The 57,671-nt window shown below is 71.8% G+C and carries 48 protein-coding genes (1 of these 48 cut by a window edge); 31 read left to right on the top strand and 17 right to left on the bottom strand.

Annotation, left to right across the window (positions count from 1 at the left end; translation table 11 throughout):
- Together clpB and AB0I72_RS22810 are read left to right on the top strand one after the other, a co-directional pair.
- Positions 1-649: the 3' end of an ATP-dependent chaperone ClpB gene (clpB, locus tag AB0I72_RS22815; protein ID WP_358571967.1), read on the top strand. It extends 1,964 nt beyond the left edge of the window; only the last 649 of its 2,613 coding nucleotides appear in the window; its start codon lies beyond the left edge, outside the window; its stop codon occupies positions 647-649.
- A 141-nt stretch (positions 650-790) separates the two neighbouring features.
- Positions 791-985 (top strand): hypothetical protein, encoded by a 195-nt coding sequence (locus AB0I72_RS22810; RefSeq protein WP_358571965.1) that lies wholly within the window; start codon positions 791-793, stop codon positions 983-985.
- A gap of 103 nt (positions 986-1,088) precedes the next feature.
- Here AB0I72_RS22810 and AB0I72_RS22805 read toward each other — a convergent pair whose 3' ends face one another.
- Positions 1,089-2,075, bottom strand: a complete 987-nt coding sequence (locus AB0I72_RS22805; RefSeq protein WP_358571963.1) for an NAD-dependent epimerase/dehydratase family protein — start codon at positions 2,073-2,075, stop codon at positions 1,089-1,091.
- A 161-nt stretch (positions 2,076-2,236) separates the two neighbouring features.
- Here AB0I72_RS22805 and AB0I72_RS22800 point away from each other — a divergent pair, with 161 nt between their 5' ends.
- Complete coding sequence (locus AB0I72_RS22800; protein WP_358571961.1) at positions 2,237-3,565, top strand: amidohydrolase; 1,329 nt, start codon at positions 2,237-2,239, stop codon at positions 3,563-3,565.
- Between the two features lie 12 nt (positions 3,566-3,577).
- Here AB0I72_RS22800 and AB0I72_RS22795 read toward each other — a convergent pair whose 3' ends face one another.
- Positions 3,578-4,834 carry an RNA polymerase sigma factor gene (locus AB0I72_RS22795; RefSeq protein ID WP_358571959.1) on the bottom strand — a complete coding sequence of 419 codons (1,257 nt, stop codon included), beginning with the start codon at positions 4,832-4,834 and terminating at the stop codon, positions 3,578-3,580.
- A gap of 63 nt (positions 4,835-4,897) precedes the next feature.
- The gene (locus AB0I72_RS22790; protein ID WP_358571957.1) at positions 4,898-5,332 is read right to left on the bottom strand and encodes a YciI family protein; all 435 of its coding nucleotides are present in this window, start codon (positions 5,330-5,332) and stop codon (positions 4,898-4,900) included.
- Positions 5,333-5,594: 262 nt separating this feature from the next.
- Here AB0I72_RS22790 and AB0I72_RS22785 point away from each other — a divergent pair, with 262 nt between their 5' ends.
- From AB0I72_RS22785 to AB0I72_RS22775, 3 genes are all read left to right on the top strand, one after another.
- Positions 5,595-6,287, top strand: a complete 693-nt coding sequence (locus AB0I72_RS22785; protein ID WP_358571955.1) for a DUF1449 domain-containing protein — start codon at positions 5,595-5,597, stop codon at positions 6,285-6,287.
- Between the two features lie 141 nt (positions 6,288-6,428).
- On the top strand, positions 6,429-8,474 hold the full coding sequence (locus AB0I72_RS22780) for an SPFH domain-containing protein (RefSeq protein ID WP_358571953.1): 2,046 nt from the start codon (positions 6,429-6,431) through the stop codon (positions 8,472-8,474).
- Between the two features lie 11 nt (positions 8,475-8,485).
- Positions 8,486-13,513, top strand: coding sequence for a DNA repair ATPase (locus AB0I72_RS22775; RefSeq protein WP_358571951.1), 5,028 nt, complete (start codon positions 8,486-8,488; stop codon positions 13,511-13,513).
- 58 nt (positions 13,514-13,571) lie between these two features.
- Here the strand turns inward: AB0I72_RS22775 and AB0I72_RS22770 are convergent, their stop codons facing one another.
- The 3 genes from AB0I72_RS22770 to AB0I72_RS22760 form a co-directional block, all read right to left on the bottom strand.
- Positions 13,572-14,177 (bottom strand): suppressor of fused domain protein, encoded by a 606-nt coding sequence (locus AB0I72_RS22770; RefSeq protein WP_358571949.1) that lies wholly within the window; start codon positions 14,175-14,177, stop codon positions 13,572-13,574.
- Positions 14,178-14,302: 125 nt separating this feature from the next.
- Entirely contained in the window at positions 14,303-14,608 is a 306-nt protein-coding gene (locus AB0I72_RS22765; RefSeq protein ID WP_358571947.1) for an XRE family transcriptional regulator, read from the bottom strand.
- Complete coding sequence (locus tag AB0I72_RS22760) at positions 14,608-14,946, bottom strand: type II toxin-antitoxin system RelE/ParE family toxin (RefSeq protein ID WP_358571945.1); 339 nt, start codon at positions 14,944-14,946, stop codon at positions 14,608-14,610. Before AB0I72_RS22760 ends, AB0I72_RS22765 begins: the two co-directional genes overlap by 1 nt.
- A 57-nt stretch (positions 14,947-15,003) precedes the next feature.
- On the opposite strand from AB0I72_RS22760, the gene AB0I72_RS22755 reads away from it, so the two are divergent.
- Both AB0I72_RS22755 and AB0I72_RS22750 read left to right on the top strand, forming a co-directional pair.
- The gene (locus tag AB0I72_RS22755) at positions 15,004-15,507 is read left to right on the top strand and encodes a DUF4865 family protein (protein WP_358571943.1); all 504 of its coding nucleotides are present in this window, start codon (positions 15,004-15,006) and stop codon (positions 15,505-15,507) included.
- A 269-nt stretch (positions 15,508-15,776) separates the two neighbouring features.
- On the top strand, positions 15,777-17,600 hold the full coding sequence (locus tag AB0I72_RS22750) for an acyl-CoA dehydrogenase (RefSeq protein ID WP_358571941.1): 1,824 nt from the start codon (positions 15,777-15,779) through the stop codon (positions 17,598-17,600).
- Positions 17,601-17,675: 75 nt separating this feature from the next.
- On the opposite strand, the gene AB0I72_RS22745 is transcribed toward AB0I72_RS22750, so the two are convergent.
- Genes AB0I72_RS22745 through AB0I72_RS22735 form a run of 3 tightly spaced genes read right to left on the bottom strand, consistent with a single transcriptional unit; the run spans position 17,676 to position 19,601 of the window.
- Entirely contained in the window at positions 17,676-18,080 is a 405-nt protein-coding gene (locus AB0I72_RS22745; protein ID WP_358571939.1) for a PIN domain nuclease, read from the bottom strand.
- On the bottom strand, positions 18,077-18,298 hold the full coding sequence (locus tag AB0I72_RS22740; RefSeq protein ID WP_358571937.1) for a ribbon-helix-helix protein, CopG family: 222 nt from the start codon (positions 18,296-18,298) through the stop codon (positions 18,077-18,079). The genes AB0I72_RS22745 and AB0I72_RS22740 overlap by 4 nt, the downstream gene beginning before the upstream one ends.
- A gap of 43 nt (positions 18,299-18,341) precedes the next feature.
- Positions 18,342-19,601 carry an MFS transporter gene (locus tag AB0I72_RS22735; RefSeq protein ID WP_358572042.1) on the bottom strand — a complete coding sequence of 420 codons (1,260 nt, stop codon included), beginning with the start codon at positions 19,599-19,601 and terminating at the stop codon, positions 18,342-18,344.
- Between the two features lie 593 nt (positions 19,602-20,194).
- Between AB0I72_RS22735 and AB0I72_RS22730 the strand changes: the two genes are divergently transcribed.
- The 6 genes from AB0I72_RS22730 to AB0I72_RS22705 all read left to right on the top strand — a co-directional run bounded on the left by AB0I72_RS22730 (position 20,195) and on the right by AB0I72_RS22705 (position 28,803).
- Positions 20,195-20,578, top strand: a complete 384-nt coding sequence (locus AB0I72_RS22730) for a hypothetical protein (protein ID WP_358571935.1) — start codon at positions 20,195-20,197, stop codon at positions 20,576-20,578.
- Between the two features lie 114 nt (positions 20,579-20,692).
- Positions 20,693-21,742, top strand: a complete 1,050-nt coding sequence (locus AB0I72_RS22725; protein ID WP_358571933.1) for an aldo/keto reductase — start codon at positions 20,693-20,695, stop codon at positions 21,740-21,742.
- Between the two features lie 185 nt (positions 21,743-21,927).
- Positions 21,928-24,048 (top strand): protein kinase, encoded by a 2,121-nt coding sequence (locus AB0I72_RS22720; RefSeq protein ID WP_358571931.1) that lies wholly within the window; start codon positions 21,928-21,930, stop codon positions 24,046-24,048.
- A gap of 19 nt (positions 24,049-24,067) precedes the next feature.
- Complete coding sequence (locus tag AB0I72_RS22715) at positions 24,068-26,146, top strand: WD40 repeat domain-containing serine/threonine protein kinase (RefSeq protein ID WP_358571929.1); 2,079 nt, start codon at positions 24,068-24,070, stop codon at positions 26,144-26,146.
- A 27-nt stretch (positions 26,147-26,173) separates the two neighbouring features.
- Positions 26,174-28,231: a protein kinase gene (locus AB0I72_RS22710; protein WP_358571927.1), complete on the top strand. Its 2,058-nt coding sequence runs from the start codon at positions 26,174-26,176 to the stop codon at positions 28,229-28,231.
- 143 nt (positions 28,232-28,374) lie between these two features.
- Entirely contained in the window at positions 28,375-28,803 is a 429-nt protein-coding gene (locus AB0I72_RS22705; protein WP_358572040.1) for a hypothetical protein, read from the top strand.
- Between the two features lie 16 nt (positions 28,804-28,819).
- Here the strand turns inward: AB0I72_RS22705 and eccD are convergent, their stop codons facing one another.
- The gene (eccD, locus tag AB0I72_RS22700) at positions 28,820-30,160 is read right to left on the bottom strand and encodes a type VII secretion integral membrane protein EccD (RefSeq protein WP_358572038.1); all 1,341 of its coding nucleotides are present in this window, start codon (positions 30,158-30,160) and stop codon (positions 28,820-28,822) included.
- 275 nt (positions 30,161-30,435) lie between these two features.
- Here eccD and eccCa point away from each other — a divergent pair, with 275 nt between their 5' ends.
- From eccCa to AB0I72_RS22645, 11 genes are all read left to right on the top strand, one after another.
- Entirely contained in the window at positions 30,436-34,347 is a 3,912-nt protein-coding gene (gene eccCa, locus AB0I72_RS22695) for a type VII secretion protein EccCa (protein ID WP_358572036.1), read from the top strand.
- Between the two features lie 161 nt (positions 34,348-34,508).
- Positions 34,509-35,654 carry a hypothetical protein gene (locus tag AB0I72_RS22690; RefSeq protein WP_358571925.1) on the top strand — a complete coding sequence of 382 codons (1,146 nt, stop codon included), beginning with the start codon at positions 34,509-34,511 and terminating at the stop codon, positions 35,652-35,654.
- Positions 35,655-35,705: 51 nt separating this feature from the next.
- Positions 35,706-36,149 (top strand): hypothetical protein, encoded by a 444-nt coding sequence (locus AB0I72_RS22685; protein ID WP_358571923.1) that lies wholly within the window; start codon positions 35,706-35,708, stop codon positions 36,147-36,149.
- 258 nt (positions 36,150-36,407) lie between these two features.
- A complete protein-coding gene (locus AB0I72_RS22680; RefSeq protein ID WP_358571921.1) occupies positions 36,408-36,740 on the top strand; it encodes a hypothetical protein in 333 nt (110 codons plus the stop codon).
- Between the two features lie 49 nt (positions 36,741-36,789).
- A complete protein-coding gene (locus AB0I72_RS22675; protein ID WP_358571919.1) occupies positions 36,790-39,453 on the top strand; it encodes a hypothetical protein in 2,664 nt (887 codons plus the stop codon).
- Positions 39,454-39,506: 53 nt separating this feature from the next.
- On the top strand, positions 39,507-40,028 hold the full coding sequence (locus AB0I72_RS22670; RefSeq protein ID WP_358571917.1) for a hypothetical protein: 522 nt from the start codon (positions 39,507-39,509) through the stop codon (positions 40,026-40,028).
- A gap of 194 nt (positions 40,029-40,222) precedes the next feature.
- Positions 40,223-40,561: a hypothetical protein gene (locus AB0I72_RS22665; protein WP_358571915.1), complete on the top strand. Its 339-nt coding sequence runs from the start codon at positions 40,223-40,225 to the stop codon at positions 40,559-40,561.
- Between the two features lie 36 nt (positions 40,562-40,597).
- On the top strand, positions 40,598-40,891 hold the full coding sequence (locus tag AB0I72_RS22660; protein WP_358571913.1) for a WXG100 family type VII secretion target: 294 nt from the start codon (positions 40,598-40,600) through the stop codon (positions 40,889-40,891).
- A gap of 14 nt (positions 40,892-40,905) precedes the next feature.
- Positions 40,906-41,256, top strand: coding sequence for a hypothetical protein (locus AB0I72_RS22655; protein ID WP_358571911.1), 351 nt, complete (start codon positions 40,906-40,908; stop codon positions 41,254-41,256).
- Between the two features lie 74 nt (positions 41,257-41,330).
- Complete coding sequence (locus AB0I72_RS22650; RefSeq protein ID WP_358571909.1) at positions 41,331-43,193, top strand: protein kinase; 1,863 nt, start codon at positions 41,331-41,333, stop codon at positions 43,191-43,193.
- 109 nt (positions 43,194-43,302) lie between these two features.
- Positions 43,303-44,232, top strand: a complete 930-nt coding sequence (locus AB0I72_RS22645; protein WP_358571907.1) for an AEC family transporter — start codon at positions 43,303-43,305, stop codon at positions 44,230-44,232.
- A 150-nt stretch (positions 44,233-44,382) separates the two neighbouring features.
- Here the strand turns inward: AB0I72_RS22645 and AB0I72_RS22640 are convergent, their stop codons facing one another.
- Both AB0I72_RS22640 and AB0I72_RS22635 read right to left on the bottom strand, forming a co-directional pair.
- Entirely contained in the window at positions 44,383-45,285 is a 903-nt protein-coding gene (locus AB0I72_RS22640; RefSeq protein WP_358571905.1) for a hypothetical protein, read from the bottom strand.
- Positions 45,286-45,449: 164 nt separating this feature from the next.
- Positions 45,450-46,397 carry a WYL domain-containing protein gene (locus tag AB0I72_RS22635; protein ID WP_358571903.1) on the bottom strand — a complete coding sequence of 316 codons (948 nt, stop codon included), beginning with the start codon at positions 46,395-46,397 and terminating at the stop codon, positions 45,450-45,452.
- A 189-nt stretch (positions 46,398-46,586) separates the two neighbouring features.
- On the opposite strand from AB0I72_RS22635, the gene AB0I72_RS22630 reads away from it, so the two are divergent.
- Entirely contained in the window at positions 46,587-47,531 is a 945-nt protein-coding gene (locus AB0I72_RS22630; protein WP_358571901.1) for an alpha/beta hydrolase, read from the top strand.
- Between the two features lie 115 nt (positions 47,532-47,646).
- On the opposite strand, the gene AB0I72_RS22625 is transcribed toward AB0I72_RS22630, so the two are convergent.
- The 4 genes from AB0I72_RS22625 to AB0I72_RS22610 form a co-directional block, all read right to left on the bottom strand.
- Positions 47,647-49,053, bottom strand: coding sequence for a dihydrolipoamide acetyltransferase family protein (locus AB0I72_RS22625; protein ID WP_358571899.1), 1,407 nt, complete (start codon positions 49,051-49,053; stop codon positions 47,647-47,649).
- A 13-nt stretch (positions 49,054-49,066) separates the two neighbouring features.
- Positions 49,067-50,047, bottom strand: a complete 981-nt coding sequence (locus AB0I72_RS22620; protein WP_358571897.1) for an alpha-ketoacid dehydrogenase subunit beta — start codon at positions 50,045-50,047, stop codon at positions 49,067-49,069.
- Between the two features lie 3 nt (positions 50,048-50,050).
- Positions 50,051-51,166: a pyruvate dehydrogenase (acetyl-transferring) E1 component subunit alpha gene (gene pdhA, locus AB0I72_RS22615; protein WP_358571895.1), complete on the bottom strand. Its 1,116-nt coding sequence runs from the start codon at positions 51,164-51,166 to the stop codon at positions 50,051-50,053.
- Positions 51,167-51,572: 406 nt separating this feature from the next.
- A complete protein-coding gene (locus tag AB0I72_RS22610) occupies positions 51,573-52,184 on the bottom strand; it encodes a sigma-70 family RNA polymerase sigma factor (RefSeq protein ID WP_358571893.1) in 612 nt (203 codons plus the stop codon).
- A 284-nt stretch (positions 52,185-52,468) separates the two neighbouring features.
- Between AB0I72_RS22610 and purS the strand changes: the two genes are divergently transcribed.
- The 5 genes from purS (at position 52,469) to purL (ending at position 57,286) form a co-directional block, all read left to right on the top strand.
- Positions 52,469-52,711, top strand: a complete 243-nt coding sequence (gene purS, locus AB0I72_RS22605; RefSeq protein WP_358572034.1) for a phosphoribosylformylglycinamidine synthase subunit PurS — start codon at positions 52,469-52,471, stop codon at positions 52,709-52,711.
- A gap of 155 nt (positions 52,712-52,866) precedes the next feature.
- A complete protein-coding gene (locus AB0I72_RS22600; RefSeq protein ID WP_358571891.1) occupies positions 52,867-53,343 on the top strand; it encodes an ATP-binding protein in 477 nt (158 codons plus the stop codon).
- A 318-nt stretch (positions 53,344-53,661) separates the two neighbouring features.
- Positions 53,662-54,357 carry a phosphoribosylformylglycinamidine synthase subunit PurQ gene (gene purQ / locus AB0I72_RS22595; RefSeq protein WP_358571889.1) on the top strand — a complete coding sequence of 232 codons (696 nt, stop codon included), beginning with the start codon at positions 53,662-53,664 and terminating at the stop codon, positions 54,355-54,357.
- Positions 54,358-54,397: 40 nt separating this feature from the next.
- Positions 54,398-54,922 carry a hypothetical protein gene (locus AB0I72_RS22590; RefSeq protein ID WP_358571887.1) on the top strand — a complete coding sequence of 175 codons (525 nt, stop codon included), beginning with the start codon at positions 54,398-54,400 and terminating at the stop codon, positions 54,920-54,922.
- A gap of 69 nt (positions 54,923-54,991) precedes the next feature.
- Entirely contained in the window at positions 54,992-57,286 is a 2,295-nt protein-coding gene (gene purL, locus AB0I72_RS22585; protein WP_358571885.1) for a phosphoribosylformylglycinamidine synthase subunit PurL, read from the top strand.
- Positions 57,287-57,430: 144 nt separating this feature from the next.
- Here the strand turns inward: purL and AB0I72_RS22580 are convergent, their stop codons facing one another.
- Positions 57,431-57,622, bottom strand: a complete 192-nt coding sequence (locus AB0I72_RS22580; RefSeq protein ID WP_358571883.1) for a hypothetical protein — start codon at positions 57,620-57,622, stop codon at positions 57,431-57,433.
- Between the last annotated feature and the right edge of the window lie 49 nt (positions 57,623-57,671).

The raw sequence follows: 57,671 nt of genomic DNA, 5'->3' as shown, positions 1-57,671 counted from the left end.
CCCCGGGTACGTGGGGTACGAGGAGGGCGGTCAGCTGACCGAGGCGGTGCGCCGCCGCCCCTACACCGTGGTGCTGCTCGACGAGGTGGAGAAGGCGCACCTGGAGGTGTTCGACACGCTGCTCCAGGTGCTGGACGACGGTCGGCTGACCGACGGCCAGGGCCGTCACGTCGACTTCCGCAACACCATCCTCATCCTCACCTCGAACCTCGGGTCGCAGTTCCTCGTCGACCAGTCGCTGCCGGAGGAGCAGCGCAGGGACCGCGTGATGAGCGTGGTGCGGTCGACCTTCAAGCCGGAGTTCCTCAACCGGCTGGACGACGTGATCATGTTCGACGCGCTGTCCACGGAGGATCTGGCGCGGATCGTCGACCTCCAGGTGGACAAGCTGCGGCGGCGCCTGGCCGACCGCCGGGTGGAGCTGGACGTGACCGCCGGGGCCGGTGAGTGGCTCGCGCTGACGGGCTACGACCCGAACTACGGCGCGCGTCCGCTGCGCCGCCTGGTGCAGTCCTCGATCGGCGACCCGCTCGCCCGGGAGCTGCTGTCGGGCGGGCTGGCCGAGGGGGACAGGGTCGTCGTGGACGTCGACGACGGCGCGGACAAACTGCTCGTGACCCCGGTGCGGGCGGAGGAGCCCGTGGTCTGACCGACGCGGCGCGACCGACGCGGGGCCCGTCCTCCCGGGAGGGGGAGAAGGGGCCCCGCGTCGTGCTGACTTCCCTGGCGGGAGGCACGGTGATGGCATCGTTGTCGACGCACACATGACATCGAGGAGGGGAGCCAGGCGATGTCAAGGACGGTCATCGACGACGACGCCCTGTCGGCCGCTGCCGAGGAGTCCGGCACCAAGAGCACGGTGGAGACCGTGAACGAAGCACGTCGCGAGGTCGCCGCCCGGAGACGGTCGCACGAGTTCCTCGACCTCGTCGAGGGCATGGATCTCGACCTGGCCGAGCGGACGATGAAGGAAGCCTGGCGTTGACCCTCGGCCTCGTGGACACGTCGGCCTACGAGCTGGTGAAGCGGAGCCCGGAGGCCAAGGACGCGCCCCGGCGCCGGCGGCCGTGCGTACGGATCGGCCGACGTCAGAGCCCGAGCAGCTTCGCCTCCACCTCCGGGTCCAGGCCGACCGAGGGACGGTCGGGCCGCCGCGGCGCCTCCCCGCCCAGGGAGCGCAGCCAGTCCCAGGTGTCGGCGACGGTCTCCCCGACCGGGCGGCAGCGCAGGCCGGTGGCGAGGGCGCGCGACACGTCGCCCCGGTGCAGGGTGTCGTACAGCTCGCCGCGCGGCAGCCAGATCGGCAGGTCCGTCCACGGCTGGACGCCCGCGTCGAGGATCCGCCGGGGATCGGTCCAGACCAGCTCGGCGTCGGCACCCGTGGCCGCCGCGCACGCCTCCAGCAGCGCGCCCATCGTGGTGTGACCGGGCGGGCTCACCAGGTTGTACGGGCCGCCCAGCCCGGACTCGACGGCGTCGAGGGTCCAGACGGCGAGGTCGCGGCCGTCGACGTACTGGAGCGGAAGGTCGCGCGGTCCGGGGGCCAGGACCCGGCCGCCCCTGGCGATCCGGCCGAGCCACCAGGGCAGGCGCCCGACGTTCTCGTGCGGGCCGAGAATGAGTCCGGCGCGCGCGAACAGTGCCCGGTCCCCGAAGACCGCCTCCGCCGCGAGCTCGCCGCCCCGCTTGGCGCGCGCGTAGTCGCTCGCGTCGTCGTCATCGGGCGAGCCCTCCACGACCGGCCCGTCCTCGTCCAGCCCGGCGGCGGCCGGGTAGGCGTAGACGGACCGGCTGGAGACGTAGGCGTAGCGGCCGACCCGTCCGTCGAGGAGGCGCGCCGCCGCCGCGACCGCCGAGGGGGCGCCCGTCCAGGTGTCGACGACCGCGTCCCACTCCCCCGTCTCCAGTGCCGCGAGCCCGCCCGTCTCGGTCCGGTCGCCGCGCAGGTCGGCGACGCCGGCGGGGGCCGGGTGGCGGCCGCGGTGGAAGACCGTGACGTCCCATCCCCTGCCCAGGGCCTCCTCGACGACGGACCTGCCCACGAACTCGGTGCCACCGAGCATCAGAAGTCTCATACCGGAAGTCTGGCGGCCCGTCGGAGGGACGCGCCAGGGGTTCCTGCCGTCGGCAGAATCCCGACGGCGCGGGCACTCGGGGAACAGCGTTTGCCCGCGCTTACACCAACCGGGAGGAAGCCCGGTCTACCGTGGCCACAACGCCGCCGGGGGGAGGGGCGATGAGTCGGACCGTCGTGGACGTGGAGTCCCTGTGGGAGGCCGTCGACCGGCACACGGCGGCGATCGGGTCGAAGCTCGTCGGCTGGCGTCACCACCTGCACGCGCACCCCGAACTGCCCAACCGGGAGCGGGACACCGCCGCCCTCATCACCCGCCACCTGTGCTCGCTGAACCTGGACGAGGTCCGGACCGGAGTGGCCGGGTACGGCGTCGTCGGCGTCCTCAGGTGCGGCCTGCCCGGCGACCCGGTCGTCGCACTGCGCGCCGACATCGACGCCCTCCCCGTCAGGGAGGACAGCGGTGTCGACTTCGCCTCCACCGTCGTCGACGAGGACTACCCCGGCGGGCCCTTCCCCGTGGCGCACGCCTGCGGCCACGACTGCCACACCGCGATGCTCATGGGCGCCGCCGAGGTCCTGTCCGACCTGCGCTCGGAGCTTCCGGGCACGGTCCTCTTCGTCTTCCAGCCCGCCGAGGAGGGCCCTCCGGTCGACGAGGACGGCGGGGCGCGCGCCATGGTCGCCTCCCCGGCACTGCTCGACCCCGCCCCGACCATGGTGTTCGGCCTGCACGTGGTCCCGCTGCCCACGGGCATCGTCGGCTACCGGGTCGGCCACCTCCTGGCCGCGTCCTGCCTGGTGAAGATCACCGTCCGGGGCCAGCAGACGCACGGGTCGATGCCGTGGCTGGGGGTGGATCCGATGCCTCCCGCCGCCGAGATCGTCTCCGCCTGCGGCCAGCTCTACCGGCAGGTCCCGGCGACCTCCCCGATCACCGTGTCCATCGGGCACGTGGAGGACGCGGGCCGGTTCAACGTCATCGGCGCCTCGGTGGTCCTGTGGGGCACCGTCCGGTGCCTCGACACGGCCGACATGGACTCCGTGCGCGACCGTCTGCGCCGCGCCGCCGAGCACATCGCGCTGGCCCACGGGTGCACGGCCGCGGTCGAGTACCTCCAGGACGTGCCCCCGGTGGAGAACACGCCCAGCTGGACGTCGGCGGTCCTGCCCACACTGAGGCGGGTGGTCGGGGAGTCCCGGGTCAAGCGGACCGAGGCGGTCCTCGGCTACGACGACGTGTCGGAGCTCATCGACGCCTTCGGCGGGGTCTTCGTCCTGCTCGGCTGCCAGGACACCGAGTACGTCGGGGGCGCGCTGCGCGCGATCCCCGGGCAGCGGGGGGCGGCGACCAACCACGACCCCGCCTTCTACGCGGACGACTCGGTCCTGGCCACGGGGGTGCGGCTGTACTCCCACGTCGCCGTCGACCACGTGACCGGACGCCTGGACCCGGCCCTGGTGGAACAGCCCGGCCCGCCCGCGTTCTGATCCGGACGCCCCTCAGACCGAGCGGGCGCGCTCCAGCAGCAGGGCACGCTCGCGCTCGTTGCGGGTGAGCCCGGCGGCGCGCTCGAACTCCGCGCGCGCCTCCTCCGCCCGACCCAACCGCGAGAGCAGGTCGCCCCGGACCGCCGACCACGGGTGGTACCCCTCCAGTGAGGGCTCGTCGCGCAGGCGGTCGACGAGCGTGAGCGCCGGGCCAGGGCCCACCGCCATCGACACCGCCACCGCGTGGTTGAGCGCCACCACCGGGGAGGCGGTCACCTTGACCAGAGCCGCGTACAGCACGGCGATCGCCATCCAGTCGGTGTCCTCCGGCGTGACCGCCCGCGCGTGCTCGGCGGCGATCCCGGCCTGGAGCGAGTAGGGACCCCGAACGTCGTCGGGCCCCGCGGGCAGCGACCGGTCCAGCGCCGCCAGTCCCCGGTTGACGAGCAGCCGGTCCCAACGGGAGCGGTCCTGTTCCAGCAGCGGCACGGGCACGCCGTCGCGGCCCACCCTGGCGCGGAACCGCGACGCCTGGAGTTCCATCAACGCGACCAGCCCGTGGGCCTCGCGCTCCTTGGGCAGCAGCCCGACGAGCACCCGGCCCAGACGCATGGCCTCCTCGCACAGGTCGGTGCGCATCCAGCTCGTCCCGGACGTGGCGGTGTAGCCCTCGTTGAAGACGAGGTAGAGGACCTCCAGGACGGAGGAGAGCCGGGCGTCGCGGTCCTCGCCGACCGGTACCTCGAAGGGCACCTTCTTCTTCGCGAGCGTCCGCTTGGCCCGGACGATGCGCTGGGCGACGGTCGGCTCGGGCACCAGGAACGCGCGGGCGATCTCGTCGGTGGTCAGGCCGCCGAGCAGGCGCAGGGTCAGGGCGACCCGGGCCTCGGTGGACAGCACCGGGTGGCAGCACACGAACATGAGCCGGAGCAGGTCGTCGCCGTAGTCCTCCTCCAGGACCGCGTCGAACTCCGCCTGCCCGTCGTTCTCCTCGATCTCCCGGCCGAGGTCGGTCATGCGCAGCTTGAACCGCTCGTCGCGGCGCCAGCGGTCGAGGATCCGGCGCTTGGCGACCGTCGTCAGCCACGCGCCCGGGGTGTCGGGGACGCCCTCCGCCGGCCACTTCTCCAGGGCGCTGACCAGCGCGTCCTGCGCGAACTCCTCGGCGAGGCCGACGTCGCCGACCATCCGCGTCAGCGCGGCGACGAGGCGGGCCGACTCGATCCGCCAGACCGCCTCCACCGCACGGGTCGCGTCAGTGTGGCTCACTCCCCCATCTCAGCAGGGTGAGCCGCACTGACGCAACCGTCCCGGGACGCCTCAGCGAGGAGGTCAGCCGTTCTCGTACCCCTGGGCGCGCAGCTCCTGCTCGCGCTCCTTGACGTGCTCGGGGATGTCGTCGCCGAAGTCCTCCATCTCGAAGATGCGCCGCAGCCGCAGGTTGAGGACGGTGTCGTCGCCCTCCGGCGGGTGGGGGCAGCGCTTGGCCCACTCGATCGCCTCCTCGCGGGAGGACACCTGGAGGATCCAGTACCCGGCGATGACCTCCTTGGCCTCGGCGAACGGACCGTCGGTGACGGTCGCCGCCCCGTTCCGGAAGCTGACGACCGCCCCCTCGGAGGTCGGCGCCAGGCCCTCGCCCGCGAGCAGGACACCCGCCTTGACCAGCTCCTCGTTGTAGGCCGCCATCGCCTCGAAGACCTCCGCCGGCGGGACCTTCCCGGCCTCGGCGTTCTCGTCCGACATGATCGCCATCAGGTAGCGCATGGTGTTCACCTTCCGTGGTGCGCGGGGGCCGTTCTCCCCGCTCTCATCCACACGTCGAACGGGACCGACGCGGATCGACACGTCCCCCGGATTTTTCTCGCGGTTTTTCGAGGGCGTGGCCACAAGCGGACAAACCAGACCCTTGGGGGCGTTCTGGACCGGGGGTTCGGTAGAGTCCGGGGCGGTTCGGCGTTCACGGCCGCCCCCACGGGCCACCGTCGCGAACCCCGGCAGCAGAGTTCACGGTGGAGGAGGGCGACCGATGGGGCTTTTCCTGAGCACCGCCTTCGGCTTCCCCACCGCCCTGTTCACCCCGCTGCTGATCGTCGCCGCCCTCTACTGGGTGTTCGTGGTGGTCGGCGCGGCCGACACCGAACTCCTCGACGGCGTGGACGCCGACGGCGAGGCCACCGGACTCAGCGCGCTCATGACCCGGGCCGGGCTCCTGGGGAACGCGGAGCGGTCGTCCGCGCGCGGGCGCGACGCCGAGCGGTCGGGGCGCGCCCCGGTCACGGTCTCGCTCACCCTCATGGTGTGCGTCGCCTGGTTCGTGAGCATGATGGGCGGCATCATGACCAGCCTTCTCGAAACCACGTCCACCCCCCTGCTGCTCGCCCTCGGCGCCGTGGTCCTCGTGATCGCGCTGGTCGCCGCGTGGGCGGTCACCAGCGGACTGGTGATGGCCGTCGCCCGGTTCCTGCCCGGAGGGCGGAACGACTCCAAACACGACCTGGTCGGCCGCACGTGCGTGATCCGCATCGGCGAGGCCACCGGGGACTTCGGCCGGGCCGAGATCACCACCGACTCCGGAGCCGAGATCTCCGTCGACGTCCGCACCACCGGCGGCGAGGTCCTCCCCCCGGGCAGCACCGGCCTGATCTTCGACCACGACCAGGACGGCGACGTCTTCCTGATCACCGGCTTCGACGCGGCACTCGATCCCGGTCGGGACTGACTCCCGGGCGGGCTCGCGGAACCGTTCCACCGACCGCCACGTCAGACACACACGAGCGCCCCGGACACGGTCCCCACCGCGTGCCCCTCCCCCGGTGCTCGTCCCAGCCACCGCACGTCATGTGAACAAGGAGACCCCCACGTGTTGTCGAGCGCCACGACCACCGGACAGGAGGCGACCAGCGCGGCCTTCCTGACCGTCGGTGTCGCCCTGGCCATCGGAATCGTCGTCCTCCTCGCCCTGATCCTCATGGTCACGCGGCTCTTCCGGAAGGTCGAGCAGGGCAAGGCCCTCATCATCTCCAAGCTCCGCGACGTCCACGTCACCTTCACCGGCGCGATCGTCCTCCCGGTCCTCCACAAGGCCGAGATCATGGACATCTCGCTGAAGACGCTGACCCTGGACAGACGCGGCCGTGAGGGCCTGACCTGCAAGGACAATATTCGCGCGGACATCCGGGTCTACTTCTACGTCCGGGTGAACGAGACCGCCGAGGACGTCAAGAAGGTCGCCAAGTCCATCGGCACCGAGCGCGCCAGCGACCAGGACACCCTCCAGGAGCTGTTCAACTCCAAGTTCTCCGAGGCACTCAAGACCGTCGGCAAGCAGTTCGACTTCGAGGAGCTGTTCACCCAGCGCGAGCAGTTCCGCCACGCGATCGTCTCGCTCATCGGCACCGACCTCAACGGCTACAGCCTGGAGGACGTGGCCATCGACGAGCTGGAGCAGACCCCGCTGCACCAGCACGACGCCAACAACATCCTCGACGCGCAGGGCATCAGCAAGATCACCGAGCGCACGTCGAAGGAGCACAAGCGCACCAACGAGTTCGAGAACGACCGCAAGAAGGAGATCGACCGGCAGAACACCGAGACCGCCGAGACCCTCGCCGAGCTGGAGAAGCGCCGCGAGGAGGCCGCCGCCAAGGCCAAGCGCGAGATCGAGATCATCCGCGCCCGCGAGGAGGCCGAGACCGAGCGCGTCCAGGCCGAGGAGCGGCTCAAGGCCGAGACCGCCAACATCCGCACCAGCGAGGCGCTGGGCGTCCAGCACCAGAACCAGCAGCGTGAGATCGCGGTCGCCGAGAAGAACCGCGAGCGCGTCATCGCCATCGAGTCCGAGCGGATCGAGAAGGACCGCCTGCTGGAGGTCATCGGCCGCGAGCGCGAGACCGAGCTGTCACGCATCGCCAAGGACAAGGAGGTCGAGGGCCAACGGCGCGAGGTCGCCGACGTCGTCCGCGAGCGCGTCGCCGTCGACCGCACCGTCGCCGAGCAGGAGGAGGCGATCAAGCGGCTGCGCGCGGTCGAGGAGGCCGAGCGCACGCGCCAGGCGATCATCATCCAGGCCGAGGCCGAGGCCCAGGAGAACCTGGTCAAGGACATCAAGGCCGCCGAGGCCGCGGAGTCGGCCGCCAAGCACCGCGCCGCCGAGGAGCTGACCCTCGCCGAGGCCCGCCAGCAGGCCGCCGAGCTGGACACCCGCGCCAAGATCCGTCTCGCCGAGGGACTCCAGGCCGAGGCCGCCGCGGCCGGTCTGGCCGAGGTCCGGGTCCGCGAGCAGGACGCCGAGGCGATCGAGAAGGTCGGCCGCGCCGAGGCCGTCGTGGCCCGCGAGAAGGCGGAGGCCGAGGCCGAGGCGATCGAGAAGAAGCTGCGCGCCGAGGCCGCGGGTCTCAACGACAAGGCCGGGGCCATGGCCGCCCTGGACCAGGTCAGCCGCGAGCACGAGGAGTACCGCCTGCGTCTGGAGGCCGAGAAGGAGGTCCGCCTGGCCGGGATCGACGTGCACCGCCAGGTCGCCGAGGCCCAGGCCACCGTTCTGGCCTCCGGGCTGGAGAGCGCCGACATCAACATCGTCGGCGGCGACGGCGCCTTCTTCGACCGGATGGTCAACTCGATCGGCCTGGGCAAGGCCGTGGACGGCTTCGTCGGCAACTCCGAGACCGTCCAGGCCCTCGGCAACGGCTTCCTCAACGGCGAGGCCGACCTCAGCGCCGAGCTGGGCCGGTTCCTGTCGTCCGTCGACACCGAGGACGTCAAGAACCTCACCGTCTCCGCCCTGCTGGTCAAGCTGATCGGCGCGGGCGGCCCGCAGGCCGGCAAGCTCGACCAGCTGCTCGGCAAGGCCCGTGAACTCGGTGTGGACACGCTCCCCGTGACCGCGCTCGCCCCCGTGAAGCAGTGAGGCAGTCCTCCGTGACCGAGGCCCAGTCCCAGGAGACCGCAAGCCCCGGACCGGACGCCGAGGACGCGCGGACGCTGGACGCGGGCACCTACGAGGTGCTCCGCGCCCGGCTCCGCGAGCAGACCGGCGAGCTGGCCCGGCGAACCGAGGCGCTCAACGCCCGCCGCCTGGAGGTGTTCGGCGGGTCGGACATGACCCTGCTGGGCACCGAACGCATCCGTACCGAGCACAACTGCGTGCCCCGGGACATCATCAGCGTCGGCCGTTCCGTCGGCGACGGCGCCGACGGGGACCTGATCCTGTTCGGCTACAACGTCTTCATCGGCCTGCAACGGGAGACGCGCGTCTGCGACGTGTTCTCCGTGCACCGGTACGAGCACGGGGACGACGCCTTCGCGTTCGTCCACGCGCCCGAGGACGCCGTCCCCGGACTGCTGGCCGACGAGGTGTTCCAGCAGGACTTCGCGCAGCTGTACCGCTACTACCGGGACACCCGGCTGCTGCAGCTGCGCCGCGTGGAGGACCGCCTGCTGGCGGTGTTCCAGACCGGGCCGAACACGGAGGACGTGCGCGTGCTCCGGTGGGCGGTCTCACCCACCGGCACGCTGTCCTACCTCGACAGTCGCGGCGAGCGCGACCACGTGCGCCCGCCGTCGCACGACTTCACGTGGGTGGAGACCACCCGCGAGGACCACGTGCCGGGCCGCCACCCGCACATCTCGATCCTCGACGAGCTGTTCGTGGAGACGGTCAACGGCGACCTCACCATCAAGGTGGAGAACAACACCGAGGTCGGCGAGGGGATCTACGGCGAGCCGGTCGACGAGCCGCTCCAGAGCCTGGCCGACGCCTCGGTCCACTACGCGCGGGTCGGCGCGCTCGTCCTCCTGCGCGTCCTGCCCTACAACGAGACCGAATGGCGCCACCTGGTCTTCAACACCCGCACCAAGGAGGTCGTGCGGCTCGACGGGATCGGCCAGGCGTGCCAGCGCCTGCCCGACGACCAGGGCCTCATCTTCCCCGGCGGGTACCACCTGACCACCGGCGCCGCCCGCACGTTCGACACCGACGTCACCGACCTGGAGTTCGAGCGGGTCGTCCGCTCGCCCAACGGCGAGGACGTGCTGTACGTCTTCCACTCCCCGGCGGACGGCCGCAGCCTGCTGCTGTCGTACAACACCATCCGCAAGGAGGTCGCCAACCCGATCGTCTGCCACGGGTACTCCCTGTTCGACGACGGCACGATGACCGTCTTCCGGGAGACCTCGGACGGGCCCACCCGCGTGCACCCGATGCAGGTGTGGCGGACGCCGTACGTGTCCGACGTGTACGCGGCGGCCCAGCCGGCGGGCACGGGCCCGCTGGAGCGGATCGGCAACGCAGAGCTGGTGCGCGGCGTGTCCGAGTGCCTGTCCGTCGCCCGGATGGCCAGCGACATGAGCCCGTCCACCGGGGTCTTCGAGGCGATCATCGCGTCGTGCCGCCGCGTGGCCGACCGGTTCCACTGGCTGGGCGAGGAGGAGCTGGGCGACCTGGCCTCGCCGCTGGCGGAGGTGCGCGCCACCGCCGAGCGGGTGCTGGAGGAGTTCGAGACCGTCCAGGCCCTGACCCGGCAGGCCGCCGACGCCCTCGCGCGGACCGAGGAGCGGGTGACGACGCTCATCCGCACCTCCCGGGGGGAGACCCCGCGGTCGGCGGAGGGCTGGGTGACCCGGCTGACCGAGCTGCGCCGCGCGCAGGGGCAGGCGGCCACGCTCGGCGAGACACGCTACGTCGACACCGAACGACTGGCCGAGCTGGACGCGCGGCTGACCGAGGAGATCGACGCGGCCGGTCGGCGCACGGTGGCCTTCCTCGAACAGGACGACGCGTTCGACGGCTACCACGCCGAGGTCGAACGGCTGGTCGAGGAGGCCGAGGGCATCGACGCGGTCAGCGCCGCGACGGCCGTCGGCGAGCGGATCGAGGAGCGCGCCGAGGGCCTCCAGGTGGTCACCGAGGTCGTCGGGTCCCTCGACATCGGCGACGCGCGCGTGCGGACCCGCATCCTGGAGCGGATCAGCGAGGTCCTGGCCGGGATCAACCGGGCACGGGCCACCCTGGAGTCGCGCCGCGGGGAGCTGCTGGCCAGGGAGGGCCGGGCCGAGTTCGCCGCCGAATTCGCCCTGCTGGGCCAGGCGATCACCGGGGCGCTGGCCGCCGCCGACACCCCGGACCGGTGCGACGAACAGCTCGGGCGGATCATGCTCCAGGTCGAGAACCTGGAGTCGCGGTTCGCCGAGTTCGACGACTTCCTCGCGGAGCTGTCGGACAAACGCGAGGACGTCTACGAGACGTTCTCCACCCGCAAGCAGTCGCTCGTGGACGAGCGCGCCCGCCGGGCCGACCGGTTGGCCTCGTCCGCGGCCCGGGTCCTGGAGGGCGTGCACCGCAGGGTCGCCACGCTCTCCACCCTGGAGGACGTCAACACCTACTTCGCCTCCGACGCGATGGTCACGCGGCTGCGGCGCACCGCCGAGGAGATGCGCGAGCTCGGCGACAGCGTGCGCGCCGAGGAGCTGGAGGGGCGGATCCTGTCGGCCCGCCAGGAGGCCGGGCGGGCGCTGCGGGACCGGACCGACCTGTTCGAGGGCGGGCCGGGCGGCGAGACCATCCGGCTGGGTCGGCACCGGTTCGCGGTCAACACCCAGCCGATCGACCTCACGCTCACCCCGCACGGCGGGGAGATGGCGGTCGCGCTCACCGGCACCGACTACCGCGAGCCGGTCACGGACGCGGCCTTCGGCCAGACCCGCCACCTGTGGGACCGGCTGCTGGTCTCCGAGAGCGACGACGTCTACCGGGCGGAGTACCTGGCGACGTCGATCCTGGCCGCGGCCGAGGAGGGCGCGGACGGCGTGAGCCTCGACGCCCTGGCCGAGGCGGGCGTGCACGCCGAGAACGGGTCCCTGCTGGAGCTGGTGCGCGGCGTCGCCGAGACCCGCTACGACGAGGGCTACGAGCGCGGCGTGCACGACCACGACGCCGCCCTGATCCTGTCCGCGCTGCTCAGACTGCGCGCCGGGGCCGGACTCCTGCGGTACCCGGGCCCCGCGCGCGCGGTGGCGCAGCTGTTCTGGGCCTACGGAACGAGCAAGGAGGACCGGTCGGCGTGGCGCACGCGCGCGGGGTCGCTGGCCCGGGCCCGCGCGGTGTTCGGGGCGCGGCGCTCGGCGGCGGTCGACGCGCTGCGCACGGAGCTGGCCGAGGGCGTGGACGCCTTCCTCACCGAGACCGGGCTGTTCCAGGACACCGACCTGGAGCTGGTGGGCGAGTACCTGTTCGAGGAACTGGCCGAGGGGTCGCGGGCGGCGGCGGGCTTCGTCACCGGCGCGGGCGCGCGGACGCTGCTCGACCGGTTCCACCGGGCGCTGGGCAGTACGCGGGAGACCACGCGCAAGGCGTTCGAGGACGACCTGCGGGCGTTGGACGGCGACCTGTCGGCGCGGCACCAGCTGGTGACCGCGTGGCTGGAGGCGTTCGCGACCACGCTCGACGAGGTGGATCCGGGCGACCTGCCCGAGGCGGCGGCGATCGAGCTGACCGGCTCCGCCGTGGACCGGTACGAGTCGTCAGCGGCCGTGCACGAGACGGTGACGGGCCTGCTCGGCGCGCATCGGCGGGTGCGCGACCGGTCCCTGGACGTGCGGTTGGACGAGATCCTGCCGCGCACGCGGGCGTTCCGTACCCGGGACGTGCCCGCCTTCCGGGACTTCCAGCGGCGCCGGAACGCGCTGGTGGCCGCCGAGCGCGAGCGGCTGCGGCTGGAGGAGTACCGACCGAAGGTGATGAGCGGGTTCGTCCGGAACCGGCTGCTCGACGAGGCGTACCTGCCGCTGATCGGCGACAACCTGGCCAAGCAGCTGGGCGCGGCCGGGGACGACAAGCGGACCGACCAGAGCGGACTGCTGCTGCTCATCTCGCCGCCCGGGTACGGCAAGACCACGCTGATGGAGTACGTGGCGAGCCGCCTGGGGCTGGTGTTCGTCAAGGTCAACGGGCCCGCGCTGGGGCACGGCGTGACCTCGCTCGATCCGGACGAGGCGCCCGACGCCACGTCGCGGCAGGAGGTCGAGAAGATCTCCTTCGCGCTGGAGATGGGCAACAACGCGCTGCTGTACCTGGACGACATCCAGCACACCAACCCCGAGCTGCTCCAGAAGTTCATCTCGCTCTGCGACGGCCAGCGCCGGATGGAGGGCGTGTGGAACGGGCGGACGCGCACCTACGACCTGCGCGGGAAGCGGTTCGCGGTGTGCATGGCCGGCAACCCGTACACGGAGCAGGGCAAGCGGTTCCGGATCCCGGACATGCTGGCCAACCGCGCGGACGTGTACAACCTGGGCGACGTGCTGTCCGGCAAGGAGGAGATGTTCGCGCTCAGCTACATCGAGAACGCGCTCACCTCCAACGCCACTCTGTCCCCGCTGTCCACGCGCGACCGGGAGGACGTGTACACGTTCGTGCGCATGGCCGAGGGCGACGCGTCGGTGGGCACGGACCAGCTGCGGCATCCGTACTCGGCGGCCGAGGTGGACCGGATCGTGTCGGTGCTGCGCAAGATGCTGCGCGTGCGTGAGGTGGTGCTGGCCAACAACCAGGCCTACATCGCCTCGGCGGGGCAGTCGGAGGACGCGCGCACGGAGCCGCCGTTCCAGCTCCAGGGGTCGTACCGGAACATGAACCGGTTGGCGGAGAAGATCGTGCCGGTGATGAACGACGCCGAGGTGGAGGCCGCGATCGACGACCACTACCTGGGCGAGGCGCAGACCCTGACGTCGGGCGCGGAGGCCAATCTGCTCAAGCTCGCGGAGCTGCGCGGGGTGATGACGCCCGAGCAGGAGGCCCGGTGGGCCGAGGTCAAGGAGGCGTTCCGGCGGGGCCGCGCGCTGGGCGGGGCCGAGGACGACCCCATGACGCGGGCGATCGGCGCGATGGGGCTGCTCGCCGACCGGGTGGGGTCGATCGGCACGGCCATCGACCGCGCGGCCGGGAGGTAGGACTGCGCGGACGGGTCGTCGCCCCGCCGGGGGCGGCGACCCGGCGGCGTCGGGGCGGTCAGAGGCGGACCGGCTCGCGCCCGGGGTCCGTGAGCAGTCTCGGGTCGCGGTCGCGCAGGAGCGCGACGAGCGGGGCGGCCGTCCCCGCCTCCTGCGCGTCCGCGCCCTCGGCGGCGAGCAGACCCACGAGCTGGAAGAACATGACCAGCCCGTTCTCCGTGTCCATGGCGCGGACCTCGACGTCGGGGACGATGACCAGCGAGGTCATGTCACCGTTCTCCGGCTCGCCACCGAGCGGTGACGGCGTGACGATCCAGTGGCCGACGTCCAGGTCGCTGCCAGCGAGGAAGCGGTCGGCCAACGCGTGCAGGACGCGCAGGATCCAGGCGGGCACGGAGCGGTCGGCGGGGTCGCGGGGGATCCTGCAGGTGAACTCGAACCCCGCTCCGGAGACCCGGGGCTCCCCGCTGGTCTTCTCACCCAGCTCCGTCAGGCCGAAGGTCACCAGGAGCCAGTGCCCCTCCAGGGGGTAGGCGAGGACTCCGTCCAGCCCTTCCCCGCCCTGGCCGTCCGCGGCGAACTGGATGGTCAGCGGTTGGACGTCGGGGTACCGCCGCGCCCACTCCTCGTAGATCCGGGTGAGCCCGGGCAGCATCTCCAGCATGGTGTCGTGGCTCCCCACATCAGGTGTTCGTGCACGTCCGAGCATAGGAGCACGCCCGGCCGCGCGATCCGCCCCGCCGAGGGCGACCTCTGGAGCGCCGAACGGTGCCGGACCGGTTCGCGCGACTATGCGATCTCGAACCGCTGGTCGCCGACCTCCACTTCGACGTGCAACCGTCCTCCGATCGCCTCGACGTACCGTCGTAGTGTGTCGACCTGCGCGCGTTCGATGTCACCGCGCTCGATCCCCGACACCCGGTTCTGACTGACGTGCAGCCTCTCCGCCAGTTGCACCTGGGTCAGTTCGGCGGCCTCCCGCAGCTCGCGCAGACGGTAGGCACGAACTTCCTCCAGCATGCGTGCCCTGTGGGCGGCCACCGACTCCTCATCGACGGGTCGCCTGGCCAGCATGTCCTCCAAACTCGTGCCCATCAGCGTCCTCTCCCCAGTCCAGCGATGTGCTCGTCGAAGCGATCATCAGCGATTGGGATGTTCACCCGATACCACTTCTTCCAGTTCCCTGTTTTGTCCCCCGCGACCAGCATGATCGCCCTGCGCTTCGGGTCGAAGGCGAAAAGAACCCTCAGTTCCGAGCGACCGGTCGAGCCCGGACGCAGCTCCTTCATGTTGCCGTGCCGCGAACCCCGCACCGTGTCGACGAGGGGACGGCCAACGCCCGGACCGTATTCGGACAGCAACTGAAGCGCGGCGATCACCTGCTCATAGGAACCCTGGTCGAGGGAGACCAACCACGACTCGACCAGCTCCACGTTAATTTCCCACACCAGACTAACCCTACAACTTGTCGGTTGTAAACCATCTGCGTTTTGGAGAATCGACATGAGCCCATCCGGGAGCGGGGCGTGCACGGCTCGCCCGTCAACCAGTACGCGCCGTTCTACCTGTGGAACGACGTGGGTGCGATGGCCGAGTTCGTCGTCGGCGGGGGCGGGTTCCAGAACATCGTCCGCGACTTCGGCCGACCGGCCGTCCAGCACTGGACCGGTGTGGCCCGCGAGAGCGGCCCCGCGCGGAGTTCGGCCCCCAGGTCCGCCACCCGGCGGCTGACCGACGTACTGCTCGGCTCCGGCACGGACGGCCTGGGCACCGCCGAGGCCGTCCGTCGCGAGATCGACGCGCTGCGCGAACTGGCCCGGCACGACGGCGTGCACACCGCGGCGCTCGGCCTCGATCCCGAGCGCTGGAGGCTCGTGCGGTTCGTCCTGTGGCGGGACGCGCCGGGCGAGCCGGACGACGCCGCCGAGCGGTACGAGGTCCTGCACCTGTCCGCCCCACACCTGGACGACCTGCCCGACGGCCGCGCCTGGTGATCCCGGGAGGCGGTGCCGGGCGGCGTCGGCTCCACGCGCTACCGTTGCCCGGACACCGCCGCGAACCACGCCCGAGAGCGGTCCCATCACCCTCGGCGACACCCGGATTCCCGCCCCTGACCTGCGGCGTCGCCACAGTTCACTCTCCCGTCCGCCAGAGGGCCCTTCCCCCACTGGCGCGCGGTGCTACTGGGTAGTAACATTGACTTGTTACTAGTCGGTAGATCCGCGTGTACAGACACCGCGGCCGGGACACAGCGGAGCTGTCCATGACGCATTACAAGAGCAACCTGCGCGACATCGAGTTCAACCTGTTCGAGGTGTTCAAGCGCCAGGACGTGCTGGGCAAGGGTCCGTTCGAGGAACTCGACGAGGACACCGCCCGCACCATCCTCGACGAGGTCAACCGGCTCGCCACCGGTGTCGTCGCCGAGTCCTTCGAGGACGCCGACCGCAACCCGCCGGTCTTCGACCCGAAGACGAACACGGTCGCGATCCCCGAGAGCCTGAAGAAGTCCTACCAGGCCTACATGGACGCCGGCTGGTACAACCTCGACCTCTCCCCCGAACTCGGCGGCCTCGGCGCCCCCCGCTCCCTCGTCTGGGCCGCGTCCGAGCTCATTCTCGGCGCCAACCCCGCCATCCACATGTACTCCGCGGGTCCGGGCTTCGCGAGCATCCTCCACGCCGAGGGCAACGAGAAGCAGAAGGAGTTCGCCAAGCTCGCGATCGAGCGCGGCTGGGGCGCCACCATGGTGCTGACCGAGCCGGACGCCGGTTCCGACGTCGGCGCCGGGCGCACCAAGGCGATCGACCAGGGCGACGGCACCTGGCACATCGAGGGCGTCAAGCGCTTCATCACCTCGGCCGAGCAGGACATGACCGAGAACATCTTCCACCTGGTGCTCGCGCGCCCCGAGGGCGCGGGCCCCGGCACCAAGGGTCTCTCGCTCTTCCTGGTCCCCAAGTACCTGGTCAACGAGGACGGCTCCCTCGGTGAGCGCAACGGCGCCTACGTGACCAACGTCGAGCACAAGATGGGCCTCAAGGCCTCCACCACCTGCGAGCTGACCTTCGGCGACAAGCACCCCGCCGTCGGCTACCTCGTCGGCGACAAGCACGACGGCATCCGCCAGATGTTCCTCATCATCGAGTACGCGCGCATGATGGTCGGGACGAAGGCGATCGCCACCCTGTCCACCGGCTACCTCAACGCGCTGGAGTACGCCAAGGAGCGCAAGCAGGGCTCCGACCTGACCGCCGGCGGCGACAAGAACGCCCCCAAGGTCACCATCACGCACCACCCCGACGTGCGCCGCAGCCTCATGACGCAGAAGTCCTACGTCGAGGCCATGCGCGCCCTCATCGTGTTCACCGCCACCCAGCAGGACGCGATCCAGATCGCGCACGCGGCCGGTGAGGACGTCAAGGAGCTGGAGGCGATGAACGACCTCCTGCTGCCGATCGTCAAGGGCGTGGGCTCCGAGCGCTCCTACGCGCTGCTCGCCGAGTCCCTCCAGACCCTGGGCGGCTCCGGGTACCTCCAGGAGTACCCGATCGAGCAGTACATCCGCGACGCCAAGATCGACACCCTCTACGAGGGCACCACCGCCATCCAGGCGCAGGACTTCTTCTTCCGCAAGATCGTGAAGAACGGCGGCGCCGCCATCGGCACGCTCGCCGCCGAGATGAAGGCCTTCGCCCAGAGCGAGGCGGGCAACGGCCAGCTGAAGGAGGAGCGCGAGCTGCTCCTGGAGGCCGTCAAGCACGTCGAGAAGATCGTCGAGCTCATGGTCGGCCACACGATGGGTTCGGTCGAGGAGCCGCGCGAGCTGTACAAGGTGGGCCTGAACTCCACCCGCCTGCTCATGGCCTTCGGTGACGTCATCCTGTCCTGGCTGCTGCTGCGCCAGGCCGAGATCGCGCTGAACAGCATCGACGGCGCCGAGGGCGACGACAAGGACTTCTACACCGGCAAGATCGCCGCCGCGCGCTTCTTCGCCGAGCAGTTCCTGCCGCGCATCGCCGCCGAGCGCCGGATCGCCGAGGGCGTGAAGCTGGACCTGATGGACGTGCCCGAGTCCGCGTTCTGACGCGTTCGGGCGTCCGACGACGGGCGGGGCGGCCGCGGCCGCCCCGCCCGTTCGGCGTCGCGTGGAACGTCGGGGTCAGGCGACTCTCAGGCGCTCCACGGGTTGCGCGGTGACCTCGGCGATCAGCTCGAAGTCCTTGTCGAGATGGAGGACGGTCAGACCGGCGCGTTCGGCCACGGCCGCGATGAGCAGGTCCGGCACACCGGCGGCCCTGTGCTGCCCCCGGTCGGCGAGCATGGCCTGGACCTCGACCGCGCGCTCCTCCATCGCCGGTGTGACGTACTCGACCGGCATCGCCGAGAGCGGAGGGCGGTCGAGGTAGTTTCTCAGTTCGCCACCGGACCTCGCGGAGAACCCCGCCTCCAGCCGGGTCACCGTCGAGATCCGAACCAATCCTCGCTCGATGCGCAGGGCCCAGTCACGCGCGTCGGGGCTCGCCCCCAACCGCACCAACGCGGACTTGTCGATCAGCCAGGTCATTCCCACGCCCTCTTCATGACCTCCGGATCCCCGAGGTCCGAGAACACCTCGGCGAAGCGCGACAGGTCGTCCTCGGTCACCGAGGTGGCGGCGGTTCTCGCCGTCCGCTCCAGAGAGCGTCTCAGGTACTCGCTGCGGGACAGGCCCTGTCTCTTGGCGTCCGCGTCGATCGCGGTCAGGACACTGTCCGGCACGTTGCGGATCAGGACGTCGGCCACAGGATCACCCCCAAGTGATATCTCATGATATCAACCGTGGAGGTCAGGCCCGGCGCGTGCCTCGCAGCACCATGGCCCAGAGCGCGACCGTCGCGGCGAGCGTGGTGGCGCAGATGGGCGCGAACGCCCACTGGAAGGAGGTCGGCGCCTCCGGAAGGACCTGGAGCACCGACCCGGCCAGCACCGTGCACAGCACCGTCGTGGAGAAGCCCGCCATGTTCACCAGGCCGGAGGCGACCCCCGTGCGGCTGGCGGGCACGCCGTCCCGGGCGAAGTCGAAGGAGATCGTCGGCGCGAGGGTCTGGCCCAGCGCCAGCACGGCCAGCACCGCCACGCCCACCGGTGTGGGGGCCCCGCCCGGCCACGCCACCAGGAGCACCAGCCCCGTGCTCGCCGACGTGGCCAGGGTCAGACCGAGCCACACCCGCGCGCCCGGCCGACGCCCGATCACCGCGCCCGCGAACGGGGCGGTCCACAGCGCTCCGGCCGCCAGTGCCGTGAGCGTCAGCGCCGCCGTGCCCTCGGCCAGTCCCAGACCGCCCACCAGGAACGGGTAGCCCCACAGCACCATCATCATCGTGAACGGCGCCATGACGGCCGCGTGGTGCACCATCCCGATCCGCGGACCGCGCGCCCGCAGCGCCTCCCTGAGCGCCTCCCACACGGGGATCGGCGCGGCCACGGTCGCCCGCCCGGCCGCCCCGGCGGGACGGTCCCGCACGATCACGAGCACCAGCGACGCCATGAGCGCCGTGAGGCCCGCCGTCGCGAGGAAGGCGGGCACCCATCCCACGCCCTCCAGGGCCCACGCGAGCGGCGCCGCGCTGGCCACCTGGCCGGCCCCGCCGACCACGCCGGTGAGCCCGCTGACGAGCGCGTAGCGCGAACGGGGGAACCACAGGGCGGCCAGGCGGATGACGTTGAGGAAGACGAGGGCGTCCCCGAGGCCGATGAGGAACCGGCCCCCGACGGCCGCCTCCACCCCGGGCGCGAGCGCGAACAGGCACGCCCCGACCGACATCGCGCCCATGCCGATCACGAGCGTGTGCCGGGGGCCGAGGCGGTCGGCCAGCAGCCCGGAGGGCACCTGGAGGAGGACGTAGACGAGGAGCTGGAGCATCGGAAGGACGGAGAGCAGCGCCGGGCCGACGTCGAACCGCTCCTGGGCCTCCAGGGCGGCGACGCCGAGCCCGTTGCGGTGCAGCATCGCCAGGAAGTAGCCGCCGACGGCGACACCCCACACGATCCAGGCGCGGGCGCCTCCGACGGGTTCGACGGGGACGGTCTCCTCGCGCTGGGCGATGGGGTCACCGGATGTACGGGTGTGTGTCACTGCGCGGCTTCTCTCCTCGTTGGACCCGTTCCAGTGTCCTCCAGGCGCGCGACCGGCCCATACACGGGGGTCGGCGGCGGCGCAAGACGGGCCCGAACGGCCGTGGCCAGGCCGGCCCGGATCGGGCAAGACACGCCCCAACCCGGGTCAAGAGTCGCTCACCTGCGTAAAGTCACCCCGGGTGACATCCACCCATCCGTGCGTCGCGGAATCGGGTGACCCTGGCGACAGTCCGCACGAGACACCGAATCTCTTTCGGCGCGAGAACGAGTCGCAACCCAGTTCGAAGAACAGGTCTTGAACTGGTGGTTCTTGAATAGGTACAGTCGATACCCATTCGTTAAATGTGACATTGGCCACATCCAAAAGCCTCGACCACGGAGGGTCGGGTACTGCTAGCATCCGGAGCGCAAAGAATAACTACGAGGTAACGACACAGTTCACGCCTCGCCAACTTTGTGGAGGGAACCCGCCACGGCGGCGCCCCTCGTACCGCGGCGCATGGTCGCGACAAGCGCACACGGTCAGCACCGCGGCACCCGAGACACCCACTGGAGACGACCTTGAGTCACTGGCGCCTGAACAATCCCCGGGCCTCCCGGGCGAAGTCGGCTCTCGCCAGACGAGTCAAGCACAAGCCCCGCCACGCCTTCTGCGCCGAGCGCGCGATCATGGCGCTCCTGGGCGAGCTCGCCTCCCTGACCCCCCGCCAGCTCTACTGGTCGGGGACCTCGGACATGGCCGTCATGTCGGTCCAGCGCGACGTCAACGTCTGGTGTCGCGACGGCCGGTTCTTCTGGACCGACCTCTTCCGCGGTGGTCAGACCGTCTCCCACCCCGCGAGCGACCCGGTCGGCGCGGCCGCGCTGCTCAACCCGTTCGCGCGGATCTCCGAGTCCTCCTACACCCAGCACCGCCGCGCGTTGGCCGAACTCACCGCCGCCTGACCCGGGACGCGCCCACACGCCCCCGGCGGCCTCCCCTCACTCCGGACATCGCGCCGGGAATGTCCTGATCTGCGAAACTGTCCCTTCCAACGCAGACGGACGAAGGGACACACCGTGGGCACACACGTCGCGAGCGAGGACCGGTACGACTCCGTGGAGTACCGCCGCTGCGGTCACAGCGGCCTGCACCTGCCCCGCCTCTCCCTCGGCCTGTGGCAGAACTTCGGCTCCGACCGCGACCTGGAGGGTCAGCGCCGCATCCTCCTGCGCGCCTTCGACCTCGGGATCTTCCACCTCGACCTGGCCAACAACTACGGCCCGCCGCCCGGCAGCGCCGAGGAGAACCTGGGCCGGATCCTCGCCCGGGACCTGCGCCCCTACCGCGACGAGCTCGTCATCACCACCAAGGCCGGGTACGTCATGGGTCCCGGCCCCCACCAGCACGGCGGCTCGCGCAAGTACCTGCTCTCCTCCCTGGACGGCTCCCTCCGGCGGATGGGCCTGGACCACGTCGACGTCTTCTACAGCCACTGCCCCGACCCGGAGACGCCGCTGGAGGAGACCATGCTGGCGCTCCACCACGCCGTGGTCTCCGGCCGCGCGATGTACGCCGGGATCTCCTCCTACGGCCCCGCCGCCACCCGCGAGGCCGCGCGGATCATGCGCGAGCTGGGCACACCCCTCGTCGTCCACCAGCCCTCCTACTCCATGCTCAACCGCTGGGTCGAGGACGGACTCCTGGCCGCCGCCGCCGACGAGGGCATGGGCGTGGTCGCCTTCTCCCCGCTGGCCCAGGGCGTGCTGACCTCCCGCTACCTGGGCGGCGACGTGCCCGCCGACTCCCGGGCCGGGGTGGGCCGCCCCAGCTGGCGGGAGCACATGCTCTCCGACGCGATCCTCGAACGCGCACGCGCGCTGAACCAGATCGCCGCCGAACGCGGCCAGAGCCTGGCGCAGATGGCGATCTCCTGGGTCCTGCGGGACCAGGGCCCGCGCACGGTGACCACGGCGCTCGTCGGCGCCTCCAGCGTGGAGCAGCTCGAACACAACCTGGACGCGCTGAACGCGCCGGAGTTCACCGACGAGGAACTGCGCCGCATCGACGGGTGGGCGGTGGAGTCCGACGTCAACATCTGGGCCGGGGCCACCGCCTCCCGTCCCTGACGCACCGGCCGTGCCCGGTCGCGGCCCGGCCACGCGGCACCGGGTCGGAGCTGGGGCGCTGGGACGTCCGCGCGTGAACGGCTAGATTGACGCACAGGACGCCCCCTCTCCTCCCCACCCAGCCCCGCCCCGGCCGGAACGGCCGCCGGCCGGGCCCGCGACCCCCGTGAGGACGCCCACCCGCCGTGCAGCCGCTCACCCCAGGAGACCCTCCGCGCATCGGTCCGCACCGCCTCCTCGCCCGCCTCGGCGCGGGCGGGATGGGCGAGGTCTACCTCGCGCGCAGCCCCGACGGGCACCTGTGCGCCCTGAAGGCGGTCAAGGAGGACCTGGCCCACGACGCCCAGTTCCGGGCGCGCTTCCGCCGGGAGATCCGGGCCGCGCGACTGGTCCGGGGGCCCTTCGTCCCCAGGGTCGTGGACGCCGACCCCGACGCGCCCGCCCCGTGGATGGCCACCGAGTACGTGCCCGGCCCCACGCTGAAGGAGGCCGTCCTGAGGGGCGGTCCCCTCCCCGAGCCGTCGCTGCGCGTCCTGGCCCTGGGGCTGGCCCGCGCGCTGTGCACCATCCACGAGGCGGGGATCACCCACCGCGACCTCAAGCCGAGCAACGTCCTGCTGTCCCCGCGCGGCCCCCAGGTGATCGACTTCGGGATCGCCCGCGCCGTGGAGGGCACGGTCCTGACCCGCACCGGGCAGACCCTGGGCACCCCCGCCTACACCTCTCCGGAGCAGATCACCGGCGAGGAGGTCTCCGCCCGCAGCGACGTGTTCTCGATGGCCGGGACGGTGGTCTTCGCGGCCCTCGGGGAGCCGCCGTTCGGCTCGGGCCGTCCGTCCGCCGTCCTGGGCCGGGTCCTGGACGGCGACCCCTTCGTCGACGCGGTGCCCGAGGGGCCGCTCCGCGACGTGGTCGCCGCGTGCCTGGCCAAGGACCCGGCGGACCGGCCCGACGCCGAACGCGTGCGGGAGGAGCTGTCCGCGCTGCCGCTGCCGTCGGCGGAGCACGGATGGCTGCCCTCCCCCGTCGCCCGGCAGATCGACGACAGGCGGAGCGAGTCCCGTCGCGCCGACGAGGCCGAGCGCACCACGGTTCCCCTGGACGGCGGCGCGGCCGCGCCCGACGCCGTGGAGCCCGGTCCCCCGCCCGGCGCCGGAGCGGACTCCCCCGACCGTGGCGCCCGCCGTCCCCGGTGGCGGCGGCGCGCCGCCGTCACCGGGGCTGCGGCGGTGTCAGCCCTGGTCATCGTGGGCGCGGCCGCGCTGGCGGTCACCGCGCTCCCGCTCCCCGGCCAGGATCCGCCGCCCTCGGCCGGCACCGGCGGCGACCCCTCGGACGGTCCCTCCGGCGGCCCCGACCCCTCCGACGCGGCGCCGTCGGTGACGCTCGACGGTTTCGTCTACGACCTCGTCTTCTCCGACGACGGGGAGAGGCTGTACGTCTTCGGTTCGGGCACCCTCTCCACCTGGGACTGGCGCGAGGGCGTCCCCGTCGACGTCTTCGAGCCCGCCCCGTACGCCGCCTACGCCACCTCCACCGGTTACGTCGCCGCCGCGACCGACGGCTACGTCGAGGTGTGGGAGGGGTCGAGCGAGAACCGCGTCGCCGTCGTGGCCGACGAGAACGAGGAGTACGGCGCCTACGACATGCCCGCCCTGACCGACGACGGCTCCCGGCTGGCCCTCCTCGCCTCCGAGGACGGGACGCCCGAGGGCGACCGCGTGATCCAGGTCTGGGACGTGGCGACCGACACCGCCGAGGTCGAGATCCCCGTCGAGGGCGTCGTCGCCGACATCCACTTCACCGGCGACGGCTCCCGGCTCGTCGCCACCGTGGCCACCCGCGACTACGCGACCCACCTGGGCGTGGTCGTGTGGGACGCCGCCTCCGGCCGGGAGCTGCACCGGATCTCCGGGGACGAGCAGTACGCCTTCGCCCTCTCCCCCGACGGATCCACCCTGGCCGTCGTCGACGAGACCAACCGCGCCCGGCTCGTCGACGCGGCCACCGGCGCGGCCGTCCGGGAGCTGGCCCCCGTCGACGGGGAGCACGAACGGATCCACGACCTGTCCTTCTCCGCCGACGGCGAGCGGGTCCTCGCCGGGACGTACCCGTCGCCGACGGGCCGGGGCAGCGTGTGGGACGCCGCGACCGGCGCGCTCCTGCGTGACGAGGACGTCTTCGTCTACGACCCGGTCGCGGTCCACCCGGACGGGGAGCACATCGCCACCCCCGTCTCCGAGTCCGGGGGCAACACCATCCTGATCCTGGACTCCGACTACGCCGTCGTCTCCGAGCTGTCCTGACCCGCACCGGAAGGCCACCATGCAGCAGCCCGCCCCCGACGACCCGCGCAGGGTCGGCCCCTACCGGATCGCCGCGCTCCTGGGCGCGGGCGGCATGGGCCGCGTCCACCTCGGGCTGGACGCCGCGGGAGCCTCCGCGGCCGTGAAGGTGGTCCGGGCCGAGTACGCCTACGACCCCGACTTCCGCGAGCGCTTCGCCCAGGAGCTGGAGCTGGCCCGGCTCGTCCTGGGCGAGAACGTCCCCCGGGTGCTGGCGGCCGACACCAGTGGGCGGATCCCCTGGATGGCCACCGAGTACGTCAGGGGGCCCTCGCTGCACGACCTCGTCCACGCCACGAGGCCGCTCCCGGAGGAGAGCGTGCGCTTCCTCGCCCGGGGCGTCGCCCGCGCCCTGGAGGGCGTCCACGCCAAGGGGCTGGTGCACCGCGACCTCAAACCGGGCAACGTCATGGTGGCGGTCGGCGGGCCCCGGGTGATCGACTTCGGCGTCTCGGGGGCGATCGGCGACGCCCGCCGGGAGCGCGACGGGGAGGACGACGGGGACGCGGAACGGACCCGTCCCGTCGGAACCCCGGGCTACATGTCCCCGGAGGTCGTCCGCGGGGAGCGGTACGGTCCGCCCTCGGACGTCTTCGCGCTCGGCGGGACGCTGGTGTACGCCCTCACCGGGACCGGCCCCTTCGGTGAGGGCCACCCGTCCGCCGTGATGTACCGCGTCGCCCACCAGGACCCCGTCCTGAGCGGGGTGCCCGGGTCCCTGCGCGGGATCGTCTCCGCCTGCCTGGACAAGGACCCCGGCCGTCGGCCGAGCGCCGCGGAGGTCCTCCGGGCGCTGGGCGGCCCCGCCGGACCGGCTCCGCGGGCCTCCGCGTGGCTGCCCCCGGCCGCGTGCGCGGTGCTCGACGGGATCGCGCGCGAGCACCGCGACGCCGTGCGGTCGGCGGCCCGCGCCGAGGGGGAGCGGGGGTCCCTGGCCGGTCGGCTGCTCATCGCCGGAGCGGCGGTGGTCGCGCTGGTCCTCATGGGCGGGTTCGGCGTGTGGTCGCTGGGCGGGGTCGACCTCATCCGGGCCGAGGTCCCCGGCTCCGGTCCGTCCCCGACCGGGACACCCGTGGCACGCGAGGTGTGCGACCCCGCCGAGCACCTGGCGGAGGAGTTCACCCGGCCGGCGGAGGCCGACACGCTCCCGGAGCCGGACGGACCGCTCCACCCGGCGTTCTCCAGTGACGGATCGGTCCTCGCCGTCGGCGCGCCCCAGGGGATCTTCCTCATGGACTGGCGGGACGGCGCCCGCCTCGCGTGGATCGACGTCGAGATTCCGCTGCCGTACGGGAAGCCCGCGTTCAGCCCGAACGACTGCCTGATCGCCTTCACCACCGACTCCGGCACCCGGGTGTACACGCTGGAGACCGGGGAGAGCACCGTGATCGGCGAGGGGCAGGAGGTGAGCACCGCCGAGTTCTCCCCGGACGGGTCCGAGCTGACCGTGGCCACCTCGGAGGGGAGCCCCGGTGTCGTGACCTACGACGTGGCGACCGGCGAGGTCGTCCACGCCTATCCGGAGGCCGCGAACGGGGCCCGGATCGCCACCTACTCCCCGGACGGGTCGCTCCTCGCGGCCCACACCCACATCAGCGACCTGTTCGTGTGGGACACCGAGACGCGCGAGGTGGTCGGGCAGGGCGACGACATGGGCTACCACCTGGGCGAGACGGACCTGATCCTGACCGAGGACGACGACCTCCTGTTCCACGCCGACGACGGGCCGCGCAGGCAGAACGTCCTCGACGGGGAGGAGCCCGCCGCGTTCGTGCCCGCCGTCCAGCCCGAGGGCACCCTGGAGCAGTTCGTGTACAGCCCCCAGGCGGACCGCCTGTACGCGACCTACCTCGCCATGGGCTCCCCGCGGTCCGAGGGCGTGATGAAGGTGTGGGAGTACTCCACGGGTGTGGAGCTGACGGCGGAGTCGGACGAGGGGTTCGTCACCGAGATCACCCTCCACCCCGACGGCGAGGTCTTCGTGGGGTTCCCGCCGAGCGGCTCCGGCATGTGGGTCGTGGACGCGGTCGAACTCCGCCTGATCACCACCATCGACTGACGGTTCCGCACCCCACGGGAAGGCCCCATGCTCCCGCTCCACCCCCACGACCCGCCGTCCGTCGGCCCCTACCGCCTCCACCGGCGGTTGGGCGAGGAGGCGTTCACCCGCGTCTACCTCGGTTCGGGCGGTGGCGGGGACCCCGTCGCCGTCAAGGTGGCGCGCTCCGGGCACGCCACCGACCCCGACTTCCGGGCGGCCTTCGCCCAACGGGTGGTGTCGGCGCTCGACGCGACCGGCCCCCACGTGTGCGCCGTGTGGAACGCGGACCTGGAGGGCGCGGTGCCGTGGGTGGCCGTCGCCCGCCCGCTCGGGCCGAGCCTGGCCCACCTGGTGCGCGAGCACGGGCCGCTGTCGGCGGACGCGTTGGTCCCGCTCGCGCTCGCGCTCGCCCAGGGGTTGGCGGACCTGCACGCGTCCGACCGCGCGCACGGGTCGCTGTGGCCGGACGGGGTGCTGCTGACGCGGGAGTCGGCGGTGCTGGCCGACCCCGGGTTGGAGTGGCTGGCGCGCGACGGAGCCGAACGCGCGCCGCACCCGGCGTTCGCGGCGCCGGAGGGCGGGGCGGGACCGGCCGCGGACGTGCTGTCGTGGGCGGCGACGCTGTGCTTCGCGGCCAGCGGGGTCGAGGGGCCGCGCGGACTGCCCCGGATCCCGCTACAGCTGCGCGGGCTGGTCGACGCGTGCCTGAAGCGCCACCCCGCCCTGCGTCCCAGCGCCGCGGACCTGGTGCGGATGCTCGGCGGTCCCGCCGCCCCGGATCCGTGGCCGCCGGAGGTGCGGGCCGCGATCGAGGCCACGGCGGCGCGGCAGCGGTCGGCCCTCGGCCCCGACGGCGAGGGGGCGCCGGGCCCCGGCGCGCGCGACGGGGGCGGTGGCGCGGACGGCGCCCGAGCGCGACGACGCCGGGGCCGACTCCTGGCGGCCACGGGACTGGCGCTCGCCCTGGTGGCGGGTTCGGCCGCGGCCTGGGCGTACGACTGGCCGCGGGACGCTCCCGCCGAGGAGGGCGGCGGGAACGACGCCGGGGGAGGAGGCGGCGCCGAGGGGTTGATCACCGACGCGGGCTGCCTGGACGGCACCGGCTACCCGGCGCCGGAGTCGGAGCCCGACGGGGCCGGGGCGCACCCGATCGGCCTGGCGTTCAGCCCGGACGGCGACGCGTTGGCCGTGACCACCCTGGGGTACGGGCTGATGGTGTGGGACTGGCGGGAACGGGAGGAGATCGCCCGCCCGTCCGGCACGGTCGACTACGCGTCCGACCCCGTGTTCGCGCCGACGGGGTGCGCGGTGGCCGCGTCCGTCCCCGTCGAGTACGAGGCGGTCGACGGCACGGTGTCGGTCGCGCACGTCTTCGACCTGCCGTCCGGCACGACCACCGAGCACCTGGGACCGCAGGTCGGCCCGGAGGAGACCGGCGGGGTGTGGCCGACCCGACCGCGCGACGCGCGCGACATCGCGTTCAGCCCCGACGGGGACCTGCTCGCGGTGGCGGTGACGGCTGACCTGGGCGAGGACAGCGTGGGGCTCGTCGATCTGACGACGGGCGAGGCGGCGGGGTCGGTGGCGCCCCACCAGGTGGCGGAGATGGAGTTCGCCGGTCCCGACCGCGTCGCCACGGTCCAGTCGGGGGTCGTCTCGCTGTGGGACGTCGACACGGGCGAGGAGCCGTACACCGTGCGCGGGGCCGTGTCCTCGCGGTTCGCCGTGGTCCCCGGACGTGAGGAGCTGGTGCACGACGACCGGCGGGGGCTGGTGTGGGTCGACTACACCACCCGCGCCGCGTTGGGCTCCTTCGAACCGGCTGGGCTCCCCGACGACGCCTCGCTGGTCGACGTCACCGTGGGGCGGGGGCGGGTGTACGCGAGCTGGGAGTCCTACGCCGACGCGGAGGGGGCGAACCGCGCCATGGGCCACGTGTGGGACATGGCGTCCGGGGAGGATCTCGCCGACCGCGACGGCGCGGTGGACTTCCGGCGGATCGCGGTGCACCCGGAGGGCGAGGTCCTGGCCGCCGTCACCGCCGACCGCCGGGTGGTGATCGTCGATCCGGAGACGCTGGAGCCCGGCGACCCGCTGTTCTGACGAGGCGGGCGGTAGCGTGGAGATCCGTGTCCGCCAGGCGAGGGAGCAGGACCATGCTGAGATCCGCGATCCGACGTGCCCGACGCGCCGAGGGCGCCGTCCCCGGCCGCCGTCCCAGCCCCGCGCTGGACGCGCTCACGCACATGGTGGAGCGCACCGGCGGCGCGGCCAGGGCCGCCACCGTGTTCGGCGAGCCGGTGGCGTCGGGGGCGACCACGGTCGTGCCGGTCGCGCGGGTCAGCGCCCTGAGCACGATGGGCGGCGGATCGAGTCGGATCCCGGGCGCCGACGGGGCCGGGGGCGCGGGGTTGGCGCGGGTACGGCCCGCCGGTTTCATCGTCCTCGACGGCGCGGGCGCCGACTACCGCCCCATCCGCCAGCCCGTGGCCATGCTCGTCGTGCCGCTCGCGGTCATCGCGGCGGTCACGGCCACCCGGATCGTGGGGGTCTCCCTCAGGGAGGCCCGTCGTCGGCGGCGCCGCGCGGGCGTGCGGGCGCTGCGGGGTTCGGCGGCCTTCGCGTGCTCGGAGTGCTCCTGTGAGGCCGACGGGGAGGAGACCGCACACGCGTGAACCGCACGCGCCCCGGTCACTCGACGCCGGACATCCGCGCGACGAACGCGAACAGACCCATCCCCCAGGCGAAGACCGCGCACATCGCGATGATGACCAGCACCTCGGTCCAGTTGAGCAGGCGGCGCAGGGACGCGCGCGGCACGTCGGTCAGGCGCACCCAGCTCAGCACGCCCAGGACCATGCCCGCCAACAGCACCGCCACCGGCAGCCACGGGCCCAGCGCCGGGTACTCCCCGATCGCCGCCACGCCCGTGGCCCCGAGGCCCAGCACACCCGCGAGCCGCAGCGGCAGCACGTGCCGGATCCGGTCGAACAGCCGCGAACGCATCACCAGCAGCACCGACAGCAGACCGCCCAGGAGCAGGTCCGGCAGTCCCCCGGCCATGAAGGCCAGCAGCACCGTGACCGCCCCGCCGCTCAGCGCGGAGCCCAGCACGAGGCCCAGCAGCATCCGGTCGCTGTTGGTGAAGGTGTCCTCGAACCGCTCCGTGGCGACCTGGCCCGAACGCCCCACCTCGTAGTCGAGTCCCGAGAGCCCGCCCATCACCATGGCCACCCGCGGAAGGGCCCCGACGCACAGGGTCAGGGCGAGCCCCATCGCGCGGACACCCTGCACCGGGTCCACGAACACGCCGACGCCCACCAGCACCGCCGCCGTCACCGCGATCACGCCCAGCGCGGCGATGTAGGCCAGGCCCGTCTCGTGCAGCGCCCAACCGACCCCGGCCACCAGGAGCGCGCCGGTCAGGGCGAACGCCGACATCACCAGGACGCCGACGTCGGCCACCAGCCCCGCCGCGAGCACGGCGGTCAACGCGCCCCAGGCGCACGCCGTGGCGAAAAGGACGTGGGCGACGGCGGGCAGCGGGCGTCGGGCCGCGAGGAGCATGGCCGCGATCGCGAAGAGCGTGCCGACGCTCGCCACACCCAGGTGACCGGCCGACGGGCGCAGCCACATCATCAACACCAGCATCGCCAAGGGGCCGATTCCGGCCACGAGGAGGCCGAAGGAGAGCGTCGTCGTCGGGTTCCAGATCCGGGCGGTCTCGTCGACCCGGTCCTCCACGGCTCCGCGCACGTCGTCCACGTGCGCCGGCCGGCTGGGCGCCGTGCGCCGGTCGAGCATGAGGACGTCGCCGTCGTGGACCCCGGCGCTCTCCAGCGGTTCCTCCAACCGCACCGGGGAACCGTCGACGGTGGTCAGGGACCAGTGGGCGGGTTCGGTGCCCTCCTCCCGGGGCGCGCACACCTCCACGATGCGCGGCATCAGCGTCGCCACGGGCACGCTGCCGGGCAGTGCCAGGTCGGCCCAGCGGTCCGGTCCTGTGACGGTGACCCGGCAGTATCCACTCACACCCATGATTCCCTTGCCGTCGTCTTCGGGGGTCGTCTCCGCTCGGGGGGTACAGACCGACGCGAATTAGGCGATTCGCAGTGTTCGCGAGATCATTCCTAGCGTAGTCACCCAGGCACCCAACCCCCGCAGGTGGACGGAAAGAGATCACTGTGGCGACGAGACCGGTCCCCCGCCCCGCCCGCAGCGTCCCGACTGCCCCGGGAAACACCCCCCTGGTCATCGCGACCCCGCCGCAGATGCCGGAGAACCCTCCCGCCTCCAGTTCGGGCGCGATGATCATCATGCCGATCATCACCGGTTCCGGTTCGCTGCTGATGTCCATCACCATGGGCCACCGCCCCCTGATGGCGGTGGCGGGCGTCATGATCATGATGGCCAGCGTCGTCGTCGGCATCATCATGTTCGTCGCCCAGCACAACGGGCCGCGCAAGCGCATCCGGGAACAGCGGGAACGCTACGTCGACTACCTCGACCAGCTGCGCGAGATCGTCCGGGACGTGGCCGCCACGCAGCGCGCCGACAACGCGTTCCGCCATCCCGACCCGGAGCTGCTGACCGAACCGGCGCGCTCGCGGGCCCGGAGGTGGGAGCGGCGAGCCGCCGACCCCGACTTCCTGGACGTGCGCGCGGGTTCGGGGACCCGACCGCTGGCCCGCGCGCTGAAGCTCCGGGTGGACAACTCCAACCCGCTCATCGTCTACGACCCCGTCTGCCAGGGGGCCGCCGACCAGCTCATCGAGCTGTACGGGGACGTGCCGGAGATGCCGCTGGTCGTCCCGCTGCGCGAGTACGGCGTGGTGTCGGTCGTCGGCGACCGCGAGGCCGGGCGCGGGCTGGCGCGGGCGATGATCGCGCAGTTGGCGACCTTCCACTCGCCGCACGACCTGCGGATCGGCGTGGTCCGCGACCAGAAGCTGCGCCCGTGGTGGGAGTGGCTCAAGTGGCTGCCGCACAACACCTTCGACGAGGCCAAGGACGGCCCGATGCCCGCCCGACTGGTGGCCGGGAACACCGTGCAGATCGCCGAGCTGCTGTCCGAGGAGATCGAACGCCGCACGGTCGACCTCCAACGGCGCCGCGGCAAGCCGCCGGGCCCGGGCACGCAGCGGCTGGTCGTGGTGCTCGACGGCGAACACCAGTCGACGCTGTCCGGCCTGCACGCCGAACCGCCCGTGACCTCCCTGTCCGACCTGGGCATCCACGTCATCGCCCTGGTGGCCGACCGGCGCGAGGAGCCGGAGGCCGTCGACCTGCGGCTGACGGTCGACGCCGACGGGAACCTCACCGAGGACACCGAGAACCCGGGCGCTGCCGAGGAGCCGTCGCACACCCCGATCGGGGGCCGGGCCGACCGGGCGAGCGTCGCCCACCTGACGCACCTGGCGCGCTCCCTCGCCCCGTACGGGATCGCGGTGACCGACTCGGACGACGCCATGCACGAGACCGTCGGGCTGCCGGAGATCCTCGGCGTGCCCGACGTCGCGCAGCTGGACACGCGGCGGACGTGGCGCAAGCGCAGCACCGGCGACTACCTGCGGGTGCCGATCGGGATCGGGCCGAGCGGCAACACGGTGCTGCTGGACCTGAAGGAGTCGGCGTTCGGCGGCATGGGGCCGCACGGCCTGGTGGTCGGCGCGACCGGTTCGGGCAAGTCGGAGATGCTGCGGACGATGGTGGCCTCGCTGGTCATCAACCACGCGCCGGAGAACCTGGCGCTGCTGCTGGTGGACTTCAAGGGCGGCGCGACGTTCGCGGACACCGACCGGCTGCCGCACAGCGCCGGGCTCATCACCAACCTCGCCGACGACGACGGTCTGGTCATGCGGTTCCGGGAGGCGACCTTCGGCGAGCTGGTCCGGCGCCAGCAGATCCTGAAGAACGCGGGCAACCTGCCCAACCTGCACGCCTACGAGGCGGCGCGCGAGACCGACCCCGGGCTGGAGCCGCTGCCGCACCTGCTCATCATCATCGACGAGTTCTCCGAGCTGCTGACCGCCCACCCGGACTTCGCGGAGCTGTTCGTGGCGATCGGCCGGATCGGCCGGTCGATCGGCGTGCACCTGCTGCTGGCCACCCAGCGCCTGGAGTCGGGCAAGATCAAGGGCCTGGAGTCCCACCTGTCCTACCGGGTCGGCCTGCGGACGTTCTCCGAGGCGGAGAGCCGGGAGGCGATCGGGGTCGGCGACGCCTACCACCTGCCGCCCGAGCCAGGCTCCGGCTACCTCAAGGTGGACACCTCCGTCTTCGAGCGGTTCAAGGCCGCCATGGTCTCCCAGCCCTACGAACCGCCCCAGCGGGAGGAGAGGGACGAGCACGAACCGGTCCTGCCGCTGCTGTCCTACAACGGCCTGGCGAAGGTGACGGGCACGGGTTCGCTGGTGGACTCGCTCGTGGGCTCGATCAAGGCCAAGGAGGAGGAGAAGCGGCCCAGGCAGGAGAAGCGGACGACCCTCCAGGTGACCGTGGACCGGCTGGTGGCCTCGGGCGCCGAACGCGTGCGGCCGGTGTGGCTGCCGCCGCTGCCGGAGCTGCTCACCCTCGACACGGTGCTGGCCGACCTCGGGGAGGCCGACGACCTGGAGGGCGAGGGAACCGAGCCGGACCCGGCCGAGGCCAGGGCGGTCATCGGCCTCACCGACATCCCGCGCGAGCAGCGGGTGATCCCGGCGGAGCTGGACTTCACCGGCGGCGAGGGCAACATCGTCATCCTGGGCGGGCCCCAGTCCGGCAAGTCGACGCTGCTCCGGACGATCATCGCCAGCCTGGCGTGGCGGTACCCGCCCGGCCGGGTCGGGGTGTACGCGATCGACTTCGGCGGCGGCGCGCTCCAGGCGATGGACGAGCTGCCGCACGTCGCGGGTGTGGCGGGCCGGGCCGACCCCGAGCGGGTGCAGCGGATCCTCACCGACGTGTCGGGGCACCTGGACCGGCGCCAGCGGGTGTTCCGCAAGCACAAGCTGGACTCCCCGGCGGCGCTGCGCCAGGCGCGCGCCGAGGGGAAGCTGCCCGCGAGCGTGGTCGGCGACCTGTTCCTCATCGTCGACGGGTGGTCGGCGGTCCGGGACTCCTTCGACGCCGCCGACGACTTCCTCATGGACATCGCGACCCGGGGGCCGTCCCTGGGCGTGCACACGATCCTGACGGGCGCGGCGTCGTCGCAGATCAGGTCCCGGTTGCAGGCGCTGTTCGGGGGACGCTTCGAGCTGCGGCTCAGCGACCCGATGGACTCGGGGATCGGGCGCAAGGTCGCCGAGGAGATCCCGAAGGACACGCCGGGCCGCGGTCTGACCTCGGAGGAGCACCACACGCACGTGGCGCTGCCCCGTGTGGACGCCGTGGCCAACGACGAGGACGTGACCGACGGGATCCGCGACCTGATCAAGCGGGTCCGGGAGCGCTGGCCGCAGAAGGCGGTGCAGGGCGTCCGGACGCTGCCCCAGCGGGTGGAGCTCGACGAGCTGCTCAAGGGACGCAAGGGCGGCACGGGTCGGATGCGCGAACTGGTGCTGGGCATGGCGGAGAGCTCGCTCGCCCCGGTCACGACCCACCTCGACCGGGACCCGCACCTGGTGGTGTTCGGCGACCCGCAGACCGGTAAGTCGACGCTGCTGCGCGGGCTGGTCAAGCAGATCGCGCGGCGCCCGGCCACGGAGCTGGGCATCGTCATGGTGGACTTCCGGCGCTCGCACCTGGAGCTGGTGCCGGAGGACCACCTGCTGGCGTACTGCACCACGGCGGAGCAGACCAAGGCCGTCGCGGACAACCTGGCGGGGTCGCTGAAGCAGCGTCTGCCGGGACCGGACGTGACCCCGAAGCAGCTGCGGGAGCGCAGCTGGTGGAAGGGCCTGGACCTGTACATCGTGGTCGACGACATGGACATGATCGCCTCGCGCAGCAATCCGCTCGCGCCGCTGGCGCCGTACATCCCGCAGGGCGCCGACCTGGGCCTGCACGTCATCGCGGCCCGGCGCACGGGCGGTACGGCGCGGGCGATGTTCGAGCCGGTGCTCCAGGCGCTGAACGACATGGCCACGCCGGGCCTGCTGTTCTCGGGCGACCGGATGGAGGGGCGCCTGGCCAACGGCGTGGCCTCCACGTCGCTGCCCCAGGGCCGTGCGCAGCTGGCGCTGCGCGGCAAGCGGCCCGACCTGGTGCAGGTCGGTTGGAGCGAGCCTCCGGCCTAGGCTGGGTCCCCTGGTCCTCCGCTTCACCTCGGGCCCGCCCGTCGCGCGTGGCCGACTCCGGTCGCGGCGCCCACACCACCCCGGGGAGGTGGAACCATAGGAAGTCCGGGTTGGTCCCACTTGTGACAACTCCACCGTTCCCTCCCCCGAAAGGCAGATTCGTGCGGCGTTCCCTCGCCCTCATGTCGGCCGCGTGCCTGGTGGCCGTCACCGCCTGCGACAGTTCGTCGGCAAGCTCGGACGACTCGCCGGAGACGGTGGAGGACATCGCCGAGCAGGGACTCACGGGACTCGCGCTGCTGCACCGCGGATACGAGGGCGCGGACCCGGAGACCGACCAGGTCCTGGTGTTCCACGACCCGGCGACCGGCCAGCCCGTGCACGAACTCGGCCTGCCCGAGGGTGCGGTGGACCCCATGGCGTCGTCCCTGCCGGTGCACTCCCAGTTCTCCGCGGACTGGCAGTTCTTCGCCTACGCCACCGCCGAGCCGTCGACGATCACCATCGCCGCGCTCACCGACCCCGAGGACGTCGCGTCGACGGGGGTCGCGGAGGCCGCCGACGAGGAGGGCGAGGCGCCGGAGCGGATCAGCTACCAGCCGGTCGAGTCGGTCGCGGCGGCCCCGGGGGAGGTGTTGTCGCGGCCGGTCATCCACGACGAACGGCTCTGGTACGTCTCCGACGACGAGCAGGACGGGCAGCCGCCGCGGGTGATGTCGGTCCCCCTGGACGCCCCCGGCGGCACACCCAACCAGGAGGGCACGCTCCCGCTGGGCGACTACCAGGTCCCGAGCGACTGGGCGCTCACACCGGCGGGCGAGCTGCACATCCGCAACAGCGTCCAGACCACGCAGCTGGGCGGGGCGACCGGCCAGAGCCTGGTGGTGCGGCGGACCAACGAGAGCGTGGTCAACGCGTCGCTCACCACCCCCGAGGGCCAGTGGCAGACCTACGACGACGCCCTCGTGTGGGGCGAGGGCACCGCCGTGCTCGGCCCCGCCCCCACCGGAACCGGGCAGACGGGCGGCGCCTACCTGGTGACCGTGGAGGGCCAGGCGTTCACGGCCACGCGGCTGCTGGAGGAGGGTGGCCCGGTGCTCCAGTACACGCCGTCGCCCGAGCGCGACGCGCTCCTGCTCCAGACGGAGGAGGCGTGGTTCCGCGTCGACCTGGCGGAGGGCGAGGTGACCGGGACGGAGGAGGTCTTCCCCCGGTTCCACGACGCGTCCATGGACGGGTACCCGCTCGTCGTCCGGTGGGCCACGGAGGCCCCGGAGGACGCGCCGAGCGCCGGTCCGTCCGACTGACCGCCGGGCCGCACCACCGCGAGCGGCCCACGACGACGGAACGGAGAAGGTGTGCGCCAGAACGGACCCGCCCCCCACCCGGGCGGCCACCCACCGGCCGTATCCCGGGGCGCCTACCGCCTCAGGCTCATGGGCGTGCTCGGGATGTTCGCCTTCCTGAACGGCATGGCGCTCTCCAACATGGTCCTCTACGACAGCACGGCGCTCGGGCTCGCGTTCGCCCTGATGAACCAGGTCTTCCTGGTGCTGATGCTCGCGGCGCCGCCCCGGCCGCGGCGGGAGTGGGCCGACCACCGGCAGACGCGGACGCTCAGCCTTCTCAGCGTGCCGACCACGTGGCTGGTCACCACCGGCGTGTCGTTCCTCTCCGCCGTCTACGCCGACGGCTCCTGGACCTGGGAGCGCCTCCTCACCCTCGCCCTGGTCGTCATCGCGCTGCTGACCTCCATGGTCCTCTGGATCTGGGAGCTGGCCGTCGGCCCGTCACAGCCGTAGCCGGGCGACCGCCGCCCTCCTCCCGCGCTGAGAACCCCGTCCCGTCGTGAACACCCGGTGAACACCCGGCGAACGCCGCGTTCCCGGCATCGGTGACGTCTCCCAACACCTCGCGCACGACGAAACCCCACGCCTCTCCCAGGCATCCGACCTCGTGACCCTGACTCCGTTCCGTTCCGCTCCCCCGGCGTGACGGCCCCCATGCCGGGAGGGCGGGATCCGCCCTCCCCGTCATCCCGCACCCACGGAGGAATCTCGATGAGTTCAGAGGCGGGCGCCAACCCGATCGAGGCGATGGAGGGCGGCGAGTACGCGCAGACCCTCGCCGCCGCCATGGCCGGACTGGCCGACATGTTCGACCTCCTCATGGAGGACGCCGAGGCGGGCGCCGGGCACTCCGACGTCATGGCCGGCTTCCGCAAGTACAGGGACGAGTACGGCCAGGACATCGTCGACGTCCAGCAGCACGGCCTCTCCCTCGCCGACAACATCCAGGCCGGCGCCTCCGAGGTCGCACGCAACGACCTGGAGAGCGCGGAGGAGTACGACACCCCCTGGGAGTCACACCGCGACATCAACTTCGCGGACTGACACCGGCCCCCGCCCCTCACCCCCCATCCCGTTCACCCCGAGGAAGACCGTGGCCAGCTTCGACCTCTCCTTCTCCCCCCGCACCATCGACTACGACTCCAGCGCGATGCGGACCTGCGCCAGCGACCTGGAGATCCTCAACGCCCGGGTGCTCGGCCGCGCCGACGACCTCGGGGGCAGCTTCGACTCCGCCGCCGCCCAGTTCACCGACCTCGTCGCCTGGGACATCAAGGACCTCTCCGAGGAGGACCGGCAGTACTGGCGCGACGCCGCGGTCACGGTCACCTACGCGGCCTCGGTCGCCGAGATGTGGGCCGACACGATCGACGCCTTCCGCACCGAGCGCGACGACCAGATCACCGCGTGGGAGAACACCCGTGCGGAGAAGGCGTCCGCCGTTCCCGGCACGTACCAGGGGCAGACCATCACGTCCTCCTACCCCGAGGCGGACGGCTGGTGGTTCACGGACTGGGGCGCCGGGGACGAGATCAGGTGCCGCGAGCTCTACGACGAGCTCAGGACCACCCGCGACAACCTCGACACCCGTGAGCGGACGAACTGGCAGAACCTCCAGGACGGCGCCTCCGAGATCCGGGAGATGCTCGAACAGGGCCCCACCCCCGTCAACGTCCAGAAGCTCATCGAGGCGGGCAACGCCGGCTGGGCCTTCCTCAGCCTCGACCCCTCCCGCTACTCCTCCCTCATCGAGGACGGCGAACTCACCCCGGAGAACGCCGAGGAGTTCGCCGAGGAGCTCAACGCGTACTGGAGCGGCGACAAGCCCCTGGACGACCGCTACCACGAGATCATGCTGGTGATGTCGATGCTCGGGACGAGCGCCCGGCAGCACCAGCGGAACGGCACCGGGCTCACCTCCGAGGAGATCGCGTTCCTGGAGGAGTTCTACGACCAGCTGGAGGACCCCTACCGACGGGACGACGGCCTCGGCGCGGGCATCATGGTCTACCCCGATCTCATGGCGGAGTCCGGCATGAGCGACGAGGAGCGTGAGGAGGCCCTCGGCACGCTGGGCGACGGCCTGCTGGCCCTCTCCGACCCCCGGATCGGCGGCGGCTACGACAGGCTGCCCGAAAGCTTCCGGCACGCCGTCGAGGGCCCCTGGATCAACCCCGACGCCGAGAACAAGCTCCCCGGAACCCCGGTGTCGATGGGTATGGACATGAGGGCGCTCTCCGCCCTCCTCCAGCACACGGACGAGGGCATGGAGGGGGGCTACGGTCTGTCCACCAACCTCCACCTGGCCACGGGCGCCTTCCTCGACGCCTGGGGCGACACCAGCGACCCCGACGGGGTGCTGCCCGACTCCGAGCAGGTGTCGCACCTCATCGACGTGGCCAGCCGCAACGAGGACGCCAACTACTACCTGCTCACCGGCAACCACCTCGACCCGGAGCCGGGCGTCGACCACGGGGACGACGAGCTGCGCACGCGGGCGCTGGAGGGCACGCTCACCCACGAGTGGCACGACGACGGCGCCACCGCCCGCCAGCTCGTCGACTGGATGCACGAGGACCTGGCCAGCGACGACTACCAGGAGGTCAGCCGGGCCGGACGCGCGTTCGCCGGATTCATGGAGACCATCACCGACCCCGACATGCACGACGCACTCACCAACACCGGCGTGGACGTGACCGAGGGCGACAACGAGTACTCCGACGCGTCCTTCACCCAGTACAACGGCGAGCTCGCCGACGGCCTCGCGGACATCTTCGACGCCCACATCTACAGCTTCGCCAACGGTGACGTCCTGGACCACGGTGACGAGGCGGTGGACGGCATCGGAAGCTTCGAACACGACAGAAGCTACGTCCGCATGGGTGCTGACCAGCGCGCCATGTACATGCAGCTGCTGATGGGCAACGACGCGACCGCCGGGCGCGTGGTCAACTCGGTGGACGCCTACCAGCAGATCGAGTCCATCGCCTTCCTGGAGAGCGGGAACGAGGCCACCTCCGCCCGCGGCGCCGGACAGCTCCAGGGCCTGCTGGAACGAGCGCTGTACCTGGAGTCGGAGAACCGCGGCGCCGACCTCGACGAGCAGATCGAGCGCCGGACGCAGATCACCGAGTTCGTGGTGAGTGAGGCGACCGGCCTGACGGAGAAGATCCCGGTCATCGGCGCGGCGGTGTCCAAGGGGATGGGGCTGGCCGAGGAGAGCATCGTGAACGCCGTCGTCGACGGCGAGTACGAGATCTCCCCGCGCTTCCCCACCTACACGAGCGACGAGTCGGTCCAGCGCAACTTCAGCGTGGAGACCCTGGACTACATCGTGCACAACAGTCCCGACGCGCTCAACGGCGAAACCCAGCGCGCCGACCTCAGAGCCCTGGTCGCCGGCGGCGCTCTCACCGTCGAACAGGACGGCCGGGTGCTCAGCGCCTCCGACATCACCAACGACTTCGTCATCGACCACTCCGTCACCATGAGTTTCGAGAAGGACCCGAACGAGTGGTCGGACAACGAGGACGACGAGCTCGCCGGGATGGACGACGCGATCAGCAACATCATGGACACCGCCAGTATCAGCGCCACCTACGCCGACCCGCACACCGGGGAACCCGTCCACCGCTCCGGCCCCGGTCGCGCATGGGTGGAGGACTTCACCGAAGTGTACGGAGACGCCTACAACGAGACCCGTGACTACTTCGAGGGTGACCTCGAGACGTTCGGAACCTCGCCCAACGACGGATGACGGACCGCCCGACCGCCACACGCACCTCACCCCGACCCGCTCTGGAGGCCCCGTTGAACCTTCGCGAGAGCCGTGTGCCCGCCCTCCTGGTCACCACTCTGTTCGCCTGCCTCGCCCTGACCGCGTGCTCGTCCCCCGCGACCGACGAGGGGGCCGCACCGCAGGAGGACCCGACCTCGGAGTACGTCTCCAGGTCCTGGGTCAAGCGCGAGGCCATGGTGCGCACGCTGGACCGCATGTTCGCCGAGGGCGACCCGGACGAGGTCATCGGGAACACGGGGGGCACGCGCGAACACCTCTTCGACTCACGCGTCGTCAAGGAGAACGACGACGGCTACCACGTCGAGCTGGACAAGGACGAGTGGAACACCAGCGGGGTCAGCCACCTCGGAGATCTCGACGGAGCCCTCGGCAACGCCCTGTACCACAACGACGTCACGTGGTGCGGTGAGACCGTGTCCGGTGAGGACTTCGTCGACGCATACATGGACGAGCACTGGGAGACCCTCGACACCCACGACGAGTACGAGGCGAGCGTCATCGACTACGTGGACTGCGGCGACGGACGGCCCTGAACCCGAGATGAATACCACCACGGTGGCCGAATCCGGCCGCGAGGTCGCGAAGGGTGCGTGAGCATTGACCCACTGATGAGATCCTTACTATCGTCCGTGATCTCCCCTCCTCCCGTGTTCCTCCCCATGATGAACACCGTGTCCGCGGAGGACGGGCTCCCCGTACAGCTCCTCTCCCCCCAGGAAGGGTTCAGATGTCCCAGCACGCTGGTCTCGAAAATGTCAACGCACTCTCGACGGGTGGTGAAAACCTCGGCCAGGAGGCCGATGGCCTCCGCACCCAGATGAACCAGCTCATCCAGGACATGTCCAACGACGGCGACGCGTTGCAGGGCCAGGCGCTGCACGATTTCCGTGAGGCCCGCAACGCGCTCACCGAACGGTTCGACGAGCTCATGACCTGGTGCGGCCAGAACGGAATCAAGTTGAACGAGGGCCAGCAGCAGTTCAACATCACCGACGCCGATTCCGCGGCCGACCACGCGCAGGCCGCGAATGACCTCGGTGGCCTCGCCCGCCCCGTCAACGCGTAACTCTCCCCCACCTTCCCCGCAGAAAGGCGCGCAGTCATGGGTAACCAGTTCGACGTCTACGGCAATGTCGGCCAACTGGAGGGTCTGGCCTCCGACCAACAGGCGCACCTGGCCCGCTTCACCGCGATCATGAGCCAGATCAACGAGCAGTCCGAGAGCACCGTCAGCCAGTGGGAGGGCTCCGGCAGCCCGCAGTTCCAGGCCAAGGCCCAGGAGTTCGACTCCCAGTTCGCCGAGGTGAACGCCGCCTTCTCGAAGATGATCGCCGCGACCAGCGACACCGCCGACAAGTACTCCCGCCTGACCCGCTACCTGGACAGCCTGTTCTAGTAGGCTGATCGCCGATGTCCTCCCCCACACCGCCCCCACCGGATCCGGACCCGCACCTCCCCGAGGCGTTCCACTACACGCCCGACGAGGAGAAGTACGTCCTCCAGGCGGACGCCCTGCGGCACCGCCAGCTGCGGTCGGCTCTGCTGTACGGGTCCAGCCGCTACTGGCGGCGTCGGCAGCAGGTGTGGCCCGCGGTCATCGGCGGTCTCATCCTCACCGCGCTGATCTGCGGGGTCATCGCTCTCGTCGGAGCGTTCGGCCGCCAGCAGGAGGTCAACGAGGAACGTGGGTTCGGCACTTTCCGGCAGCAGATGATCCAGGAGTCCGTGTTCGAGGCTCCGCCGCCGCCGGAAGGTCCGTGACCCACCGCGTCACCATCCCCCACGCCTGACCGCTGGGGCCTCCACCACGAACACCGCAAGGGGGTCGCTCACTCTTGTCCGGCTCCGAACACGCCGCCTGGGCGCCCGGGTACGAGACGTCCGCGGTGCTGCGCCAGGGGCGCCGCGCCAGGATCGTGCGTGCGACGCGTGCGACCAGTGGCGCCGACGTCGTGCTCAAGGTCCTGCCCGCCGCCCCGGGGCGCGCGGAGCTCGACCGGCTGCGCGACCTCAGCGGTGTGCCCGGTGTGGTGCCGCTGCTGGACGCGGGCGCCACGGCCGAGGGTGAGCTGTTCGTGGTACTGCCGTTCTACGCGGACGGTTCCTTCGCCGACATGCTCGCGCGCAGAGGACCGGCTCCCATCCAGGAGGCGGCCGCAGTCGCCCGCAGCGCGGCGGCGGCCCTGGGCGCCATGCACGGTCGGGGTCTGGTGCACAACGATGTCAGTCCGGGCAATGTCCTGAGGGCGGGCCGTACCCCGGTTCTGACGGGCTTCGGCTCCGTTCACCCGATCGGCGCGGCCGTGCCCCCGCCGCCCCCCGGGTCGGAGTCGTTCCTGCACGCGCCCCCGGAGGCGCTGCGCGGCGAGCCGCGGACTCCCGCCTCGGACGTGTACCAGCTCGCGTCGACGATCTGGACGATGCTCGTCGGCCGCACCCCGTTCGCGTCCGAGGAGGCGTTCGACGCCCAGGCGTACGCACGGCGGGTGCTGACCGAGGACGCCCCGCCGGTCGGGCGGCAGGACGTCTCCCGCAAGCTCCGGGGTGTGCTGACGCGTGCCCTGGCCAAGTCCCCGGACGAGCGTCACGAGAGCGCCGCGGAGTTCGCCGCCGCGTTCGAACAGGCGCGCACGTCGCGGCCCGCGACGACCGTTTCCGGGGCGAGCGGCGCCCAGACGCCGCTGACCGGTGCGCCCGCCAGTCCGTACTCGGCGCCCAGCGGGGCACAGCCGCCCCCGACCTCCGTGCTGCCGGTCGCCGATCCGGCGGCGATCCCGCCCAACGCCCCGCTGTGGCCGCAGCCCCAGCCCGGCGAACCCGCGCAGCCGCCCGCCGCGCGTCTGGAGGGCGCCCAGCGGCTGCGCGGCGAACCGCGTCCGGGCCCCGACGACGACCAGCACGGCAGCCGACTGCCCGCCACCGACGCGGGCGGCACCGCCGAGATCATGATGGCCAAGCTGCGCGGCGAGGAGATCTCGCCCCTGCTCGCCTGGTCGCGCGTCGAGGGCTGGAGCGGCACGGCCGAGTCCGGTCGCCTGCCCGACGACGGTCCCGCGCCACGACGGGACGACACCCCCGAGTGGGCGGACCTCGACCGGCCGGACCCCACCCAGGTCCGCTGGCGCAGCCACCTCCACCTCGCCGCGACCGTGTGCGGCATCCTCCTGCTCACCTCCGTCTCCGGGGCCTTCGCGTCCGTCGGCCCCCAGACCCCGGTCCTCTCGGCCGCCGGGCCCGAGGAGCCCGCCGCCGAACCGAGCGCGGGAGCGGACGAACAGGTCGGCGACGGCGACGACACGGGAGAGACGGTCGAACCGACCGTCCCGGAAGCGGTCGGCGCCCCCACGAACGTGCTCCTGGAGGACTCCCTCAACGGCGTGCGGCTCAGCTGGACCGACAACAGCGGCGGCACCGCGCCCTTCTTCGTCGTGGGCGGCCGCCAGAACCACGCACCCGTGACCCTCGCCCGGACCGGGGCCGGGGTGACCTCCGCGCAGATCACCACCGCCGACACCTACGGCGAGTACTGCTTCACCGTGGTCGCCGTCGACGGTTCCGCCTCCGCCGCCGAGGAGGTGTGCACGGGGCGCGCTGCCGCGCGCGCCGAGGCCGCCGCGGCCGAGGAGGAGGAAGCCGCCGAGGAGGAGCAGGACGCCGAACCCTCGGAGGCGCCGAGCCCGGACGCCGCCGAGGAGTGATCCGCCGCCGGTGTGGGCGCGCCCCGGTGTGACCCGCGCCGTGTCGCGCCCGTGCCGCCTCCGATAGCGTTTGCCCGGCCGTGTCGTGGTTTCGCACGAGGAGCGCGGATTGTCCGGGGTCATCGTAGGGTTCGGCGTCATCACCAGCGTGGTCGTCATCGGGTACATGCTGGGACGGATCCCCATCCTCGGCCCCGGCGCCAAGGACGTCCTCACCCGACTCGCCTTCTACGTGGCCAGCCCCGCGCTGATGTTCACCATCCTCGCCCGCGCCGACCTCTCCTCCCTGGTGTCCACCCCCGTCCTGGCCAGCGTGGCCAGCGTCCTGGTGGTCGCCCTGGCGTTCGTCGTCGTGGCGTCCGTCCGGCGGTGGGGCCTGGGCCGCGGCACGATCGGCGCCCTGGCCGCCTGCTACGTGAACGCGGGCAACCTGGGCATCCCCATCTCCGCGTACGTGCTGGGCGACGCCTCCCTGGTCGCCCCCATCCTCCTCATGCAGCTGCTCGTGATGGCGCCCGTGGGACTCACCGTCCTGGACCTGTCCGCCGGGGACGTGCGCGGGGTCGTGCCGATCCTGCGCCGGGCGCTGGGCACGCCGGTGCGCAGCCCGATCGTCATCGCGTCGCTCACCGGTGTCCTGGTGTCCGCGTCGGGGTGGACCCCGCCCACCCCGCTCATGGAACCGTTCGACCTCGTCGGCGGAATGGCGGTCCCCGCCATGCTGCTGGCGTTCGGGATCTCCCTGCACGGAAGCGCCTTCCCCGGGCGCGGCCCGGAGCGCGGCCCCGTCCTGGTGGCGGTGGCGCTCAAGTCGTTCGGGCAACCCCTCGTCGCGTGGGCGGTGGGCGCGTTCGCGTTCGGCCTGGACGGCGGCGCGCTGTTCGCCGTGGTCGTGCTCGCCGCCCTGCCGACCGCGCAGAACATCTTCACCTACGCCGTCCAGCACGCCACGGGGGAGGCGATGGCGCGCGAGGTCGTGCTGCTGAGCACCTTCCTCACCATCCCGGTCCTGTTCACGCTCACGTTCCTGCTGGGGTGAACGGCCGCCGCGACCCCGGGGGACCGAAAGGGACCGCGCGTCATGTGTCGGTCAACGCCCGCCCGGGAATACCCCAATGGCGGGGTCCGTCCCTCTCCCCCTTGGGGGGCGGACCCCGTTGGTGTACCTGCGCTCGGCCCGGGGACGCCGTCAGGTCCCGAGCGCGTCCGCGAGCTCGGCGGCGCCGTGCCGCCCCTCCAGGTCCGCCACCAAGCGGAGGAGCCTGGTCCGGGTGTTCGCGCGCAGGCACCCGTCGGGGACGGTCTCCAGAACGCTCATGCCCAGTGCGGTCGCGCCGAGGGCGTCCCGCCTGGCCACGTGTGTTCGCGCGAGGATCGCCGTCGCCGCGGCCCACCCCGGCGAGCCCGCCCGTTTCAACCCGATCGACGTCTCCGCGTGCCGCGCGGCCTCCACCGGGTCGTGTCGGACGAGGGCCTCGGCCAGGTGCTGGTGGAACTCGGCGCGGTCGAACCCGAACCGGCCCGGCTCCTCACGGTCGGCGGTGTCCATGTACCGCCGAGCAAGCGTGACGGCCTCGTCGAGCCGGGCCCGATCCCCCAGAGCGGCGAGCGGGCGGAGTCGGCACCACGCGGTGATCTGGGCTCGGCGCAACGCGTCGTCCGCGAACTCCTCCGCCTGGTCCGCCAACTCCAGCGCCTCACGGTGGCGGTCCTGGGCCATGACCACCATCGACTGGGCTCCCAGCGCCCAACCCGCGAGCCGGTGCTCGCCGAGCTCCTCCCCCACCCTGGCCGCGGTGCCGAAGTGGATGAGCGAGGCGGGGACGTCGCCGGTGTGGTGGGCGAGGTTGCCCAGGAGACCGGACAGCCACCCGACGACACGGCGCACCTCCGTGGAGGTCGCGCTGCCGTCGATGAGCTGGGAGCGGCAGCGGGCGACCTCGGCGGCGAGCACACGCGGCGGATGGTCGCCGTACCGGGCGGCGTAGAACTCCACGGCGCGCTCGGCGAGGTCGAGCACGCCAGCGCCGGGTCCGTGGAGGGCGACGCCGTCCGCGACCGCGGTGAGGTCGGGGTGGGCGTCGGGCTGCATGAGGCCCTCCTGTCGCGCCGGTGACCGGAATCGTCGGCTTCGCACGGGGTCTGCCCAGACGAGGCGAGACCCTTCCCTGATCCACGGCGAGTGAACCCCACCGGCCATCTTCGGACATCGTCCTGACAGAGCGTGAACCCCACGTTACCCTCACTGCGGGGGTCTCAGCCGTATCGCTCGACGAGCGCGTCGCCGATCGAGGCCAGGTGGTCTCGCACACCCGCGGGGCCGGTCACCTCGAGCCATTCGACCATCCAGGCGAGCTCGCCGGCGAGCGCGTACTCGTCGCGGCCGCGGATCACGACCTCGACGCGGCCGTCGGTCGTGGAACCTCCCACCTGGAGCCGATCGCCGAGCGCCATCCGGAGCAGGCCTATCCCGTGGGGCGCGCATACCGCCTGGATCTCCAGGGGCGTTCGCCTGCGGTCGACCTCGTCGGAGATCTCGCGCCAGCTCTCGGCGAGGTCGAAGTCCGGAGGTCGGCGCACGGGATCGTCGGTCGGGTCGACGGACGAGACGCGGTCGATCCGGAAGGTCCGCCGGCCGGCCTCGGTGTCGCAGACGAGGTACCACGACGGCCCTTTGGCGACGATGCCCAGCGGGTGGACGGTTCTCCCGGTTTCGGCGCCTTCGCGGTCGACGTAGCCGAGCCGCACCTGGACGCCGCGGATCACCGCGTCCTGGAGTTCGTCGAGGAAGCGAGGCGGTCGGTGCTCGACCCGACTCGACCCCCATCGTCGCGGGTCCACGGCCAACGACGACGCCGCCGCCTCGGCCTGCATCCGGAAGGGCTCGGGCAGGGCTTGGACGAGCTTGCGCAGAGCCGCTTTGACGGTCGGCGTCGTAGCCGAGGCCGGGCCGGCGACCAGGAACAGGGCACGGGCCTCACTCGCGGTCAACCCGGACAGGTCGGTGCGGGCGCCGCCCACGAGGCGCCAGCCGCCGCCTCGGCCCTGCGTGGAGTACACGGGCACCCCGGCCATGGCCAGGGCGTCGAGGTCGCGGCGGGCGGTGCGCTCGGAGACCTCCAGCTCTCGGGCGACCTCTGCCGCTGTCACCTGCCCGCGCCGTTGCAGCAGGAGGAGGACGGCCACCAGACGGTCGGTTCGCATGTCGACAACATTTTCACACGAAACCGGTCATGAGGTGACCGGTTTCGGTCGGCACCATGGAGACATGACCCCACCGAGGGGTCCCACCGCCCACGACCGTGGCGGCCCCGGGCCTCCCCGGGGCGCGCCGACGCTCTCCTCGGGCGCCTTCGCCGCCTGACCACCCCGAAAAGATGAAGAGGAAATACAATGTTTGATCCAACCGATTTTCCCGAGCCCACCCTCATCTCAGTCAACGGTGTGGAACTCGAAGTCTTCGAGGCGGGGCGGGAGAATGCCGGGAACCCCATCGTGCTCTGCCACGGCTGGCCGGAGCACGCCTTTTCCTGGCGTCATCAGGTGCCCGCCCTCGCCGCAGCGGGCTACCACGTCATCGTCCCCAACCAGCGGGGTTACGGCAACTCATCCCGTCCGACCGAGGTGACGGCCTACGACATCGAACACTTGTCGGGCGATCTCGTCGCACTTCTCGATCACTACGGATACGAAGACGCCGTCTTCGTCGGCCATGACTGGGGGGCATTCGTCGTCTGGGGACTGACCCTGTTGCACCCGAACCGTGTGAACAGAGTGATCAACCTGAGCCTGCCCTACCTCGAGCGCGGAGAAAAGCCCTGGATCGAGTTCATGGAGGAAGCGTTTGGCAGCGACTTCTACTTCGTCCACTTCAATCGGCAGCCAGGCGTCGCGGACGCCGTACTCGAAGAGAACACATTCCAGTTCCTCCGCAACCTGTACCGGAAGAACGAGCCCCCCAGAGAGCCTCAGCCAGGTATGGCGTTCATCAATCTCGCCAGGGAAGAAACACCACTCGGTGATCCCGTGATGAGTGACAGCGAACTGGCCGTTCTCGTCTCCTCCTTCGAGTCAACAGGGTTCACGGGCAGCATCAACTGGTACAGGAACCTTGACCGCAACTGGCGCTTGCTGGCGGACGTGGACCCGATCATCCAGCAGCCCGCACTCATGATCTACGGCGACCGGGATGTGGTCCAGAGGTCCGAAAGACTGGCAGAGTTCGTGCCCAACGTGGAAGTGGCCACTCTGGATTGCGGCCATTGGATCCAGCAGGAAAAGCCGGAAGAAACAAACCGAGCGATGTTGGGCTGGCTGGAACAGCAGGGCGCCGTCTAGTCCCGAGGGCGTTTCGAGGTCGAGTGCGCCCTCCGGTTCGATGGGAACCGGCGTGTGACGGCGGTGGGCGGCCGGAAGGAGAACCGGGCCGTCCACCGCACATCACGGTTTCCGACTACCCCCAGGCGAGGGCGGTCAGTTCGGGGTCCTCCAGCGCGGTGCCGATGTCCCGCAGCACCTTGGAGCCGAGCTCACCGTCGACCAGCCGGTGGTCGAAGGACAGCGACAGCGTCGTCACCTTGCGGATCGCCAGCTCGCCCCCGTGCACCCACGGCATGTCCCGGATCTGGCCGAAGGCGAGGATCGCGGCCTCCCCCGGGTTGATGATCGGGGTGCCCGCGTCCACGCCGAACACGCCGACGTTGGTGATGGTGATCGTGCCCTGGGACATGTCCGCCGGGCTCGTCTTGCCCGCCCGCGCGGTGTCGGTCAGCTCCTTGAGCGCCCCGGCCAGCTCGGGCAGGGCCTTGGCGTCGGCGTCCTTGATGTTGGGCACCACCAGCCCCCGGTCGGTGGCGGCGGCGATCCCCAGGTTCACGTAGTCCTTGACCACGATCTCCTGGTTCTCCTCGTCCCAGGACGCGTTGATCTCCGGGTTCCGGCGGATCGCCATGAGCAGCGCCTTGGCGACCAGCAGCAGCGGCGAGACGCGCACGTCGGCGAAGTCGGGGCGCTCCCGCAGCCGCGCGACCGCCTCCATCGTCCGTGTGACGTCCACCTGGAGGAACTCGGTGACGTGCGGCGCCGTGAACGCGCTGCCGACCATCGCCGCGGCGGTGTGCTTGCGCACCCCCTTGACCGGGATCCGCCGCTCCCGGGCGGCCCGGTCCTCGGCGACGGCCGGAGCCGCCACCGCCGGAGCGGCGGCGGGCGCCTCGGCGGGCTCCACCGCCGCCCGCACGTCCTCGCGGGTCACGATCCCGCCGGGACCCGTCGGCGTCACCGACGCCAGGTCCACGCCGAGGTCGCGCGCCAGCTTGCGCACCGGCGGTTTGGCCAGCGGACGCCCGACGACGGGAGCGGTCGGAGCCGCGGGCGGGGCGGCCGGGGCCGCCGGAGCGACCGGGGCCGCCGCGGCGGGCCTCGGCGCGGGCGGCGACACCGGGGCCGACGGCGTCGGACGCCGACGGGCGCGGCGCTGGGTGGCGGCGGCCTTCTCGCCATAGCCCACCAGCGGCTTCTCCCGCTCCTCGGTCTCCTCGTCCGCGGCCGGCGTCCCCGCCGGGGCCGCCGCCTCGGCCGGGCCCCCGCTGCCGTCGTCGACGGTGATGATCACCGTGCCGACGTCGACCGTCTGGCCCTCCTCGACCAGCAGCTCGCGCACGGTGCCCGCGAACGGGCTGGGCAGCTCGACCACGGCCTTGGCCGTCTCGATCTCACAGATGTTCTGGTTGACGGTGATCTCGTCACCGGGCTTGACGTACCAGGTGAGCAGTTCGGCCTCGACCAGGCCCTCACCGACGTCGGGCAGCTTGAACGACTGCACACCGCCGCTGGCGGGTGCGTTCCTCTGAATCCCCATGTCTCCAGTTCCCCTAGAACGCGAACGCCCGGTCCACACCGTCCAGAACCCGATCAAGGTCCGGAAGATAGTGCTCCTCCAGCCTGGACTGAGGGTAGGGAGTGTCGAAGGCGGCAACACGGATCACCGGCGATTCCAGGTGGTAGAAGCACTCCTCGGTGACCCGGGCGGCGATCTCAGCGCCGGGGCCGCCGCTGAGCGGGGCCTCGTGCGCCACGACCAGGCGACCGGTGCGCTTCACCGAGTCCACGATCGTCGGGTAGTCCACGGGGGCCAGCGACCGCACGTCGACGACCTCGATCGAGTGGTCGGTGTCGGCCTCGGCCGCCTGGAGGGCGGTCTTGACCATCGGCCCGTACGCCAGCAGGGTCACGTCCGTGCCGTGGCGGGCGATCCGGGCGGCCCCCATCGGGGTCGCCTCCTCGATCGGAGCCTCGGTGTCGACCTCGGCCTTCTCGTAGTAGCGCCGCTTGGGCTCCAGGAAGACCACCGGGTCGTCGGAGCGGATGGCCTGCTGGATCATCCAGTAGGCGTCCTCGGGGTTGGCGACCGTGACCACCCGCAGGCCAGCCGTGTGGGTGAAGTACGCCTCGGGCGACTCACTGTGGTGCTCCACCGCGCCGATGCCGCCGCCGTAGGGGATGCGCATGACGACGGGGACGCTGAGCTTGCCGGCGGACCGGCGCCGCATCTTGGCGAGCTGGGTGAAGGTCTGGTTGGCGGCCGGGAAGAAGAAGCCGTCGAACTGGATCTCCACCACCGGCCGGTACCCGCGCATGGCCATGCCGATGGCGGTGCCGACGATGCCGGACTCGGCCAGCGGGGTGTCGATCACCCGGTCGGCGCCGAAGTCCTTGTGCAGGCCGTCGGTGACCCGGAAGACACCGCCGAGGCGCCCGACGTCCTCGCCCATGACCAGGACCTTGGGGTCGTGCTCCATGGCGGCGCGCAGGCCCGCGTTGATCGCCTTGCCGATCGTGAGGTTGGTTCCCATGGCCTAGCGGCCCCCTTCCACGCCGGCGTCCTCGAAGGACGCGAGGTACTCGGCGAACTCGGACCGCTGCTGGTCGATGTGGACGTTCGGTTCGGCGTAGACCTCGTGGAAGATGTCCAGCGGCTGGGGGTCGGGCAGCGCCCGGCACTCCGCGCGCACCCGCTCGCCGATGGCGTCCGCCTCCTCCTCGACCGAGGCGAAGAACGCGTCGTCGGCCATCCCACCGCGCTCCAGGTACCGGCGCAGGCGCAGGATCGGGTCCTTGGCCTTCCACTCGTCCAGTTCGGCGGTGGTGCGGTAGCGGGTGGGGTCGTCGTTGGTGGTGTGGGCGCCCATCCGGTAGGTGAACGCCTCCAGGAGCGTGGGCCCGTTGCCCTCGCGCGCGTTGGCCAGGGCCGCGCGGGTGACCGCGAGGCAGGCGAGCACGTCGTTGCCGTCCACGCGCACGCCCGGGAAGCCGAACCCGGCGGCGCGGCGGTAGATGGGCACGCGGGCCTGCCGCTCCAGGGGCTCGGAGATGGCCCACTGGTTGTTCTGGCAGAAGAAGACCACGGGGGCGTTGTTCACCGACGCGAAGTTGAACGCCTCGTTGGTGTCGCCCTGGCTGGTGGCGCCGTCGCCGAAGTAGGCGATGACCGCGGTGCCGTCCTCCCCGACCGCGCCGTCGCGCTGGACGCCCATGGCGTAGCCGGTGGCGTGCAGGGCCTGGCTGCCGATGACGATCGTGTACAGGTGGAAGCCGTGCTCGTGGGGGTCCCAGCCGCCGTTGGTGACGCCGCGGAACATGCCCAGCAGTTCCTTGGGCTCGATGCCCCGGCACCAGGCGACGCCGTGCTCACGGTAGGAGGGGAAGGCCATGTCGCCGTCGCGCAGGGCCCGTCCGGACCCGATCTGCGCGGCCTCCTGGCCCAGCAGGGAGGCCCACAGGCCCAGCTCGCCCTGCCGTTGGAGGGAGACGGCCTCGCTGTCGACCCTGCGGACGAGCACCAGGTCCCGGTACAGGTCGCGGATCTCGTCGGCGCCGATGTCCAGGGGGTAGTCGGGGTGTGCGGTGAACTCCCCTTCGGGTGTCAGGAGCTGGACAAGCTCCGGTTCTGCGTGTGCGGTGGTGTCCGACACGTCGCTCCTCGGGTTCTCGGGGCCGGATGCGCGTGGGTGAACGCTGATCGGCCGAATCAAGGTCCGCTCACCCGGGGTGGTGGGCGCAGCGGACAGCCCTCATCACATCGTGACAGAACTCACTATGTGGAGCGCAAGACCTCAGCGTCACCTTTTAACCTGTCCGCCCCATCATCCTGAACCAGCGCGCACACGCAACTACCAGGGCTTCCTAGCAATTACAAGGACTTCCAACAACTTTGTGGATCCCAGTCGGACACAGACCGGAAACGCCCGGGCGGCCTCGGTTCGAGGCCGCCCGGGCGTGACGCGTCATGGCGTGCTGACTACGGAGAGAGACGAAGCGAGGGCGCGAGGCGAAGGGGCGGGGGCGCGAGGGCCGTGCGGCCCCGCGGAGCGAACGGGCTCAGGCGGGGACGCGCATACCGCGCTCGCGGCCGTAGTCGGCGAGCATCTCGCGGAGCTGGCGACGGGCCCGGTGCAGCCGGGACATCACGGTGCCGAGCGGGGTCCCCATGCGCGCGGCGACCTCCTTGTAGGCGTAGCCCTCGATGTCCACGAGGTAGATGACCTCCTGGAACTCCTCCGGCAGCCGCGCGAGCGCGAGCTTGATGTCGGAGTCGGGCAGGTGGTCGAGCACCTCGGTCTCGGCCGAGCGCATGCCGGACGACGTGTGCGCCTCGGCCGCGGCGAGCTGCCAGTCCTTGATCTCGTCGGTGGTCTCCTGGCGCGGCTCGCGCTGCTTCTTGCGGTAGGAGTTGATGAAGGTGTTGGTCAGGATCCGGTAGAGCCAGGCCCTCAGATTGGTACCCGCCCGGAACTGGTGGAAATTGGCGAAGGCCTTGGCGAATGTCTCCTGGACGAGGTCCTCCGCGTCGGCCGGGTTGCGGGTCATCCGCAGGGCCGTCGGGTAGAGCTGGTCGGCGAACGGTGTCACCGCGGTGGCGAAGTCCAGGGTCTGCTCTTCGGCGCGGTTCTCACCGGTCGTGGAGGTCTGGTCCGCTGCGATAGTCGTCAAGATTCCCCCCTCAGGACGACCGGACGATCACTTCCACACTGGTAGACGCCACCACACGCTTCCAATGATGACATCAAACGGGGTGATACGAGTCACGAAGGCACCGAAAGCGTCTCCAGTACGAGTAAGCATGCGGTAAAGGACCAGCGTGGCGCCTGGCCAGGACACGGTCGCGGGCCCACGTGTCATACGCTGGCGTCGCCCGCTCCGAGTGGCTCGGAGAGGCGCCCGCCCACTCCGCGGCGGGCGAGTGCGGCACACCCACATTTCTTCTGGAGGACGCTGTGGCCCGCGTCGTTGTTGACGTCATGCTCAAGCCCGAGATCCTGGACCCCCAGGGTCAGGCCATCGCCGGGGCCTGCTCCCGGCTGGGCTTCGAGGGGGTCGAGCAGGTCCGGCAGGGCAAGCGCTTCGAGGTCGAGGTGGAGGGCGAGGTCGACGACGCCAAGCTCGCCGACGTCCGCCGTCTGGCCGAGACCCTGCTCGCCAACACCGTCATCGAGGACTTCGAGGTCCGCGTCTCCTGACCCGACCGACGGGCGGACCCCACGCCGGGTGTGTCCGGAATTGGCCAGCCGCGTCCCGTATCGGGCGCGGCTGTTCGTTTTGCGGCAACCGGGCTCGGGAAGGTTCCTTAACGTGCCGATCCGGTAACCGATCACGGAGCACGAGAGGTGTACGCATGGACGCCGTTTTCTCGATATCGCTCCCCCGACAGGCGTACACGGTGTCCGTCGTCCGCGACGTCCTCGGCACTCTCCTCCGACGGGCCGGGCTGTGCCGGGACTGCGCCGACGACATCATCCTCGCCACCTCCGAAGCCTGCGCCAACGCCATCGAGCACGCCGGATCCGCCCACGACTACCGGGTCGAGGCCGACCTCGACGCCCACCTGTGCGAGCTGAGGATCTCCCACAACGGCGGGGTTCCCGCCAGCGCGGCGCTGCCCCGCAGGTTCTCCCAGGGCCACGTGCCCCTGCCCCGGCTCTCCGCCGAATCCGGCAGGGGCATCTTCCTGATGCGCTGCCTCATGGACGAGGTCGCCTTCCGGACCACCCCCAGGTCCACGGTGCTCCTGCGCAAGCACCTCGCCGCCTGCGACCAGCGCGGCGGCCCCGGGGGCGCCCCCGTCCCCAGGCACGACCTCGCGGCGCTCTGAGACGTCCCCCGACGGCGGGGCCCTCGGAAGGTCCCGCGAGGGCGTCCCCGAACCCGCCCGCGCGCGGTGTGGCGCACACCACCGCGACTGTCGGGTCACACACTCCGACCGCGCCTCCGGCCGCCGCGATTGGGAGGATCACACAGGCCACGGGCCCGGAACCGGGGTGAGCGTCGTACCCGAACACAGGCGAGCGGGTACGCTGCGAGGTGCGGACACGCCGTCTCCGCGACGGCCCGGCGTCCGCGGACTCCTCGCCCAACCACCCGCTCTCCCGCACGCGCGGGACGCGGACACACAATGACCCGGAGTGTGCTCATGGCAGCCCGTGTGGGCGTCGTCACCTTCCCCGGCTCCCTCGACGACAAGGACGCCGCCCGCGCCGTCGCGCTGGCGGGCGCCGAGCCCGTCTCGCTCTGGCACGCCGACCCCGACCTCAAGGGAGTGGACGCCGTCGTCCTCCCCGGCGGCTTCTCCTACGGCGACTACCTGCGCTGCGGCGCCATCGCCCGGTTCGCCCCTCTGATGTCCGAGCTCGTTCCGGCCGCCCGCTCGGGCGCGCTGCCGGTGCTCGGCATCTGCAACGGCTTCCAGATCCTGTGCGAGAGCCACCTCCTCCCCGGCGCGCTCACCCGCAACTCCTCGCTCCGCTTCGTCAACCGCGACCAGGTGCTGCGCGTGGAGTCCGCCGACACGGCCTGGACCGGCGACTACGCCGAGGGCCAGGAGATCCTCGTGGTCCTCAAGAGCGGTGAGGGCAGCTACGTCGCCGACGAGGAGACCCTGGACGAGCTGGAGGCGACCGGGCGGATCGTGGTCCGCTACGTCGGCGGCAGCCCCAACGGATCGCGTCGCGACATCGCCGGGATCACCAACGAGCACGGGAACGTCGTCGGCCTCATGCCGCACCCCGAGCACGCCGTCGAGGCGCTGACCGGGCCCTCCACCGACGGGCTGGGCTTCTTCACCTCGATCCTCAGCCGTCTGGCGGCCGGATCCCCGGTCCACGCCTGACCCGACCGATCCGCACACGGACAGGGGGACGATCCTCGCGATGATGGAGCTCCTGCGCTCCCGCCGATTCAAGATCGCGCTGGCCTCGGCGGTCGTCGTCGGTCTGGTGGTCTCCGGGGCGCTCGGCCTCTTCCAGGCCCTGCGCGCCCCCGTGCCCCCGGCGCCGGGTGAGGTTCCCGACTCGGGAGCGGCCCAGAACCAGGAGCGGCTGGAGGCGCCGGACGTCGACGTGCTGGGCGACCCCCCGGAGGGGCTGTCCTACGTCTCCGAGGACGGGGACGTGCGCTGCTCCACCGCCGAGTGCGTGCGCCTCGTGCGGGTCGTCGCCGCCGAGGGCGAGGAGGCTCCCGGCTCCGAGGAGGCGATCACGTCGGTCTACGACCACCTCCTGGACGCCAACTGGGGTCAGCTGCTCCCCGAGGGCGCGCAGTCCCCGGACGACGTGCCCCTGGGAGAGACGATCCTCACCGACGGGGACGTCCTGGTCGCCGACTCCTCCGAGCACGACGCGGAGGACGCGACCGCGCTCCTCATGCTCGGCAACGCCAACCCACCCTCGTCGTGACGACCTTCCGCGCCGCTCGGCGGACGCCGCGGCCCGGCTCACATCCGCACATCCCGAACGGAACCACGCATGTCTGAAGTACCTGGTCTCGACACCGTCGCCGCGGCGCTCGACACCCCGGACACCTCCCAGCCCTACGCCGAGCTGGGTATGGCCAAGGACGAGTACGAGCGGGTCCGCGACATCCTGGGCCGCCGCCCCACCTCCTCCGAGCTGGCGATCTACTCGGTGATGTGGAGCGAGCACTGCTCCTACAAGTCCTCCAAGGTGCACCTGCGCCAGTTCGGCGAGAAGGCGCCCGAGAGCGACGCGCTGCTGGTCGGCATGGGTGAGAACGCGGGTGTGGTCGACGTCGGCGACGGCCGCGCGGTCACGTTCAAGATCGAGTCGCACAACCACCCCTCCTACGTGGAGCCGCACCAGGGCGCGGCCACCGGGGTCGGCGGCATCGTCCGCGACATCCTCACCATGGGCGCCCGACCCGTCGCGGTGATGGACGCGCTGCGGTTCGGCCCCGCCGACGCCCAGGACACCAAGCGCGTCCTGCCCGGCGTGGTGTCCGGCATCTCCTTCTACGGCAACTGCCTGGGCCTGCCCAATATCGGCGGTGAGATCGGCTTCGGCGCGGGTTACCTCGGCAACCCGCTGGTCAACGCGCTGTGCGTGGGTGTGCTGCGGCACGAGGACATCAAGCTCGCCCAGGCGCCCGGCCCGGGCAACAAGGTGGTCCTGTTCGGCTCCACCACCGGCCCCGACGGGATCGGCGGCGCGTCCGTGCTGGCCAGCGCCACCTTCGACGACGAGTCGCACGCCAAGCGCCCGAGCGTGCAGGTCGGCGACCCGTTCATGGAGAAGCTGCTCATCGAGTGCAGCCTGGAGCTCTACGCCCGCGACCTGGTCGTGGGCATCCAGGATCTCGGCGCCGCGGGTGTGTCCTGCGCGACCACCGAGCTGGCCGCGGGCGGAACCGGCGGCATGGACATCCAGCTCGACCGCGTCCCGTTGCGCGACCCCAGGCTCACCCCCGAGGAGATCCTCATGAGTGAGTCCCAGGAGCGCATGATGGCGGTGGTCGAGCCCGCCAAGATGGACGAGTTCCTCGCCATCTGCGACAAGTGGCAGATCCTGGCCACCGAGATCGGCGAGGTCACCGAGGTGACCCCCGAGGAGGCCGAGCGCGGCGGACGCCTCGTCATGACCTGGCACGGCGAGACGGTGGTGGACATGCCGCCGCGCACCGCCTCCGACGAGGGCCCCGTCTACCACCGGCCCTACGCCCGCCCCGCCGAGCAGGACGCGCTCCAGGCCGACGACGCCGCCGCGCTGCCCCGCCCCGCCGACGACGCCGAGCTCCGCGACCAGCTGCTCCGGGTGCTGGGCGCGCCGGGCGTGGGCGATCCCACCTGGGTCACCCAGCAGTACGACAGCTACGTGCGCGGCGACACGGTGGTCTCGGCCCCGCACGACGCCGGGATGATCCGCGTGGCCGACGACTCGCACCGCGGCGTCGCCCTGGCCACCGACGGCAACGGCCGTTTCACCCGGCTCGACCCCTACGCGGGCACCCAGGCGGCCTACGCCGAGGCGTTCCGCAACGTCGCCGCCACGGGCGCCCGCCCGCTGGCCGTCACCAACTGCCTCAACTTCGGCTCGCCCGAGGACCCGGGGGTCATGTGGCAGTTCGCCGAGGCCACGCGCGGCCTCGCGGACGCCTGCCAGCAGCTCGGCACCCCGGTGACCGGCGGCAACGTGAGCTTCTACAACCAGACCGGTGACGTGGCGATCAACCCGACGCCCGTGATCGGCGTGCTCGGCGTGATCGACGACGTCCGCACGCGGCTGCGGTCGGCCTTCGACACCGACGGGGCCGCGGTGTTCCTGCTGGGCGAGACCCGCGCGGAGTTCGGCGGTTCGGCCTGGGCGGACGTGGTCCACGGCCACCTGGGCGGGCTGCCGCCGCGGGTGGACCTGGCCGCCGAGGCGGCGCTGGGCGAGGTGCTGGCCACCGCAGCCGACCGGGGCCTGGTCACCGCCGCGCACGACCTGTCCGACGGCGGCCTGGGGGTCGCGGTCGCCGAGTCGGCGCTGCGCGGCGGCCGGGGCGTGCGCGTGGAGGTGGACGGCGACGCGTTCACCGCCCTGTTCAGCGAGTCCGGCGCCCGCGCCGTCGTGTCGGTGCTGCCCGAGCACGTGGACGCGCTCCGCGCGCTGGCCGCCGAGCACGATGTGCCGGTCGCCGAGATCGGCGCGGTGGGCGGCGACGCCCTGGTGGTCAGCCACCCGGGCGGGTCCGTGGAGGTCCCGCTGGACGAGCTGCGCACCGCCTACGAGTCCGCGCTGCCCGCCCTGATGGACGGCGTGTAGCACTCGGGAACGAACGGAGCGGGGGCGCCCGGTGGGCGCCCCCGCTCCGTCGTGTCACGGTGGAACGATCCGGCCGACGACGTCGCCGTACCTGGTGACCGCTCTCCCGCCAGCTCCGTCAGCTGCTCATCCGCCCACCCCTTCTCAGCCGTCGAGGTAGGCGAGCGCCGCCCGATTCGCCTGTGCGTCCTCGATCGGGACCGGGCGCCCCACTCCTGTGGTCTGAATCGCCTCCTGTACCCTGGCCCGCGCCTCCTCCGTGGGTTCACCATGCTTGGCGAAGTGCTCTTCGAGAGCGATGCGCGCCTCGTCCGGGACCGCCTCTCCGAGCGGCACCGTCCGACTGTCCGGACAGCGGTGTGCCCGCGCGACGGTCCCGGATCCA

This window comes from Nocardiopsis sp. NPDC049922 (assembly GCF_040660275.1).
Classification (GTDB): Bacteria; Actinomycetota; Actinomycetes; order Streptosporangiales; family Streptosporangiaceae; genus Nocardiopsis.
This window is presented reverse-complemented; position numbering and strand designations above follow the sequence as displayed.

Coding starts and splice junctions, on each gene's coding strand:
- AB0I72_RS22620 (WP_358571897.1), bottom strand. CDS start 50,047: ATGGGAACCAACCTCACGATCGGCAAGGCGATCAACGCGGGCCTGCGC.
- AB0I72_RS22665 (WP_358571915.1), top strand. CDS start 40,223: ATGTCCCAGCACGCTGGTCTCGAAAATGTCAACGCACTCTCGACGGGT.
- AB0I72_RS22655 (WP_358571911.1), top strand. CDS start 40,906: ATGTCCTCCCCCACACCGCCCCCACCGGATCCGGACCCGCACCTCCCC.
- AB0I72_RS22750 (WP_358571941.1), top strand. CDS start 15,777: ATGACGCATTACAAGAGCAACCTGCGCGACATCGAGTTCAACCTGTTC.
- AB0I72_RS22770 (WP_358571949.1), bottom strand. CDS start 14,177: ATGCTGGAGATGCTGCCCGGGCTCACCCGGATCTACGAGGAGTGGGCG.
- AB0I72_RS22635 (WP_358571903.1), bottom strand. CDS start 46,397: ATGCGAACCGACCGTCTGGTGGCCGTCCTCCTCCTGCTGCAACGGCGC.
- purL (WP_358571885.1), top strand. CDS start 54,992: ATGTCTGAAGTACCTGGTCTCGACACCGTCGCCGCGGCGCTCGACACC.
- AB0I72_RS22800 (WP_358571961.1), top strand. CDS start 2,237: ATGAGTCGGACCGTCGTGGACGTGGAGTCCCTGTGGGAGGCCGTCGAC.
- AB0I72_RS22715 (WP_358571929.1), top strand. CDS start 24,068: ATGCAGCAGCCCGCCCCCGACGACCCGCGCAGGGTCGGCCCCTACCGG.
- purQ (WP_358571889.1), top strand. CDS start 53,662: ATGGCAGCCCGTGTGGGCGTCGTCACCTTCCCCGGCTCCCTCGACGAC.
- AB0I72_RS22640 (WP_358571905.1), bottom strand. CDS start 45,285: ATGCAGCCCGACGCCCACCCCGACCTCACCGCGGTCGCGGACGGCGTC.
- AB0I72_RS22630 (WP_358571901.1), top strand. CDS start 46,587: ATGTTTGATCCAACCGATTTTCCCGAGCCCACCCTCATCTCAGTCAAC.
- AB0I72_RS22810 (WP_358571965.1), top strand. CDS start 791: ATGTCAAGGACGGTCATCGACGACGACGCCCTGTCGGCCGCTGCCGAG.
- AB0I72_RS22660 (WP_358571913.1), top strand. CDS start 40,598: ATGGGTAACCAGTTCGACGTCTACGGCAATGTCGGCCAACTGGAGGGT.
- AB0I72_RS22590 (WP_358571887.1), top strand. CDS start 54,398: ATGATGGAGCTCCTGCGCTCCCGCCGATTCAAGATCGCGCTGGCCTCG.
- eccCa (WP_358572036.1), top strand. CDS start 30,436: ATGATCATCATGCCGATCATCACCGGTTCCGGTTCGCTGCTGATGTCC.
- AB0I72_RS22790 (WP_358571957.1), bottom strand. CDS start 5,332: ATGCGCTACCTGATGGCGATCATGTCGGACGAGAACGCCGAGGCCGGG.
- AB0I72_RS22625 (WP_358571899.1), bottom strand. CDS start 49,053: ATGGGGATTCAGAGGAACGCACCCGCCAGCGGCGGTGTGCAGTCGTTC.
- AB0I72_RS22600 (WP_358571891.1), top strand. CDS start 52,867: ATGGACGCCGTTTTCTCGATATCGCTCCCCCGACAGGCGTACACGGTG.
- AB0I72_RS22785 (WP_358571955.1), top strand. CDS start 5,595: ATGGGGCTTTTCCTGAGCACCGCCTTCGGCTTCCCCACCGCCCTGTTC.
- AB0I72_RS22805 (WP_358571963.1), bottom strand. CDS start 2,075: ATGAGACTTCTGATGCTCGGTGGCACCGAGTTCGTGGGCAGGTCCGTC.
- AB0I72_RS22705 (WP_358572040.1), top strand. CDS start 28,375: ATGGTGGAGCGCACCGGCGGCGCGGCCAGGGCCGCCACCGTGTTCGGC.
- AB0I72_RS22680 (WP_358571921.1), top strand. CDS start 36,408: ATGAGTTCAGAGGCGGGCGCCAACCCGATCGAGGCGATGGAGGGCGGC.
- AB0I72_RS22765 (WP_358571947.1), bottom strand. CDS start 14,608: ATGGGCACGAGTTTGGAGGACATGCTGGCCAGGCGACCCGTCGATGAG.
- AB0I72_RS22745 (WP_358571939.1), bottom strand. CDS start 18,080: ATGACCTGGCTGATCGACAAGTCCGCGTTGGTGCGGTTGGGGGCGAGC.
- AB0I72_RS22710 (WP_358571927.1), top strand. CDS start 26,174: ATGCTCCCGCTCCACCCCCACGACCCGCCGTCCGTCGGCCCCTACCGC.